This window comes from Pseudomonas sp. NPDC077451 (genome assembly GCF_044543345.1).
In the GTDB taxonomy this organism is placed as follows: Bacteria; Pseudomonadota; Gammaproteobacteria; order Pseudomonadales; family Pseudomonadaceae; genus Stutzerimonas.
In genome coordinates this window covers 1-56,532 of record NZ_JBITVX010000019.1, presented here as the reverse complement: position 1 = coordinate 56,532, position 56,532 = coordinate 1, and the positions used below count along the sequence as shown (strand labels likewise).

The 56,532-nt window shown below is 60.1% G+C and carries 50 protein-coding genes, 3 tRNA genes and 1 pseudogene (1 of these 54 only partly in view); 29 read left to right on the top strand and 25 right to left on the bottom strand.

Translation table 11 applies throughout. The features are described from left to right. The 3 genes in view from ACIGHL_RS20695 to rimI are tightly spaced (each overlapping or abutting the next) and all read left to right on the top strand, a layout consistent with a single transcriptional unit that may run on beyond the window. Positions 1–1,020: the 3' portion of a 2-isopropylmalate synthase gene (locus tag ACIGHL_RS20695; RefSeq protein WP_128121759.1), read on the top strand. Its footprint begins 528 nt before the window's first position; 1,020 of the gene's 1,548 nt are visible here — the last part of the coding sequence; its start codon lies beyond the left edge, outside the window; it ends in the stop codon at positions 1,018–1,020. Next, a complete protein-coding gene (locus ACIGHL_RS20690; RefSeq protein ID WP_128121760.1) occupies positions 1,017–1,871 on the top strand; it encodes an energy transducer TonB in 855 nt (284 codons plus the stop codon). The genes ACIGHL_RS20695 and ACIGHL_RS20690 overlap by 4 nt, the downstream gene beginning before the upstream one ends. Beyond that, positions 1,864–2,316, top strand: a complete 453-nt coding sequence (rimI, locus tag ACIGHL_RS20685; protein ID WP_045424930.1) for a ribosomal protein S18-alanine N-acetyltransferase — start codon at positions 1,864–1,866, stop codon at positions 2,314–2,316. Before ACIGHL_RS20690 ends, rimI begins: the two co-directional genes overlap by 8 nt. 106 nt (positions 2,317–2,422) lie before the next feature. On the opposite strand, the gene ACIGHL_RS20680 is transcribed toward rimI, so the two are convergent. Then, positions 2,423–2,965: a hypothetical protein gene (locus ACIGHL_RS20680; protein WP_128121761.1), complete on the bottom strand. Its 543-nt coding sequence runs from the start codon at positions 2,963–2,965 to the stop codon at positions 2,423–2,425. A gap of 184 nt (positions 2,966–3,149) precedes the next feature. Between ACIGHL_RS20680 and otsB the strand changes: the two genes are divergently transcribed. From otsB to ACIGHL_RS20660, 4 genes are all read left to right on the top strand, one after another. Then, on the top strand, positions 3,150–3,926 hold the full coding sequence (gene otsB, locus ACIGHL_RS20675) for a trehalose-phosphatase (RefSeq protein ID WP_128121762.1): 777 nt from the start codon (positions 3,150–3,152) through the stop codon (positions 3,924–3,926). Between the two features lie 12 nt (positions 3,927–3,938). Further along, a complete protein-coding gene (gene otsA / locus ACIGHL_RS20670) occupies positions 3,939–5,348 on the top strand; it encodes an alpha,alpha-trehalose-phosphate synthase (UDP-forming) (protein WP_046162639.1) in 1,410 nt (469 codons plus the stop codon). 80 nt (positions 5,349–5,428) lie between these two features. Next, positions 5,429–6,076: a carbonate dehydratase gene (gene can / locus ACIGHL_RS20665; RefSeq protein ID WP_046162638.1), complete on the top strand. Its 648-nt coding sequence runs from the start codon at positions 5,429–5,431 to the stop codon at positions 6,074–6,076. Next, positions 6,076–7,011, top strand: a complete 936-nt coding sequence (locus ACIGHL_RS20660) for a DMT family transporter (protein WP_128121763.1) — start codon at positions 6,076–6,078, stop codon at positions 7,009–7,011. The genes can and ACIGHL_RS20660 overlap by 1 nt, the downstream gene beginning before the upstream one ends. A 152-nt stretch (positions 7,012–7,163) precedes the next feature. Here the strand turns inward: ACIGHL_RS20660 and ACIGHL_RS20655 are convergent, their stop codons facing one another. Both ACIGHL_RS20655 and acuI read right to left on the bottom strand, forming a co-directional pair. Beyond that, positions 7,164–7,556, bottom strand: a complete 393-nt coding sequence (locus ACIGHL_RS20655; RefSeq protein WP_128121792.1) for a VOC family protein — start codon at positions 7,554–7,556, stop codon at positions 7,164–7,166. 63 nt (positions 7,557–7,619) lie between these two features. After that, positions 7,620–8,360 (bottom strand): annotated as a pseudogene (gene acuI, locus ACIGHL_RS20650) (acrylyl-CoA reductase (NADPH)); the annotation flags it as partial. A gap of 426 nt (positions 8,361–8,786) precedes the next feature. Here acuI and ACIGHL_RS20645 point away from each other — a divergent pair. Further along, positions 8,787–10,700 carry a sigma-54-dependent Fis family transcriptional regulator gene (locus ACIGHL_RS20645; RefSeq protein ID WP_128121764.1) on the top strand — a complete coding sequence of 638 codons (1,914 nt, stop codon included), beginning with the start codon at positions 8,787–8,789 and terminating at the stop codon, positions 10,698–10,700. 100 nt (positions 10,701–10,800) lie between these two features. Here ACIGHL_RS20645 and aldA read toward each other — a convergent pair whose 3' ends face one another. After that, positions 10,801–12,237, bottom strand: a complete 1,437-nt coding sequence (gene aldA, locus ACIGHL_RS20640; protein ID WP_128121765.1) for an aldehyde dehydrogenase — start codon at positions 12,235–12,237, stop codon at positions 10,801–10,803. A 16-nt stretch (positions 12,238–12,253) separates the two neighbouring features. Next, complete coding sequence (locus ACIGHL_RS20635; protein ID WP_128121766.1) at positions 12,254–14,410, bottom strand: PQQ-dependent dehydrogenase, methanol/ethanol family; 2,157 nt, start codon at positions 14,408–14,410, stop codon at positions 12,254–12,256. A gap of 542 nt (positions 14,411–14,952) precedes the next feature. On the opposite strand from ACIGHL_RS20635, the gene ACIGHL_RS20630 reads away from it, so the two are divergent. Continuing rightward, entirely contained in the window at positions 14,953–16,953 is a 2,001-nt protein-coding gene (locus ACIGHL_RS20630; protein ID WP_446697684.1) for a TonB-dependent receptor family protein, read from the top strand. A gap of 139 nt (positions 16,954–17,092) precedes the next feature. Next, positions 17,093–18,919: a sensor domain-containing diguanylate cyclase gene (locus tag ACIGHL_RS20625; RefSeq protein ID WP_446697685.1), complete on the top strand. Its 1,827-nt coding sequence runs from the start codon at positions 17,093–17,095 to the stop codon at positions 18,917–18,919. A gap of 48 nt (positions 18,920–18,967) precedes the next feature. On the opposite strand, the gene ACIGHL_RS20620 is transcribed toward ACIGHL_RS20625, so the two are convergent. Further along, positions 18,968–19,873, bottom strand: a complete 906-nt coding sequence (locus ACIGHL_RS20620) for a LysR family transcriptional regulator (protein WP_446697686.1) — start codon at positions 19,871–19,873, stop codon at positions 18,968–18,970. Positions 19,874–19,986: 113 nt separating this feature from the next. Here ACIGHL_RS20620 and ACIGHL_RS20615 point away from each other — a divergent pair, with 113 nt between their 5' ends. Together ACIGHL_RS20615 and ACIGHL_RS20610 are read left to right on the top strand one after the other, a co-directional pair. Further along, positions 19,987–20,415, top strand: coding sequence for a VOC family protein (locus ACIGHL_RS20615; protein WP_446697687.1), 429 nt, complete (start codon positions 19,987–19,989; stop codon positions 20,413–20,415). After that, positions 20,412–20,996 carry a glutathione S-transferase family protein gene (locus ACIGHL_RS20610; RefSeq protein WP_446697688.1) on the top strand — a complete coding sequence of 195 codons (585 nt, stop codon included), beginning with the start codon at positions 20,412–20,414 and terminating at the stop codon, positions 20,994–20,996. The genes ACIGHL_RS20615 and ACIGHL_RS20610 overlap by 4 nt, the downstream gene beginning before the upstream one ends. Before the next feature lie 221 nt (positions 20,997–21,217). Here ACIGHL_RS20610 and ACIGHL_RS20605 read toward each other — a convergent pair whose 3' ends face one another. Further along, complete coding sequence (locus ACIGHL_RS20605) at positions 21,218–21,442, bottom strand: hypothetical protein (RefSeq protein WP_446697689.1); 225 nt, start codon at positions 21,440–21,442, stop codon at positions 21,218–21,220. A gap of 76 nt (positions 21,443–21,518) precedes the next feature. Further along, positions 21,519–21,595: transfer RNA gene (locus ACIGHL_RS20600), tRNA-Met, on the bottom strand. Between the two features lie 455 nt (positions 21,596–22,050). Between ACIGHL_RS20600 and ACIGHL_RS20595 the strand changes: the two genes are divergently transcribed. Next, on the top strand, positions 22,051–22,245 hold the full coding sequence (locus tag ACIGHL_RS20595; RefSeq protein ID WP_045424943.1) for a hypothetical protein: 195 nt from the start codon (positions 22,051–22,053) through the stop codon (positions 22,243–22,245). A gap of 508 nt (positions 22,246–22,753) precedes the next feature. Beyond that, positions 22,754–23,869, top strand: coding sequence for a metallophosphoesterase (locus tag ACIGHL_RS20590; RefSeq protein WP_446697690.1), 1,116 nt, complete (start codon positions 22,754–22,756; stop codon positions 23,867–23,869). Positions 23,870–23,877: 8 nt separating this feature from the next. Here the strand turns inward: ACIGHL_RS20590 and ACIGHL_RS20585 are convergent, their stop codons facing one another. The 10 genes from ACIGHL_RS20585 to ACIGHL_RS20540 form a co-directional block, all read right to left on the bottom strand. Next, positions 23,878–24,576, bottom strand: a complete 699-nt coding sequence (locus tag ACIGHL_RS20585; RefSeq protein WP_446697691.1) for a DNA-3-methyladenine glycosylase — start codon at positions 24,574–24,576, stop codon at positions 23,878–23,880. 222 nt (positions 24,577–24,798) lie between these two features. Further along, entirely contained in the window at positions 24,799–25,899 is a 1,101-nt protein-coding gene (ychF, locus tag ACIGHL_RS20580) for a redox-regulated ATPase YchF (protein WP_064480475.1), read from the bottom strand. A 137-nt stretch (positions 25,900–26,036) separates the two neighbouring features. Next, on the bottom strand, positions 26,037–26,621 hold the full coding sequence (gene pth, locus ACIGHL_RS20575) for an aminoacyl-tRNA hydrolase (RefSeq protein WP_045424951.1): 585 nt from the start codon (positions 26,619–26,621) through the stop codon (positions 26,037–26,039). A 34-nt stretch (positions 26,622–26,655) separates the two neighbouring features. Continuing rightward, entirely contained in the window at positions 26,656–27,273 is a 618-nt protein-coding gene (locus ACIGHL_RS20570) for a 50S ribosomal protein L25/general stress protein Ctc (RefSeq protein ID WP_128121775.1), read from the bottom strand. Positions 27,274–27,397: 124 nt separating this feature from the next. Beyond that, positions 27,398–28,339 carry a ribose-phosphate pyrophosphokinase gene (locus ACIGHL_RS20565; RefSeq protein ID WP_019341796.1) on the bottom strand — a complete coding sequence of 314 codons (942 nt, stop codon included), beginning with the start codon at positions 28,337–28,339 and terminating at the stop codon, positions 27,398–27,400. Between the two features lie 83 nt (positions 28,340–28,422). Then, positions 28,423–28,497: transfer RNA gene (locus ACIGHL_RS20560), tRNA-Gln, on the bottom strand. Positions 28,498–28,549: 52 nt separating this feature from the next. Beyond that, a tRNA-Gln gene (locus ACIGHL_RS20555) sits at positions 28,550–28,624 on the bottom strand. A 14-nt stretch (positions 28,625–28,638) separates the two neighbouring features. Further along, a complete protein-coding gene (gene ispE, locus ACIGHL_RS20550; protein ID WP_128121776.1) occupies positions 28,639–29,499 on the bottom strand; it encodes a 4-(cytidine 5'-diphospho)-2-C-methyl-D-erythritol kinase in 861 nt (286 codons plus the stop codon). Further along, on the bottom strand, positions 29,499–30,119 hold the full coding sequence (lolB, locus tag ACIGHL_RS20545; protein ID WP_064480472.1) for a lipoprotein insertase outer membrane protein LolB: 621 nt from the start codon (positions 30,117–30,119) through the stop codon (positions 29,499–29,501). The genes ispE and lolB overlap by 1 nt, the downstream gene beginning before the upstream one ends. A 3-nt stretch (positions 30,120–30,122) precedes the next feature. Next, on the bottom strand, positions 30,123–31,850 hold the full coding sequence (locus ACIGHL_RS20540) for a tetratricopeptide repeat protein (protein ID WP_446697692.1): 1,728 nt from the start codon (positions 31,848–31,850) through the stop codon (positions 30,123–30,125). 183 nt (positions 31,851–32,033) lie between these two features. Here ACIGHL_RS20540 and hemA point away from each other — a divergent pair, with 183 nt between their 5' ends. The 6 genes from hemA (at position 32,034) to ACIGHL_RS20510 (ending at position 37,442) form a co-directional block, all read left to right on the top strand. After that, positions 32,034–33,302, top strand: coding sequence for a glutamyl-tRNA reductase (gene hemA / locus ACIGHL_RS20535; protein ID WP_446697693.1), 1,269 nt, complete (start codon positions 32,034–32,036; stop codon positions 33,300–33,302). Then, positions 33,299–34,381 carry a peptide chain release factor 1 gene (gene prfA / locus ACIGHL_RS20530; RefSeq protein WP_045424959.1) on the top strand — a complete coding sequence of 361 codons (1,083 nt, stop codon included), beginning with the start codon at positions 33,299–33,301 and terminating at the stop codon, positions 34,379–34,381. The genes hemA and prfA overlap by 4 nt, the downstream gene beginning before the upstream one ends. A gap of 69 nt (positions 34,382–34,450) precedes the next feature. After that, entirely contained in the window at positions 34,451–35,278 is an 828-nt protein-coding gene (gene prmC / locus ACIGHL_RS20525) for a peptide chain release factor N(5)-glutamine methyltransferase (protein WP_446697694.1), read from the top strand. A gap of 19 nt (positions 35,279–35,297) precedes the next feature. Continuing rightward, on the top strand, positions 35,298–36,053 hold the full coding sequence (locus tag ACIGHL_RS20520) for a molybdopterin-synthase adenylyltransferase MoeB (protein WP_446697695.1): 756 nt from the start codon (positions 35,298–35,300) through the stop codon (positions 36,051–36,053). Beyond that, entirely contained in the window at positions 36,046–36,837 is a 792-nt protein-coding gene (murI, locus tag ACIGHL_RS20515; RefSeq protein ID WP_446697696.1) for a glutamate racemase, read from the top strand. The genes ACIGHL_RS20520 and murI overlap by 8 nt, the downstream gene beginning before the upstream one ends. A gap of 86 nt (positions 36,838–36,923) precedes the next feature. Then, positions 36,924–37,442, top strand: coding sequence for an acyloxyacyl hydrolase (locus tag ACIGHL_RS20510; protein WP_446697697.1), 519 nt, complete (start codon positions 36,924–36,926; stop codon positions 37,440–37,442). A gap of 40 nt (positions 37,443–37,482) precedes the next feature. Here ACIGHL_RS20510 and ACIGHL_RS20505 read toward each other — a convergent pair whose 3' ends face one another. From ACIGHL_RS20505 to upp, 3 genes are all read right to left on the bottom strand, one after another. Continuing rightward, the gene (locus ACIGHL_RS20505) at positions 37,483–37,800 is read right to left on the bottom strand and encodes a YkgJ family cysteine cluster protein (protein WP_446697698.1); all 318 of its coding nucleotides are present in this window, start codon (positions 37,798–37,800) and stop codon (positions 37,483–37,485) included. A 91-nt stretch (positions 37,801–37,891) separates the two neighbouring features. Continuing rightward, positions 37,892–39,154 carry a uracil-xanthine permease family protein gene (locus tag ACIGHL_RS20500; protein WP_128121782.1) on the bottom strand — a complete coding sequence of 421 codons (1,263 nt, stop codon included), beginning with the start codon at positions 39,152–39,154 and terminating at the stop codon, positions 37,892–37,894. A 1-nt stretch (position 39,155) separates the two neighbouring features. Then, complete coding sequence (gene upp / locus ACIGHL_RS20495) at positions 39,156–39,794, bottom strand: uracil phosphoribosyltransferase (RefSeq protein WP_045424968.1); 639 nt, start codon at positions 39,792–39,794, stop codon at positions 39,156–39,158. A gap of 175 nt (positions 39,795–39,969) precedes the next feature. On the opposite strand from upp, the gene ACIGHL_RS20490 reads away from it, so the two are divergent. From ACIGHL_RS20490 to ACIGHL_RS20475, 4 genes are all read left to right on the top strand, one after another. Further along, the gene (locus ACIGHL_RS20490; RefSeq protein ID WP_101153319.1) at positions 39,970–40,527 is read left to right on the top strand and encodes a hypoxanthine-guanine phosphoribosyltransferase; all 558 of its coding nucleotides are present in this window, start codon (positions 39,970–39,972) and stop codon (positions 40,525–40,527) included. Positions 40,528–41,124: 597 nt separating this feature from the next. Further along, positions 41,125–42,996 (top strand): DUF1302 domain-containing protein, encoded by a 1,872-nt coding sequence (locus tag ACIGHL_RS20485; RefSeq protein WP_128121783.1) that lies wholly within the window; start codon positions 41,125–41,127, stop codon positions 42,994–42,996. 108 nt (positions 42,997–43,104) lie between these two features. Next, positions 43,105–44,466 (top strand): DUF1329 domain-containing protein, encoded by a 1,362-nt coding sequence (locus ACIGHL_RS20480; RefSeq protein ID WP_216707198.1) that lies wholly within the window; start codon positions 43,105–43,107, stop codon positions 44,464–44,466. A gap of 274 nt (positions 44,467–44,740) precedes the next feature. Beyond that, a complete protein-coding gene (locus ACIGHL_RS20475) occupies positions 44,741–47,362 on the top strand; it encodes a LuxR C-terminal-related transcriptional regulator (protein WP_128121784.1) in 2,622 nt (873 codons plus the stop codon). Positions 47,363–47,511: 149 nt separating this feature from the next. On the opposite strand, the gene ACIGHL_RS20470 is transcribed toward ACIGHL_RS20475, so the two are convergent. The 4 genes from ACIGHL_RS20470 to ACIGHL_RS20455 all read right to left on the bottom strand — a co-directional run bounded on the left by ACIGHL_RS20470 (position 47,512) and on the right by ACIGHL_RS20455 (position 49,307). Beyond that, positions 47,512–47,781: a DUF3509 domain-containing protein gene (locus ACIGHL_RS20470; protein ID WP_128121785.1), complete on the bottom strand. Its 270-nt coding sequence runs from the start codon at positions 47,779–47,781 to the stop codon at positions 47,512–47,514. Between the two features lie 106 nt (positions 47,782–47,887). Further along, complete coding sequence (locus ACIGHL_RS20465) at positions 47,888–48,151, bottom strand: YebG family protein (RefSeq protein WP_128121786.1); 264 nt, start codon at positions 48,149–48,151, stop codon at positions 47,888–47,890. Positions 48,152–48,247: 96 nt separating this feature from the next. Beyond that, positions 48,248–48,712, bottom strand: coding sequence for a multidrug transporter (locus tag ACIGHL_RS20460; RefSeq protein ID WP_128121787.1), 465 nt, complete (start codon positions 48,710–48,712; stop codon positions 48,248–48,250). Between the two features lie 133 nt (positions 48,713–48,845). Next, positions 48,846–49,307 carry a DUF721 domain-containing protein gene (locus tag ACIGHL_RS20455; RefSeq protein ID WP_128121788.1) on the bottom strand — a complete coding sequence of 154 codons (462 nt, stop codon included), beginning with the start codon at positions 49,305–49,307 and terminating at the stop codon, positions 48,846–48,848. A 239-nt stretch (positions 49,308–49,546) separates the two neighbouring features. On the opposite strand from ACIGHL_RS20455, the gene secA reads away from it, so the two are divergent. From secA to ACIGHL_RS20430, 5 genes are all read left to right on the top strand, one after another. Next, positions 49,547–52,285, top strand: coding sequence for a preprotein translocase subunit SecA (gene secA, locus ACIGHL_RS20450; RefSeq protein WP_128121789.1), 2,739 nt, complete (start codon positions 49,547–49,549; stop codon positions 52,283–52,285). Positions 52,286–52,397: 112 nt separating this feature from the next. Continuing rightward, a complete protein-coding gene (argJ, locus tag ACIGHL_RS20445) occupies positions 52,398–53,615 on the top strand; it encodes a bifunctional glutamate N-acetyltransferase/amino-acid acetyltransferase ArgJ (protein WP_128121790.1) in 1,218 nt (405 codons plus the stop codon). Positions 53,616–53,693: 78 nt separating this feature from the next. Continuing rightward, the gene (locus ACIGHL_RS20440) at positions 53,694–54,632 is read left to right on the top strand and encodes a Nudix family hydrolase (RefSeq protein ID WP_128121791.1); all 939 of its coding nucleotides are present in this window, start codon (positions 53,694–53,696) and stop codon (positions 54,630–54,632) included. Positions 54,633–54,822: 190 nt separating this feature from the next. Next, entirely contained in the window at positions 54,823–55,386 is a 564-nt protein-coding gene (ahpC, locus tag ACIGHL_RS20435; RefSeq protein ID WP_046162591.1) for an alkyl hydroperoxide reductase subunit C, read from the top strand. A gap of 139 nt (positions 55,387–55,525) precedes the next feature. Then, positions 55,526–56,532: FAD-dependent oxidoreductase (locus tag ACIGHL_RS20430; RefSeq protein ID WP_499176720.1), on the top strand; the 1,007-nt coding region annotated here is incomplete at its 3' end.

The window sequence follows — 56,532 nt, the reverse complement described above, 5'->3', positions numbered from 1 at the left end:
GCCATCCCGCACCAATATGCGGAGACCATCCGCCTGCTGCTCGAGCGCATTCCCAACGCGGACAAAGCCGTCTTCTCCGTTCACTGCCACAACGACCTGGGCCTTGCGGTGGCCAACTCGCTGGCGGCGGTCGTCGCGGGGGCTCGGCAGGTCGAGTGCACCATAAACGGCCTGGGCGAGCGCGCTGGTAACGCCGCGCTGGAAGAGATCGTCATGGCGATCAAGACGCGTCAGGACCTGCTCGACGTGCACACCCGGATCGAGACCGAGCACATCCTCAGCGCCTCGCGCCTGGTGTCCGGCATTACGGGCTTCCCAGTGCAGCCGAACAAGGCCATCGTCGGTGCCAATGCCTTTGCTCACGAATCCGGCATCCATCAGGATGGCGTGCTCAAGCACCGCGAAACCTATGAAATCATGTCCGCGCAGTCGGTCGGCTGGAACGCCAACAAGATGGTCATGGGCAAGCACTCGGGACGCGCCGCCTTTCGCGCGCGGCTTGAGGAGCTGGGTATCGTTTTGCCGGGCGAAGGCGAGCTGAACGCGGCCTTTGCCCGCTTCAAGGAGCTTGCCGACAAGAAGCACGAGATTTTCGACGAGGATTTGCAGGCACTGGTTTCTGACACCCTCGCCGAGGACGTGCAGGAGCATTTCAAGCTGGTGACGCTGGAAGTGGCGAGCAAGACCGGCGAGGTGCCGGACGCCAAGCTCGTGCTGAACGTGGATGGCAACGAGCAGGCTGCGTCAGCGCAGGGTTCTGGGCCGGTCGACGCAACCTTCAAAGCCATTGAGTCGGTGGCCAACTCGGGCGCCACGCTGCAGCTCTACTCGGTCAACGCAATCACCAAGGGCACCGATTCTCAAGGCGAGGTCACGGTGCGGCTGGAGAAGGGCGGACGTATCGTCAACGGCAACGGTGCCGATACCGATATCGTCGTGGCCTCGGCCAAGGCCTACCTCAATGCGCTGAACCTGATGCAGGTTGGCGCCAAGGCTCATCCACAGGTGGCCGGGGTTTGATTACCGAAAGCCGGCGTCGAGCCTTCCTCAACGCCATGCAGATCACCACCTGGCTGCCACGAGCCGAGCTGCCCTTTGCCGCGCCTTCGCGCCCGGAGCTCTTGCAAATCGTCGAGACGGTATCCGCGCCCGCGCCAGTCGTCGAGCTTCGACCAACGCCACAGCCGAGCCGTAGCACAGCGCCCGAGCCGGCAGCGGCGGCGACGGCTGCTTCGGCCAGTCCGGCCGCAGATGCGGTTCGCTCGGTCATGCCACGCATCGCCGTGCCCGAGCCGAAAAAACCTGCGGCGAAGGCCCGCGAAGCGCAGGTGGTTGCCGCCGAGCAGAAAGCCGCCGTACCGCCCCCTCGCTTCGCCTTGCAGCTGCTGCGTGCCGGCAATGTGCTGTTGCTGGTCGAGCTGCCGACGGGTGAGTCTTTCCAGAGCCGCGATCCTGCTTACATCCTGCTCAAGGACTTGTTGCGTGCTGCCAGACTACCGGACAGCCCACAGCAGGTTGGAGACGGTGAGCCGATTCGCTGGCCGCTGCTCCATCGCGGCAGCCTCGATCAGGGCGGCGAAGCTGCACGTGACTACGTGCAGGGCGTGGTCGCTGCCGAGTTGGAACAAATGGGTTGTGCCTGCCTCTGGCTGATCGGCTCGCCTGCGCTGCGGTTTGCTGGCGAAGTCGAGGCGGACGCCTGCTATCGCGAGCTGACAATCGAAGGCTTAGGCGTTGCGTTGACGATGCCGGGGCTCGAGCAGTTGATGGAGCAGCCCGGCAGCAAGGCGCAGCTGTGGCGAGCCATGCGCCGCAGCATGCCGCGCTGGGTGATCGGTTTGAGTGGATCCACGAGTAGTGTTCATGAGTGATGCAGTGAGCTTCCGCCCGATGACCGCGGCGGATATCGAAACCGTTCTGAAAATCGAATACGCCGCTTTCAGCCACCCCTGGACCCGCGGCATCTTCACCGATGCGCTCACCGCCTATGAGTGCTGGGTGATGTTCGAGGGCGAGCAGCAGGTCGGCCACGGCGTGATCAATGTCATCCTCGATGAGGCGCATCTGCTCAACATCACTGTCAAACCACAGAGCCAGGGCCACGGGCTTGGCTTGCGACTGCTGGAACACCTGATGCAACGCGCTCAGGAGCGTGGCGGGCGCGAATGCTTCCTTGAAGTGCGTGCGAGCAACACCTCGGCTTATCGCTTGTATGAGCGTTATGGCTTCAATGAGGTGGGGCGTCGCCGTGGGTACTATCCATCTGCCGAAGGGCGGGAGGATGCGCTGGTAATGGCCTGTACGCTGATCGACTGATCAAGCGAAGGTCTGACGCAAGAAGGCCCGACTCGAAAGAGCCGGGCCTTCTTCTTTATCGTCGCCATACATCCATTGCGTACGGCAGACAGCCGGTTGCGTGAGGCTACTGTCCTGGCGCCTTGTCCCGGCCAGAATCCAGCGGGGCGTCACCGCCTAGTTCGTTGTCATCCATCACATCGTCATTTTCGTGTAGTACAGCGTCACCGCCGCCGAGTCCGGTGTCCGGATCGCCATCTGCCGGGCCGTCCCAGGGTTTACCGTCCAGTGGGTTGGCGCGGCCCTCTTCGGCCTCGTCCAGGTCCACATCGGCACCGATGCGATGCTCCGAAACTTCACTCAGATCCTGGTCGGCCGGCCCGCCATGGCCCGGCTCGTGCGGCGAGCGGGACCCATCGTCGGGAATCAGCGTCTCTGGCGCCATGTCATCCGTGGTGGTCTGCCCGCCAGGTACTTCGCCAGTCGTCATGCCGGCTTCGGCGACTCGCTCCGGCGGGAACTCGTTCTCGCGTTCTTCGGCAGGAACTTCATCCCCGATGCGGCCCTTACGGTCGTCCCGATGCTGGTCGAAATCGAGCTGTTCGATTGAACCCATGCGGTCCTCGGTAGTGTCGATTTCCGTTGGGGTGTAAGGCTTGGAATCGTTCATGACAACCTCCTGCTAGAACTCTGGTCTTGCAGATTGTGACCCGGTGACGATGTGAAGATTCAGGCCGGCCGCTGGCCGGTTCTGCCTTTATGAACCAAGCTGCAGTGGCCGTGCATCTTGAACTACAGGCAGCGGCCGCGATAAAAAACGCGAACCACCACCGTTGATCGGGGGTCCCAGTTACATGAGTAAACAATATGATCAACCCGAGCTAGAGGCTCGGAGCTGCGCTTTTTTCTTCGATGTTGATGGCACGCTCGCTGATATCCAACCGCGTCCTGAACTCGTTTTCATCCCCCCTCGTTCACTGGCGGCGCTGGAACAGCTGAGCGCCAATGGCATTCCTGTTGCGGTCGTGTCTGGCCGGCCGATCAGCCAGCTCGATGCGCTGCTCACGCCTTTGCAACTGCCCGCTGCCGGCGTGCACGGCGCCGAGCGTCGTTCCGCTACCGGCGAGTTGCAAAACCTGACCCTCGATAATGACGTGTTCGAAGCCATCCAGCGCGAGTTGGCGCAAGCATGTGCCGAGCATCCTGGCCTGACGCTGGAGAACAAGGGCGTCGCCTTTGCGCTGCATTTCCGCCTGGCTCCTGAGCTTGAAGAGATCGCGCGCGGCGTGGCCGAAGATTTCGTGGCCCGTTATGGTGAGGTGCTGGCGCTACAGCCGGGCAAGTGTGTGTTCGAACTCAAGCCGCGTGGCGCCAGTAAGGGTGAGGTCATCCGGACTTTCATGCAGGAGGCACCTTTTGCCGGACGGACACCCGTCTTCATTGGCGATGACCTGACCGATGAGGCAGGCTTCACGGTGGTCAACGAACTGGGCGGGGTCTCGATCAAGGTGGGCACAGGTCCGACCGAAGCCATGCAGCGGCTGGCGTCAGTAGAAGCCGTCGCCGTCTGGCTCGACGGATTGCAGAGCACGCTGTCCGAGCCGCAGCAACATCCAATAAAACCAGACTGAAGCGAGAACTACATGAGCCGACTAGTAGTGGTTTCCAACCGTGTAGCGCCGATCAAGGCGGGGAAGGTCGCTGCTGGCGGGCTTGCAGTTGGCGTTCACGACGCATTGCGCCAGGCCGGCGGTATCTGGTTTGGCTGGAATGGCGATGTAAGCAGCACCCCGCAAACCCGAACCGAGACCGTCGGTAATATCACCTACGCCACGATGGGCCTCACCAAGCAGGATTACGACCAGTATTACCGTGGATTTTCCAATGCCACGCTGTGGCCGATCTTTCACTACAGGATCGACCTGGCGCGGTACAACCGGCAGGAGTACGAAGGTTACAGACGGGTCAACGCGATGCTGGCGGAGAAACTGAAACCGCTGCTCGAACCTGACGACATCATTTGGATCCACGACTATCACCTGATTCCCTTCGCCGAAGCTTGCCGCCAGCTCGGCATCCGCAACCGCATCGGTTTCTTCCTTCACATTCCGTTCCCGCCGCCGGAAATCCTGACCGTCATTCCGCCGCACAATGAGTTGCTGAAAACACTTTGCTTTTACGACCTCATCGGCTTCCAGACGGAAACGGATCGGCTCGCCTTCCAGGACTACATGACCCGCGAAGTGCGGGGAATCCTTGAGTCCGATGGGAGCCTGACCGCGTATGGTCAGAATTTCCGCGCCGGGGTGTATCCCATCGGCGTTGTCCCGGATGAGATCCAGACGCTCGCCGAGTCCTACAAAGGCCGAAGCAAGCCCATGCGGCGCACCACGGACGTCGATCGCAAGAAGATCATCAGCGTGGACCGGCTGGATTATTCCAAGGGCCTGGTCGAGCGGTTCAAGGCGTACGAAGCGTTCCTGGACCGATACCCGGAGCATCGTCGCGCTGTCGAGTTCATCCAGATCGCGCCGACGTCGCGTTCGGACGTAAAGACCTATCAACATATTCGTCAGCAGCTGGAAAGTGCCGCGGGTCACATCAATGGCTGGCTGTCGGACCTGGACTGGACGCCCTTGCATTACCTCAACAAAAGCCATGATCGGAAAGCCCTGATGGGGTTGTTCCGCCAGTCCGACATCGGCTTCGTCACCCCGCTTCGCGACGGTATGAACCTGGTCGCCAAGGAATTCGTCGCGTCTCAGGACCCCGAAGATCCTGGCGTGCTGGTGCTATCGCGCTTCGCTGGCGCTGCCCGCGAGCTGACCTCAGCGCTGATCATCAACCCCTACGATTGCATCGGCATGGCCGAGGCGCTGGATCGGGCGATGCGTATGTCGCTCACCGAGCGCAAGGATCGCTACGAGCACATGATGCGGGCAATACGCGCCGCTGACCTGGACGCCTGGCGCGACAATTTCCTGCGCGACCTGCGCGCCTTTTCCTCCCGCCCGAGAGCTGAGGTCCCTTCGAATCCGCTGTTCACGGTCTAATGCTGTGACGCACCGGTCTGCGTGCTTGTCAAAACGCCGACCGGTTCGTAACGTGCGTGTCGGAATGGAAGGGGTAGGCGATGAGCAACGAGCTTCAACAGTTATTCGAGAACAATGCGCGCTGGGCTGAAGCGATCATCGAAGAAGACCCTACTTTTTTCACCAAACTGGCCAAGCAGCAACTGCCGGAGTATCTCTGGATCGGCTGTTCCGACGCCCGCGTGCCTGCCAATGAGATTGTCGGCCTGCTGCCCGGCGATCTCTTCGTTCACCGCAACGTCGCTAACGTCGTGCTGCACACCGACCTCAATTGCCTATCGGTGATTCAGTACGCGGTGGATGTGCTCAAGGTGAAACACATCCTCGTCACCGGTCATTACGGCTGCGGAGGTGTTCGCGCTTCGATGCGTGACGATCAGCTAGGCCTGATCGACGGCTGGCTGCGCACCATCCGCGATCTGTATTACGAACACCGCGAGCACATCGCCAGCTTCCCCACCGAAGAAGCACAGGTGGATCGCCTCTGTGAGCTCAACGTCATCCAGCAGGTGGCCAACGTCAGCCACACCAACATCGTCCAGAATGCCTGGCATCGCGATCAACCGCTGTCCGTTCACGGTTGCATCTACGGCATCAAAGACGGCATCTGGAAGAACCTCAACGTTACGATCAGCGGTCTTGATCAACTGCCGCCGCAGTACCGCCTCCGCACGCGTCGGCCGGTCTGATGGACGGGCGTCAGGGATGGGCTTTCGCCGGCCTGCTGCTCGCTGTGCTCTGCTGGAGTGGCAACGCGCTGGTGGCGCGCGCCTTTCATGATGCAATACCGCCGCTGACCTTGTCGTTCTGGCGCTGGGTGCTGGCGACCTGCCTGTTGCTGCCGTTCGTAGCGCGCTCCATCTGGACACACAGGGCCACGCTACGTGCCGCGGGTTGGCGGCTGCCAGTGATCGCCGCATTGGGCATCAGCAGCTACAACTCATTGCTGTACTCCGCGGCGCAAAGCACCGAGGCCATCAATCTCACCTTGGTCAACACCTGCCTGCCCCTGTTCACCTTCATCGGCGGCGGCCTGCTGTTGGGCGAATGGCCCGCGCGTCGCGCCTGGTTCGGCATGGCCATCGCCGCGTGCGGGCTGGTCTACCTCATCAGCCGCGGCAGCTGGGATGCGTTCACCCATTTGGCCTTCAAGGCCGGCGATCTCATCATGCTCGCAGCGGTTCTGGTATGGGCGCTGTACACCCTGTCATTGAGACGCTGGAGCGGCTTCCTCCAGGTTCCGCCCTTGACACTGCTAGGCGCGCTGATGGCAATCGGTACGCCGTTTATCCTGCCGTTCTACCTGTTCGAGCTCAGTCATGTCGGCGGTTTCGAACCAAGCCCGATCAACCTTTCCGTCATCGCCTATACCGCGGTCTTCGCGTCGCTGGTGGCTTACCTTTCCTGGAATCACGGCGTCAAAACCGTTGGCGCGGCGAAAGCGGCGATGGCGACCTACCTGATGCCGGTATTCACCGCCATTCTCGGCTGGCTGCTATTAGGGGAGGGCTTGCAGCTATTTCATTGGATCGGTGGCGGACTGATTTTTGCCGGTTTGCTGCTGGCGACTCAGGTTAGGGCAGGTAGCCCGCTCTTAAGTCAGGCGAAACAAAGCCCGCGCTAGCGGGTTCGCTTAAGGCCTGCCAGGGAACTTGTGCGTCTGGATGGAGGGCCCCGGAACGCAGCCGTCTTGTTAGCGTTCATGCGCCGCAGCCGGGGTGCAGCGCATAGACGTTCAACGGTGGCGCCGCTCTTGGTTGTGCGGTGCAGTGCAGATTATGGCGCGCGGTAGATGGCGCACAGCTTGTTGCCGTCAGGGTCGCGCACATAGCCCAGGTGCATCGGGCCTAGGCTGCTTTCGCGCAGCCCCGGTGGATCTTCGCAAGTTGTGCCGCCATGGGCCACACCGATGTCGTGGAACGCCTGGACCTGCTCGGCCGAATTGCACTTGAAACCAATCGTGCCGCCATTGGCGACCGTCGCTTCTTCACCGTTGAGGGGCTCGGTAACACCGAAGAGGCTGCCATCGTGTCGGTAGAAGAGGCGGGTGTGCCCAGTAGGCCCGGTGTTACAGATCGGCTCGCCTGCGCCGAGTAGGCCAAGCACGGCATCGTAGAACCGCTTTGACCGTTCAATATCATTCGAACCGACCATTACATGGTTGAGCATGAGGGCCTCGCTAAGTGGGGTTGGTTGTGCGGCTGTGGACGAGCAATGTAGCACCGGCATGAAGCCTTGGGCCAAACCGCACGCAGCGACCACCCCGTCTGCGCGTGTGCCTGCGCATACGTTGGCCAGCGTGTGGCTGCCTACTGAGTCGATCGCCGCAGCCCAACGCTCTTTTGCCAAAGAACGCCCGGGATTGGACAATTCATTGCGATCAATGATGGATGTTGCGCCCAAGCGCTTGAGGTAATCAGCTTCGGCCGGACGCCCCGTAGCTGCAATGACCGAATAACCTTTACGCGATAACAGCGCGATGGCAAAGCTGCCAACTCCGCCATTGGCGCCTGTAACCAGCACTTCACCACGCTCCGGCGTCACACCTTGGCGTTCCAGCGCTAACAGGCAAAGCATTGCTGTGTAGCCTGCGGTTCCGATTGCCATTGCCTGGCGTTCGCTCAATGTCTCGGGCAACGGGATCAGCCATTCCGCTCGTAGCTTGGCCTTCTGAGCCAACCCGCCCTAGTGCCCTTCGCCCACACCCCAGCCGTTAAGCAGGACTCGGTCGCCGATCTTGTAGTGAGGGTTGCTGCTGGCTTCCACGGTTCCGGCCAGATCAATACCGGGCACCATCGGAAACTGACGCACAACTGGACTGCCACCGCTGATGGCTAGCCCATCCTTGTAATTCAGCGTGCTGTAGGCCACCCGAACGGTTACATCACCTTCAGGGAGCTGCGCTTCATCAAGGTCAGTCAAGCGAGCCCGATAAGCTTCTGCATTTTTTTCGATAAGAATTGCCTTGAACATCATCAGCTCCTCATTTAGACCGATCGTCTCAAATGTCAATTGAGAATGTGACGCCAATATTCGTATTTCCTGATTAGGGCTAGTTTCGTTGGTTTTTTTCGACGGGCTGCTTTGGGATATGGCAGCAACTCAGCACTGCTTACTGCCGAGGTCGTTCTGCGTAAGCGCTTCGCGCAACCAAGAGGTGAAAGAGATATTTCTGAGCTGACTGTCCGCTTCTAGGTCGATATCTGCTCCTCCCCAGCGACAACGCGCAAGCCTCTCAGCGCCACGAAGCTCAATCAACGAAACGGCCACCTTGAAGACCGCAACCTGGCAGGCGGCGGCCCGGCCTGAATTGGCCGTGCTAGGCTTGGTTTTGGCTGCTCCACGGCCGATACGAACAATTACGCAAGGCCCGACTCGGCGCCTTGTCTGGAGTCCCACATGAACGCGCGTCCGCCATCAGAGCTTTCAACCGAACTCTCTGCATTTGTTGCCACGCACTTTGCCGACCGAGGATCCAACCCGGATCGGCTGATTGCCGAATCCTGGTACCGCAGTGTTCACGAGCACGGGCTCGACCCGGCTCAACCTGCCGCCCACGTTCAGCTTGAGCATCACGAGATCCGTCTGCATCAGGAAGAGCACCATGACTTTCTGGCCATCGCGAGCCAGGGCATGGAAGGGCTGTCGCGGCGTCTGAATCCTGCCGGGTTCGCGGTGCTGCTCAGTGACCGCCGCGGTATCACGCTCGACGCGCGGCTGCCCGGGCAGTACAGCCCCTATGCGGATTCGGGCCTGTTGGTCGGCAGTTGCTGGGACGAGTCGCTGGTAGGCACCAACGGCATCGGCACGGGGCTGGCAGCGGGCCAGCCGCTGATCATCCACCGGGACGAGCACTTTCTCAGCAGCAACGCCATGTTGAGTTGCTCGGTGGCGCCGCTGTTCGATCCACAGGGTGCGTTGCTGGGCTGTCTCAATGCCTCGTGCCTCAACAGTGGCGGGCCGAAGCAGGCGCAGTACCTGACGCTCCAGTTGGTGGGCCTGTACGCCCGGCTCATCGAAAACGCCAGTTTCCACCAGCGCTATGCCACTTGCGCCATGCTGACTCTGGGCGGCGATGCCGGTGACCTGGGCAATGAGCGCTTGCTGGCGCTCGATGCGGCAGGCCGGATCCTCGGTGCCAATCGCGCCGCCTTCATGGCCGCGGGCCATGGGAACGCGCTGTTGGGGGAGACGGTTCAGGATGTCCTGTCAACGTCACTGGATGAGCTGATCACCCTGACGCACGGTGGCCAGCGCAGCGCATCGTTACGGCTGGAGGGCGGGTCCGCGCTGGAGGTCACGCTACGTATGCCGTCGACCCCCGCGCCGCGCGCCAGAAGCGAGCGCGGCCTGAACGTCATTCCGGTAGAGCCTACGCTTGAAGACTTGGCCGGGGAGGACCCAGGCCTGCAACGCTGCGTCCTAAAGCTGCGGCGCGTGCTCGATCGGGATATTTCATTGCTGCTGACCGGCGAGACCGGCACCGGCAAGGAAGCCTTCGCGCGGGCGATCCATCAGGGCAGCGTGCGCGCCAAGGGGCCCTTCGTGGCGCTCAACTGCGCGGCGATTCCGGAGTCGCTGATCGAGAGCGAGCTGTTCGGCTATCGCGCCGGGACCTTTACCGGCGCCAGCCGACAGGGGATGAAGGGCAAGCTGGAACAGGCGAATGGCGGGACCTTGTTCCTCGACGAAATTGGCGATATGCCGGCCCACCTGCAGACGCGGTTGCTGCGCGTGCTGGCCGAGCGGGAGCTGGTGCCGCTGGGCGCCGCAACGCCGGTGTCGCTGAATGTGCAGTTGGTCTGCGCGACGCACCGTGACCTGCCCACCATGGTGGCCGCAGGCGAGTTTCGTGAGGACCTGTATTACCGACTCAACGGCTTGACGGTCAGGCTGCCCGCTTTGCGCGACCGGGCGGATCGCGCCGGGCTAATCCGTCGCGTTCTAGGACGCGAGGCCGGTGATGAACAGGTCGAGCTGACCGCCGAGGCGATGGAGCGGCTGGCCGATTACCGATGGCCCGGCAACGTGCGGCAGCTGATCAACGTGCTGCGCTGTGCCGTCGCGCTGGCTGACGATGGGGTGATCGGTCTCGATTGCCTGCCGCCAGAGATCATGGCGGTACTGGCAGAGCGGTCATCCGTTGCGCAGTCGCTGGAGACGACCCGCGACGCTGCCGAAGCGGCCCATTTGCAAGCGACACTCGAACAGCACGGCGGCAACGTTACGTCAGCGGCTCGTTCTCTCGGTATCAACCGCGCCACTCTGTATCGCAAGCTCCACCGTCACGGACTCACCGCGCCGCGCAGGTGACGCTGCGCTGGCGACTCGGTAGTTTCGGTGGGCTGGCCGATTGCCTCGGCCGAATAACAAGAACCCCGCCGGGGCGGGGTTCTTGGTCACCTCAGGTCACTCAGCTCTGTATGTACACAGCATGGGTATGCGTGTACTCGTACAGCCCGTGCTTGCCATCGGCGCCGCCGATGCCGGACTTGCGCACTCCGGCGTGGTAGCCCTGCATCGCTTCGAAGTTCTCGCGGTTGATGTAGGTCTCGCCAAAGTCCAGCCCAGCGGCCGCCTTCATTGCGGCGGAGAGATCGCGGGTGTAGATGGATGAGGTGAGGCCGTACTCGCAGTCGTTGGCCAGGGCGATGGCTTCGTCCAGGTCGTCGATGATCTGCACCGGCAGCACCGGGCCGAAGACTTCCTTGCGCATGATCTCCATGTCGTGCGAACAGTTGGCGAGCAGCGTCGGCTGGTAGTGGAAGCCCTTGCCCAGGTCCGCCACGGCACCGCCCGTAATCAGCTGCGCGCCCTGGCTCTGGGCGGTGCGCACCATCTGCTCGACCTTGCGCAACCCGGCCTCGTTGATCAGCGGGCCCATTTCAACGTCCGCCTGGGCGATCGGGTCGCCATAGCGTGTCTCGGCCAGGGCGCTGGCGATACGCTCGATGAACTGCTCGGCCACGCCGCGCTGGACGTAGACGCGCTCGGCGCAGTTGCAGACCTGCCCGGTGTTGATGATGCGCGACGCGCGGATGGCCGAGACGGCGAGGTCCAGGTCCGCGTCGTTCATGACGATAGCCGGGGCCTTGCCGCCCAGCTCCAGGTTGAGCTTGGTGACGTTCTGCGCCGCAGCGGCCATGATCCGCTGACCGGTCCCGACGCTGCCGGTAAAGCTGATCATGTCGATCTTATCGCTGGTGGTCAGCGCGCTGCCGACGCCCGCGCCGCTGCCACAGACCACGTTGAACACGCCGTTGGGCAGGTCGGTCTCGGCCACCAGTTTGGTGAACTCGAAGCAGTTGTTCGGCGTCTCCTCGCTGGGCTTGATGACGATGGTGTTGCCGGTCACCAGTGCCGGGGCCATCTTCCGGGCGATCAGGAAGAAGGGGAAGTTCCACGGCAGGATGCCGGCCACCACGCCCAGCGGCTTGCGGAACAGGAAGATGTTCTCGCCCGGGCGGTCGCTGGTAATGATCTCGCCTTCGATGCGGCGCGCCCACTCGGCCATGTAGTCGAGGTAATCGGCGGTGAAGTTGACTTCCACCAGCGCCAGACTCTGGATCTTGCCGCCTTCCTCGGTGATGACCCGGGCCAGGCGTTCGGCGTTCTGGCGGATCTTGCTGGCGATGGCGCGCAGGTGGCCGGCGCGCTCGATGGCGGGCTTCTGGCTCCAGGCTTTCTGCGCAGCGCGAGCAGCAGCTATGGCGCGTTCGGCCGTGGCGGCGTCGGACTCGGGCACGCGGGAAAGCACCGCGCCGGTGGCCGGATTGCGCACCTCGATGTGGTTGTCGCAGGCGACGAAGGCGCCGTCAATGTAGTTCTGGTAGGTGATTGGATCAGTCATGTCGGTCTCCTGAGGGTCAGTTGCTGGCCGTTTTCTGGGTGGACTGCGGCAGGTCGTTCGGGCCGTGCTCGATCCGGTCGTGGGCACGCTTGATCAGGTACTGGTGGATCTGCTCCATCTGTTCGCGATCGAAAGCCTCGGCAAAGGAGGGCATGCCATCGGGGATGCGCGCGCCATGGAGGATGCCGATGAATTGCTCATGCTTTTCCGGGGTGAGCATGCGCAGGTCCGGCAGCACGCCACCGCTGACGGCGTGGATACCGTGGCACTGCGAGCAGTAGCCGTCATAAAGCTTGGCGCCGGCCTCGACCGTAGCCGCATCGGCCGTCAAAGGCGGTGGCTTGGGCGCATCCTCACGCGGCGCGGGTTCCTGCAGTTCGGCAGTACCGCCGAGCTTGTAGGTCAGCACCTGTGCATAGGGCTGCACACCGGCACGCAGCGACAGGGCACCGGCAAAGGTCGAGAAGGCACCGCCCCAGCCAGCCATGAAGGTCACGTACTGCTCGCCGTCGACGCTGTAGGTAATGGGCGCGGCCATGACACCGCTGGCAGCGGGCTGCTCCCAGAGTTTCTTGCCGGTGTCGGCGGCATAGGCGATGACACGGCCGTCGGCGCTGCCCTCGAACACCAGGTTGCCGGCGGTGCTAAGGGTGCCGCCGTTGAAGATGGTGACATAAGGCACTTCCCAGGCCTGCTCTTGCTTGACCGGGTCCCAGGCAATCAGCTTGCCGGACCAGGTGTCGGCGTACTTGCCGAGGCCCTCCGGGTCCTCCGGCATCATCCCGGTCTTCAGGCCCAGCTGATACATGCTCTTGAACTTGTTGCGCGCCGGCGCATCCGGCACGTGCTCATACCAGGCGGACATGATGTGTGCCGGGATGTAGACGAGGCCTGTGTCAGGGCTGTAGGACATGGGGTGCCAGTCATGTGCACCCCAGAAGCCCGGCTGGACCAGCTTGGCCTTTTTCTCACCTTTCCAATAAGCGGCGGCTTCGTCGTCGACGATCGGGCGTCCGGTCTTCAGATCCACACCCTTGGCCCAGTTGATCGGCACGATGTTCTCGGCCGACAAGAGCTCACCGGTGGCGCGGTCGATGACATAGAAAAAGCCGTTCTTCGGCGCCTGCATCAGCACCTTGCGCTGCTTACCCTTGATCTCGAGATCAGCGAGAATCATGTGCTGGGTGGCGGTGTAGTCCCAGGCATCGCCCGGGGTGGTCTGGTAGTGCCAGACGTATTCGCCAGTGTCGGCGTTGACCGCGACGATGGAGGAGAGGAAGAGGTTGTCGCCCTTGCCCTCGCTGCGCCAGATCGGGTCCCACAGCGAGCCGTTGCCGACGCCGATGTAGAGCAGGTTCAGCTCCGGGTCGTAGGCAAAGGAATCCCAGGCGGTACCGCCGCCGCCTTGTTCGACAAAGGCGCGGCCGTGCCAGGTCTTCTTGGCGATCTCCATGCCCTTGCCTTCGGCGGGCTTGTCGGGGTCACCGGGCACGGTGAAGAAGCGCCAGGCCTGATCACCGGTCTCGGCGTCATAGGCGGTGACGTAGCCGCGCACGCCGAATTCGGCGCCGCCGTTGCCGATTACCACCTTGCCGTTGACCACGCGCGGCGCGCCGGTGATGGAGTAGCTGCGGGCTCTGTCGTAGCGCGTATCGACTGACCAAACGCGCTCGCCGGTCTTGGCGTCGATGGCTTCCAGACGGCCATCGAGCACGCCGACGTAGACTTTGCCTTTCCACACGGCGACGCCGCGGTTGATCGCATCGCAGCAGGCCTCACCCGCGCGGGAACGGTCGGACTTGGGATCGTACTTCCAGATTTCCTTACCGGTACGCGCATCCAGCGCATAGACGATGGAGAACGGGCCGGTGGTGTACATCACGCCGTCGACCACGATGGGCGTGGCTTCGACACCGCGGTCGATGTCCAGCTTGTAGCTCCAGGCCAGCCCGAGATCGTCGACGTTGCCGTCGGTGATCTTCTTCAGCGGGCTAAAGCGCTGCTCGCCGTAGTCGCGGCCGTGGCTCATCCAGTTGCCGGGCTCGGCGTCGGCATTGGCGATGCGTTTGCCGTCGACTTCGGCGGCGTGCAGCGGCAGGGACAGCAGGGCGGCAAGGCTGGCGCCAAGCAGTGTGGTGGGCCGTCGGCCCAGGTAGGGATCTAGGTGCTTCATCGCAGGCTCTCTCTTGTTATTGGTCTGGCCGCCCCGTGGGGCAGGTCTTTCAGGGAGAGCAACCGCTGTGCCAGCCGTTCCGATATGGCTGCAAAGCCAGCTATGACGCTGGCTGGCGCGGGTCGCGGTCGCCGCGCCTTACGCGGCTTGTCGCAACCAAACCGTTGCGGGGCTGCGACAACTGTCGCGCGGCTGCGACAAAGGCGCGCGCCTCCCAGCCTGTTATCCGCAGACTGGATGCAGAGGCTGCGATTGAGAATGGCCTGCCGAGGCAGCAGGACTGGCGGCTGGCAAGCCGTTGCGGAGGCGTAAACGGCAACGGGTAACGTCTTCAGGCTTGCCTGGCATGTGCGTTGCCTTACAGACGCACAGCCTCTGCAGGGTTTTCCGCATCGGGTGGTTTCTGTACTTTGAACGCGCGTTCCGGTGCGCCTGTTCCCGAGGCTGCCCAATCGCGCCCTTTTGGCCATGGCAATTGAGCGGTTTGCCTGGCAACAGCGGTTGGCGACAGCCACGTCACTTCATAACAACAAGGTTCAACCATGTATCGACTCTTACTTGCCGGATCGCTCTTGTTGGCTACCGGACCGTTGCTCGCGCAGACGAGCGAACCGCTCACCCTTGATCCCCTGTTGGTGAGCTCGCCCCGAGCCGAATCCGACTGGTTTACCCTGCCGATGGCGGTATCCGCCGTGTCGGCGCAGGACCATCCGGGCGAGCAGTTGCTCACCCTCGACAGCTTGCTCGGGCCTGTGCCGGGCGCGCTTTCGCAGAGCCGCTACAACCTGTCCCAGGGCATGCGCTTGTCCATTCGCGGCTTCGGTTCCCGTTCCAGTTTTGGCGTTCGTGGCGTGCGGGTGCTGGTCGACGGGGTGCCCCTGACCATGCCTGACGGGCAGACCGAAATGGATGGGCTGGATACTTCGTTGGTGGAGCGCATCGAGGTGATCCGTGGTCCCTCGTCGACCATTTACGGCAATGCTGCCGGTGGCGTCCTGGCGATCCAGACGCGGCAGCCAGGGGATACACCGTTCACGCAGGTCGAGGTGACCGGCGGCGAGCTGGGCTATCGCCGCATGCGCGCGGAAACCAGTGGCAGCGCCGGATCGCTGGGCGCCTTGCTCGCGGTCAACGCCACACAGCTCGACGGCTATCGCACGCACGGTACCGCCGAAACCAACCACCTCACCGGCAAGCTGCGCTGGCAAGGGGAGGGCGGCACGCTCGGCCTCACCCTGCATGCGATCGACAACCGAGCCGAAGATCCCGGTGGTCTGAACCTGGACCAGGTCCGGGCGGACCGTTCCCAGGCGCGGCCGCAGAGCCTTCAGTTCGATGCTGACGAAACTGTCGAGCAGCAGCGCCTCTCGCTGGTCTGGGATGGCCAGGCTGCAGGCGGCGATACCTACCAGTTGCGCAGTTATTACGGCCAGCGCGAGTTCAGCAACCGTCTCCCGTTGCAGAACAACGGCCAGACAGCCTACGACCGCTGGTTTGCCGGAGTGGGTGCCCAACGCACCTTTAACCGGGAACTGGCGGGCCTGCCACATCAGTTGACCGTTGGGATGGACCTGGAAAGCCAGCGGGATGAGCGCTCGCGCAACGACAACCTGCCCGGCGGCATCACCGGCGCCCTGACTCAGCGTCAGCGCGAAACGGCGGACAGCCGGGGTGTGTTTATCGAAGATCAGCTGAGCCTTGGCGACGCCTGGCTGCTCACCGCTGGCGTGCGCTATGACAGCGTGCGGCTCGAGGCCAAGGACCTCTATCTGAACGACGGCGATGCCTCGGGCGAGCGCAACCTGGATGACTGGAACTACAGCTTGGGGCTAAGCCGACAACTGGACGCCCATCATGTGGCGTACGTGCGTTATGCGACATCCTTCGAGACGCCGACCATCAACGAAATGGCCAACCCAACCGGGGGCGGCTTCAACCCATCGCTCGGCGCTGCACAGTCGGTCAACCGCGAAATAGGCTTCAAGGGCGAGCACCCGGGATTGCGCTACGAAGCGGTGCTCTACAGCATGCGTATCGAAGATGAGTTGGTCCCGGAAGTCGACGGACGCACCTTCTACACCAACGCAGGGCGTTCAAGCCGCGACGGCGTCGAGCTCAGCGGGGACTGGTTGCTGGGGCGCTTCTGGCGATTGACCGGTGCCTGGAGCTACCACCGCTACCGTTTCGACCAATTCCAGGGCTACGACGGCAACCGCATCCCGGGGATTCCGAGGCAGAGCCTGTTCGCCGAGGTCAGCTATGACCGTGACGACTGGTATGCACGGGTCAACGTCAATGCCTACGACCATCAGTACGCGGACAACGCCAACCTCGACCGCGTGGCCGGCTACGCAGTAACCAATGCCCGCCTGGGCTGGCGGATGGTGTGGGGCGATCAGCGATGGGAGCCCTACATCGGCATCGACAACCTTTTGGACCGCGACTACTACGACAACCTGCGTATCAACGATAACTTCGGCCGCTACTACGAGCCTGCTCCAGGGCGGACGATCTACGCGGGAGCGAAGCTGACGTTCAACTAATGGCCTGGATTTTGGGGCGATGTGCTGTGGTTGCGTTCGCAGCTATCAAGCTGCGCGGCGATCGGTCGATATCAAACCGAGAGGTCGTCTCGCATGAGCCACCACTCGCATCCTCCCTTTTCCGAGCGCGTCAGCCAACATGCAGCGACTTCTGGTTTGCCTTGTATGCGTGTTTGCCCTGTCAGTCTTGGGGTGGGGTAGCGCCAATTCCTATGCGTTACCCATAACCGACCTTTCAATCGCGCAGTCTTTCGACAACCGGGATATCTACCTCGAGTATCTGATTGCGCCTGATTCCGAGACATTCAGCGCAGTAGCCGGCGCCGCCTATGCGGGTGCATGGCAATCAAACGAAAAACCGACCCTCAACATTGGCTACCAGCCAGCGGGGGCATGGGTGCGTTTTCACCTCGTCAATCCCAGCCCGGACGCGGTGAGGCGCTTGCTCCTGATCGACTGGAGCTTTGAAAGAGTCGAAGCGCGAGTGCTGGACCGGGCCAGTGGTGGCTGGTCGGAGGTAGTGAGCACCGGCAGTACTGTCACCCCGTCAGAACGGGCTCTCAAGAGTCCAGTACTGGTTTTGCCTCTCACGCTGCCGCCCGGTGCAGCAGAGGTTTACTTGCGTTTGCAGGCAACGCAGCCCATGGTTCTTCCCATTCGGCTCATCGACCTAGCCGCGTTCAATCTGGAAGAGCGTAACGAGAACCTGCGTATGGGCGCTTTCTTTGGCGCCATGCTGGTCATGATGCTGTACAACGCCTCGCTTTTTATATTCACCAGAGACCGGTCGTATATCTCCTACTGCTGGTATCTGGCGTCGGCCGCGTTCTATGTCGCAAGCGAGTATGGCTACGGTCCGTACTTCATTTGGTCAGACTGGCAATGGTTCGCCCAACGCTCGAACTTCCTCTCCGTCAGTTTGGCATTCCTCGCAGCGGGTCTTTTCGAGCGGCAGTTTCTGAACCTCAAGGGTGAAGGCGGCTGGGTTCTGCGTCTGAGCAATCTGGTGATTGCTTACTGGAGTGTCGCTGCGCTGGTATCTGTCGTTAACCCCTGGGCCATGGGCTACCTCTATATCGAGCACGGCGGCTTCATTACCTGTGTACTGGCCTTATCAATCGCTTTCCTCGTCTGGTTGCGGGGTAATGCCTCTGCAGGTTTCTTCCTCGTCGCGTGGTCAGGGTTGGTTGCGACCACGCTGTGCCTCACGTTGGCAATGGCAGGCTTGATTCCCATGAGCAGCTACGTGCGTTCCGCTCAACTGATGGGCTTCGTACTGGAATTCCTGCTTCTATCCATTGCGTTGGCCGATCGCATCAACCGGGAAAAAGCCTCCCGTTTGCGCGCCCAGAAAGCGCTGTTGATCGCGCAGGAGCAAGCCAATGCACTGCTCGAAGACCGAGTCGCTTCGAGAACGCACCAGTTGGAGCAAGCTAATCAGGAGCTTCGTCGGTTGAGCAGCACCGATCCGCTCACTGGCGTCAGCAATCGGCGCGGCTTCGAGGAACGGGTGAGCGCCTCGATCGAGCGGGGCCGTGCGGAAGGCCAGTGTCTCGCCTTCCTGATGCTCGACATCGACCACTTCAAGCGTATCAATGACCAGTACGGTCATGGTGTGGGGGACGAATGTCTCGCTGTGCTGGGCGCTACGCTTGCGACGTTCAGCCGACGCGATAACGAGTTTGCGGCTCGTCTTGGCGGAGAGGAGTTTGCGGTAATTTTCTACGGCATGAGTGCACCTAGTGCGGAGGCCATTGCCGAAAAGATTCGGGTCGCTGTGGCTGAGCTGGAGCTTGAACTGCCTGCCAGTTCTATTCGCTTTTCGGTCAGCATCGGCGTCGCTGCCTGGATTCCCACGACGGGCGACAGCCCGCTAACCTACGCCAAAGCTGCCGACGAGGCCTTGTACCGAGCGAAAGCGCAAGGGCGCAATCAGGTTTGTCTGGCGCTTAGTGAGTACGCATGAATAGCAGGGCTAGCTGTGAGAGGAGTCCACTGTAGCTAACGGCTGAACTCACCCTCTCTCATCTGGCCCCGGCATCACGCACTCCAACCGCGGACACGCCCATTCAACGAATGCCCGCACCCTTGGCGACAGCTGCAAGGCATGGGGGTAGACCAGTTGGATCGGCAGGTCCTCGGGCTCGTAATCCCGAAGAAGCCTCACCAGACGACCGTCAGCCAGTTCATCGGCCACCTGATAGTGCATCAGCCGTGTGATGCCCACGCCCTGCATACAAGCCAGACTGGCGGCGCGGATCTGGTTGCAGGTCAGGCGTGGGGTGATTTCTTCGGCCTGTTCCTTCTCGCCGTGGCGGTAGTACCAGTGGCGGCCCTGGGCGGCGAAGGCGATGCAGGCGTGGGCCTTGAGTGCCGCCGGGGTGTCGATGGCGGGGGCGGTGCTGAGGTAGTCCGGGCTGGCACAGGTGACTAGCCGGGTGCTGCCGATTTGCCGGGCGACCATGGCCGAGTCGGGGAGGTGGCCGATGCGCAGGGCGAGGTCGAGGCGTTCGTCGAGCAGCGGGACGATCTGGTCGCTCAGATTCAGCTCGACCCGGATCTCTGCATGTTCCTTGAGAAACTCGTTCACAAGCGGCGCGACGTAACGTTGGCCGAACTCCACCGGCGCGGTGATGCGCAGCAGGCCGCGGACGGTGCCGTCGCTGGCTTCCAGTCGCTGCTCCATGTCGGCGAAGTCCGCCAGCATGCGCCGGCTCCAGGCCAGGTATTCCGTTCCCTCGTCGGTGAGGGCCATGCGCCGGGTGCTGCGGTTCAGCAGGCGCACGCCAAGGTGGCGTTCCAGCGCGGCCAGTGAGCGCACCACCGATGCCACGGATTGACCGGTGGCATCGGCGGCCGAACTCAGACTGCCGTTGTCGACGATGCGAACGAAGTTGGCCATTGCCTTGAGCTTGTCCATTGCCACCCCGGGATTTGTGCGATTGCTGCATAGATGTTGTCAGGCCCGCGGCATAGGTGAAAACCGCGCGGCGGCTGACACTCCAGGGACTGAGATCTTCTGGAGTTTCGCACATGAATCAATCAGCCAGTCCCGCCCGAATCCTCGCTTACGACCATATCGGTATTCGTGTCAGCGACCGGCCGCGCGCGATGGCCTTCTACCAGGCGCTGGGCTTCGTAGAGAGCGCTAGCTTTCCGCTGTTCGAAGCGAACGAAATGCTCAGCCCGGATGGCGTGCGCATCAACCTGATCTTCAACGGTGCGCGCGCTCAGGACTCGCACAACGTGCTGCTGGATGCGCCGGTCAAGCGGCCCGGTATGACTCATCCGGCCTTTATCGTCGATGACCTGGAGGCTCTTCAGGGCTGGCTGGACCAGCAGGGCATCGTCATTACCGAGGGGCCGCATCCAATCGGCCCGCGACGGATCGCGCTGTTCATTCGCGACCCCGACGGCAATGTTCTTGAATTCAATCAGCTCATCAGAGGAGGTGCGCAATGAAACTGTACGACCTGGGTCCGTCCGGCAATTGCTACAAGGTGCGGCTGTTCGCAGCGCTGGCAAACATCGATCTGGAGCTGATAGCCGTCGATTTTCTCAATGGCGAACACAAGAGGCCGCCACTTTCCGAACTGAACCCGCTGAGGCAACTACCCATTCTGGATGACGCCGGGCATGTCGTTCGCGACTCGCAGGCCATTCTGGTTTATCTCGCGGGCGCTTATGGCGGCCTGGCGTGGTGGCCGGACAATCCCCGCGGGCAGGCGGAGATCGTGCAATGGTTGTCTTTCACCGCCAACGAGATCCAGCACAGCCTGAATGCAGCGCGGCTGGTGCAGAAGTTCGGTTATCCACTGGACAAGGCCGCGGCACTGGAAAAGTCACCGGCGGTTCTCAAGCTGCTGGACGATCATCTGCAGCGCTATGACTGGCTGGCGATCGACCGGCCGACCATCGCCGATTGCGCGGTCTACCCCTACGTGGTGCTGGCGCCGGAAGGGGGTGTGGATATCACGCCATACAGCCACGTCGCCCGCTGGATGGCAAGCATCGAGAGCTTGACGGGTTATCTGAAGCCCTGACATACGGGCAGCGTTACCTTCTGCGGCGACCCGGTGAGCGACCGGGTCGCCGTGCTCGCCTTGAGCCTAAGGCTGGTCGCCGATTTCAGTACAGCCAATCCGTGGCTTCGTGGAAGCCGCTGGGCTGTTAGAGACAGTGGATGTTCGGCTTCAGTAAATCGCGGAAGAGGAGGGCCGCGCGTTTATGTTTGGAGATCAAGTGTTCCGGTGTGAGCGGGTTTCTACCCCTGCTTCCCAGCCCACGGCGCAACGATTTGCACATCCCCAACAAGCAGCTGAGCCGCGACCATCCAGACCACCGCACCAATCGACGCCAACGACAGATGCCCAACCACGATGCCGATCGCGATCTGTTTCCAAAGTCCGGCATGCTTGTTAGCGTTAGTGGCAACAGCTAGGTAGGGTGCTTCGCGCTCGGCGCGGATGTTGTCGAAATCGTCTCTCATGGTGCGCTCTCGGTGCGGTTGGCTAAACGGCGGCCCAAAAAAAAGGGTTCAGCTTTCGCTGAACCCTTTTTGAATTTGGTGGCTACGCAGGGACTTGAACCCCGGACCCCAGCATTATGAATGCTATGCTCTAACCAACTGAGCTACGTAGCCAAGTGGCGCGCATTATTCGCGCCGCGCAGTTGTGTGTCAACCCTCCTGGTGCGCTTTTTCTGCCTGCTTTTTCAAATGCTTATGCCGCCGGTCCGACCGTTGCCGGTGCGCTGTCGATCAAGCCCAATTTCGGCGCAACGCGAGACTGGTCAGGTGCTCGTTGCGTACCAGCGTGGCGTCTATGGATCTCCTTAATCAGCCAGCCGCAGCCAGGTTGGCTGCGAGGTGGTCGCGTTTGATGGCCATGCTCAGAGCTCGCTGGGCGAGGCCCGCCGGACTGACCTCAAGTGCTGCAGCCGCTTGGCTGTCTACTTCTGCCTATCACGCTAACCGCGCGCATCGGCTGTTTCCCTTATTACTGAGCGAAGCAGCTTGTGCGCGTCACGGATGACCGGTCCGAACGATGCAGGGTCGGGCCTGCCTAACTTTGCAGGCACCCCTGCGAGGAGATCATCATGCTCAGCACTACCCATCCAAGCGATCCGCCGCTGTATCCCTGGCTGGCGGACGAATCGCCAATGAACGACCTCGACGACGCCGAGAGTGACACCGAGCTGGATGATGGCGGCGTTCTGCCGGACGAAGTACTTGAACAATTGGAAAAAGAGCCGCCACCGCCGGATCCGATGCCTGACCCAGGCGTGATGTAGCGGTTTGGTTGCCCACGGCTGCAGGGCCGGATACGCCGAGCGCTGCCGAACGCCCTCAATCGCGTGGGCCGTTACACGCAGCCGGATGTCCGAGCTTGCACGCATGAATTGTTGATGGGGCGGACGGGGCCGTGCGCTTGGTGCTCCGAGATCAGACCGCGAGCGTTTGGCTGCCGGTGTACGGGATAAATTTGAGCACCCGAACTGCAGGGTTCGTTCCGCTAAAACTCTATGCGCTCGGTCACTTGTCTGCTCGTATCAGCACGGCTGTGCCGTCCCCGAGAGGCGAAGTCCAGATCGGCCTATGTCCGTGGTGATGGTCTTCGATTCCGAGTACGCCTGTTGTGAGGTGAAAGCTGCGAGGTACCCTTCTTGAGGGCAAGTGGCGTGTTCGACTGAGATGGTGCGCTTCTGTGCATGTAAGTCCTCTCAACTACTTGTCCTTACCGATACGCAGCCCGTTCGTTGCAGGCGTAACAATGCCCCCCTTGCTCAAGAGACGTATTGCATGAACAGGCGGTTGTTGGTTGCGGTACTGCTGATTGGCTTGCATGTATTCGTCGGTGTCACGCTGATTTCTGATCTTGCCCTTGGGCTGTTCGGCAGCGTTCTGGCGTGGGGCTATCTCGTGCTTTCGGCTGTACTGATGCGCTACGGCGTGCTGGTGCGAGGGGCGGGCAGTGCGCTGCTGGCGTGGTCCGGATTGCTGGCGATGGGAATCTTTTCCAGCCTGGCGATATTCGCACTGCTGCGAGCCTTTGCATTGGTGTTGGCTTCACTGCTGGGCTGGGAGTCGGCTGCAATTGCGCAGGGCTCGGCGCTGGCGGTCCTAGTCGCGGTTGCAGCCGTTACTCTGTTCGGCGTGCTCAACGCCCGGCGCACGGCTCGGGTAGTCGTGCGCGACATCGGCTTGCGAGATCTTCCGCCGGCACTGGAGGGTTTCAGCATTGTGCAGCTCAGTGACATCCACGTCGGGCCGACAATCAAACAGGGATATATCGATGCGATCGTCAGGCGGGCCAATGGACTTTCTCCCGATCTGATCGTTATCACTGGCGATCTTGTGGACGGCAGCGTTGCCGATCTGGCCGATGACATTGCCCCGTTGGCTCAACTGAGCGCCCGTCATGGCACTTACGTAGTGACCGGCAACCACGAATACTATTCCGGTGCCGACAGCTGGATTGCCGAGTTTGAGCGGCTGGGTATGGCAGTGTTGCTCAATCGTCATGTTCAACTCGAACACGACGGTGCTCGCTTGGTATTGGCTGGCATCGCCGACTATTCAGCTGAGCTGTTCCGGCCCAGCCATCGAAGCGATCCGATCGCTGCGTTTGCAGGCGCGCCCTATGGCGTGCCGCGCTTACTGTTGGCGCACCAGCCGCGGTCGGCTAAGGCGGCAGTTGAGGCTGGCTGCGATCTGCAGTTGTCCGGCCATACGCATGGCGGGCAATTTTGGCCGTGGATGCATTTTGTGCGCTGGCAGCAGCCCTGGGTGGCGGGGCTGCAGCGCGTTGGTGCCATGCAGATCTATATCAGCCGTGGCACGGGTTACTGGGGACCGCCGCTGCGCTTCGGGGCGCCGTCGGAGATCACCCGGGTTCGTCTGGTCAGGGCTGTTTGACTGATGAGCTAGCTCGCTAACAGCTCGCGGCGCAGTAGTACGTAGTCCTGACCCTCCTGTTGCCCACGGCGCATCGGATTGCGCGTGCAGTGTGCGGCAAAGCCGGCATCGACAAATCGGTACGGCAGGTGCTCGTCACGACCGGCGGGAATGCCGAGGCGGGTGGTCTGGATGATATCCGGGCGGGCACCGATGTCATCCAAGCGTAGTTTCGTAGGGTCCATGCGCTGGGCATTCCACTCCGTTACCTTCAGCCCCAGCGCCTTGCATAGCAGCGTCTGGCCAGAGCAGAGGCGGGTCAGGGGACGTGGGCCTCCTGCGGCGGCGGGGCTGTTAGCGCGCATGCGTTCGATAGATTCTTCGCATGACAGCGAATCGACCCAGGGGTATCCGGCCTTGATGCAGACCGCATTGCCGTCCCCCTGAACACTAAAGTTCAGTGAGTCCCCGCCCCGCGAGTAATAGAGATAGAGATGGCCGGCCGGCATGAACATGGCGCGCCGCGAGGGGCTGTGGCCGAGCGACGAGTGACTGGCTTTCTCGTCGATGTAATAGGCCTCGGTCTCGATGATGCGCGCCGACAACCACAACCCGTCGACGCAGTGGCGAATTACGGTACCGAGCAATGCCTGAGCGACAATTTGCGCGTCCCGGTCAAAAAAGGCATCGTCGAGGTGCTGTAGCGGTGGTTCGGTGAGGCTGTTCATCAGGGCTCCGGCTTCGGCAGGTCTGCCTGTTCCGACCGCACAAGCGGGGCGAATATTCCGCGCTTGATCAACAGATTCCGTACCGGTCGTCAGCCGAATGTTTGAAAGCGGGGCTTCCCCGATTTTTCACAGCGACGACTTCTTACCTCGGAACACCAAAAAGCCTCGCGTGAGCGAGGCTTTGAGCGCGGCAATCAATGAATGCCAATGTGGCAATTTCGCTTAAACGTTGAAGCGGAAGTGCATCACATCGCCATCCTTGATGATGTATTCCTTGCCCTCCAGGCGCCATTTACCAGCTTCCTTGGCACCGGCTTCGCCTTTGTACTGGATGAAGTCGTTATAGGCGACCACTTCAGCGCGGATGAAGCCTTTCTCGAAATCGGTGTGGATTACCCCTGCGCCTTGAGGGGCTGTAGCGCCGACTTTCACAGTCCAGGCGCGGACTTCCTTCACGCCAGCCGTGAAGTAGGTTTGCAGGTTGAGCAACTCGTAACCGGCGCGGATCACGCGGTTCAAGCCGGGCTCTTCAAGGCCGAGGGACTCAAGGAACATGTCCTTTTCTTCACCATCGTCGAGCTCGGCGATTTCCGCTTCGATCTTATTGCACACCGGTACCACGAGGGCGCCTTCTTCGGCGGCGATTGCCTTGACCACATCCAGGTGCGGGTTGTTCTCGAAGCCGTCTTCGGCCACGTTGGCGATGTACATGACCGGCTTGCTGGTGAGCAAGTGAAAGCCCTTGGCCAGTTGAACATCATCATCGCCCAGCTTCTTCAAGAGCGTGCGGGCCGGCTTGGCTTCGGTGAAGTGCGGGATCAATTTTTCCAGCAGCGCTTTCTGCGCTACGGCTTCCTTGTCGCCGCCTTTGGCGTTGCGCGTAACGCGCTGCAATTGCTTTTCGCAGCTGTCGAGATCGGCGAAGATCAGTTCGAGTTCGATGATTTCGATGTCGCGCTTGGGGTCGACCGAGTTGGAGACGTGGATGACGTTTTCGTCTTCGAAGCAACGCACCACGTGGGCTATCGCATCAGTCTCGCGGATGTTGGCGAGGAACTTGTTGCCCAAACCTTCACCCTTTGAAGCACCTTCGACGAGGCCGGCGATGTCGACGAATTCCATGGTGGTCGGCAGGATTCGCTCGGGCTTGACGATGTCTGCCAAGGCCTGCAGGCGAGGATCGGGCATCGGCACGATGCCACTGTTCGGCTCGATGGTGCAGAAGGGGAAGTTTTCCGCAGCGATTCCGGACTTGGTCAGCGCGTTGAACAGGGTGGACTTGCCGACGTTGGGCAGGCCGACGATGCCGCAATTGAATCCCATGGTGTCTTGCCTCGGTGTTGGCTGGCAGCTCTGCGCTACCGGCGTTGCCAAACTGCGTTAAACGGCTTCGTGATGCGCTGTGCTGCAAGCCTTCCGCTCAGCCGTTGCCTTGTCTTGCGTTCCTGCGTCGAGTTCGATCAGGCCTTCTGGCTGTGCAGACGCTGCATTGCACGCGTCCAGTCACCGGCGAGAATTTCGGGTAGCACGTCGAAGGTGAAGTCGATGCTGGCGTCCAGCTTTTCGCGCTCGGCCTGGGGCGCTCGGCCCAGTACGTAACCGGTCACCAGGCTGCTATGACCTGGGTGGCCGATGCCCAGACGCAGGCGGTAGAAATTGTTCTGATTACCGAGCTTGGCAATGATGTCGCGAAGCCCGTTATGCCCGCCATGGCCTCCGCCTTGTTTGAGCTTGGCGACGCCGGGGGGCATGTCGAGCTCATCGTGGGCAACCAGGATGGACTCGGGAGGAATTCGGAAAAATCCGGCCAGTGCCGCCACCGCTTGACCGCTACGGTTCATGAAAGTGGTGGGGATCAACAGGCGGACGTCTTCGTCTTGGTGGCGAAACTTGCCGACCAGGCCGAAATACTTGCGATCGACGCTGAGGTTGACGCCCTTGTGGGCAGCCAGACGCTCAACGAAAAGGGCCCCTGCGTTATGCCGGGTCTGGTCGTATTCAGGGCCTGGGTTACCCAGGCCGACGATCAGTTTAACGGCAGTCACGACAGAGGCCCTTCCTCAGGTGATGGCGAGTGGATTACTCGGCAGCGCCTTCTTCTTTCGGAGTGTCTTCCTTGTTCACGCGAGGTGCGTGAACGTTGGCAACCGGCAGATCGCTGCCGTGGGCCAGGGCGACCAGCTCAACGCCTTTCGGCAGCTTGAGGTCAGTCATGTGCAGTACCTGACCGACTTCAACGTTGGCCATGTCGACCTCGATGAACTCAGGCAGATCCTGCGGCAGGCAGGAGACTTCCACTTCGTTGATGTTGTGCAGGATCTCGCCGCCTTGCTGCTTAACGCCTACCGAAGTTTCCTGGTTCAGGAAGTGCAGCGGTACGGTAGCAGTCAGCTTATGACCTTCGACGACGCGGACGAAGTCAGCGTGCAGAACGAAGCCTTTGGCCGGATGACGCTGCAGCGCCTTGATCAGAACGGATTCGTTCTGGCCGTCGACGTTCAGGGTCAGTACGTGGCTGAAAGAGGCTTCGGTTTCCAGCAGCTTGGTTACGTCTTTCAGCAGCAGGCTGATGGATTGCGGAGCCTTGTCACCACCGTAGATTACGGCTGGAACGAGGTTGGCGTTACGACGCAGGCGGCGGCTCGCACCTTTCCCCAGGTCGGAACGCACTTGGGCATTCAGAGTGAAATCAGTCATTGTGTTTCTCCAGGATAACAACGCACCCGAAACGCTCGCGACCAGCGCTACCGGGCGGTTGGGCAAAAAGCCCCGCACGAGGCGGGGCACATTTTCGTTCTGCGCAAAGGGCTAAGCGTTTGGCTTAGCGGAACATCGCGCTGATCGATTCAGCATTGCTGATGCGGCGAACCGCTTCAGCCACCATTGGCGCGATGTCCAACTGGCGAATACGGGTACAGGCTTGCGCCGCTGCGGACAGCGGGATGGTATTGGTCACGACCAGCTCGTCGAGGACCGAACCTTCGATGTTCTCGATGGCGCGACCGGACAGAATTGGGTGTGTGCAATACGCGAAGACCTTGGACGCGCCATGATCTTTTAGAGCGGTTGCGGCATGGCACAGGGTGCCGGCGGTATCGACCATGTCATCGACGAGGATGCAAGTCCGGCCTTCGATATCACCGATGATGTGCATCACTTCGGACTGGTTGGCCTTCGGACGACGCTTGTCGATGATCGCCAGATCCACACCCAACGATTTGGCGACAGCACGAGCTCGTACCACACCACCGATATCGGGGGAGACGATCATCAGGTTCTCGAAGCGCTGAGCCTGTATATCGTCGACCAGGACCGGCGAACCGTAGATGTTATCTACTGGCATGTCGAAGAAGCCCTGGATCTGGTCAGCGTGCAGGTCGACCGTGAGTACACGGTTGACCCCAACCACATCGAGCATGTCAGCCACGACTTTAGCGCTGATCGGCACGCGTGCGGAGCGCGGACGGCGATCTTGGCGGGCATAACCAAAGTAGGGAATGACGGCTGTGATGCGAGTGGCGGAGGACCGGCGGAAGGCGTCTGCCATCACAACCAGTTCCATCAGATTGTCATTGGTGGGGGCACAGGTCGGCTGAATCAGAAAGACGTCCTTACCACGAACGTTCTCGTTGATCTCGACACTGATTTCGCCATCGGAGAACTTTCCGACGTAGGCGTCACCGAGAGGGATATGCAGCTGACGTACAACACGCCGGGCCAGGTCGGGGTTGGCGTTCCCCGTGAAGACCATCATCTTGGACACGCGCAGTACCTGCCTGAGGGTGGATCCGATGAAACAAAAAGCTGTTCAAAAGGCCAGGCGTTTTGAACAGCTCTCGTGATGTTTGGCAGGGGCGGCTGGATTCGAACCAACGCATGCCAGGATCAAAACCTGGTGCCTTACCGCTTGGCGACGCCCCTATAGATGTAACCCTGAAAGTGCTTGTCCGGCTGTATTAACCCCGAAAGGTTATGGCAGGGGCGGCTGGATTCGAACCAACGCATGCCAGGATCAAAACCTGGTGCCTTACCGCTTGGCGACGCCCCTGTAACCTACAACCTCTAACCACTTGCTTCCTGTGCCAGCTGCGCAAGCTTTCGGTGCAACATCGAAATATTGCGGCCTTGAGCGACGAATGCTGGTAAATCGGCTGGAAGTTGGCGGCAAACTTTATCAGCCTCACCCTTGTTTGGGAAGCTCCCAAACACACAAGCTCCAGTGCCGGTCATTCTTGCTGGAACAAATTTGTTCAACAAGCTCAAAGCGTTACGAACTTCTGGGTAACGCCTCTCGACTACCGGCTGACAGTCGTTATGACCGCCCCCTGCAAGAAGGCTGCGAACTGTAATGGCCGGGGTATTGCGTGTCAACTCTGGGTCGGAAAATATTTCCGCTGTACTAACAGAGACTTGCGGGGCGATTACGAGGTACCAGGGTTCGTTCAATTCGACCGGTTGCAGGCGTTCACCAACCCCTTCGGCAAAGGCTGCGCGGCCTCTAACGAATACCGGAACATCAGCACCCAATGCCAAGCCGATCTCCGCCAGCGTGTCTTCGCCCAGGCGGGTCTGCCAGAGGTAATCGAGGCCAAGCAGGGTGGTGGCCGCATCGGAGCTTCCACCGCCAATACCGCCGCCCATGGGCAAGTGCTTGCTCAATTCGATGTCAGCGCCTTGAGCGCAGCCGCTGCGCGTTTGCAGGAGGCGTGCAGCGCGCACGATCAGGTTGCTGTCATGGTCGACGCCCGGGAGGTCCGTATGTAATCGGACCTGTCCATCGGCTCGAGGTCTGAAAGTCAGCTCGTCGCCGTAGTCGAGAAACTGAAAAAGCGTTTGAAGCTCGTGGTATCCGTCGGCGCGACGGCCGAGGATATGCAGCATGAGATTGAGCTTGGCTGGCGCGGGGAGTGTCAGTGCGAGCATCAGTGTCCGAGCTGGCGCGGTTGCCAGTCCTTGACCACCAATGTGATTTTCAGGTCACGACCTGCCAATTTGATGCGATTTGGCAGCGGATAACCGTCCTCCTCGGTATAGCTCAGGTACTGAACATCCCAACCATCTTGCTTCAGGCTGGCTAGCTGCCCGTTGGCGTTGAGGGCGATGCGGCTGCGGCTGTCCGGAGCCGGTAGGCCGCGTACCCACCAGAGCAGGTTGGAGACGGGTAGCTGCCAGCCCAGCTGGCTTTCAACCAATGCTTCCGGCGAGTCGGCCTCGAAGCGTCCCTGGCCGGCAACTTCCAGCGCCACCGCATCGGGGCGTCCAGTCAGGCGCGTAGCGCCGCGACCTAAGGGGCCGGAGAGACGAATATCGAAATAATCCTGGCGCTGCAGCCAGAACAAGGTGCCGCTGCCGGAATCCTGCGGTGCCTGAATTCCTATCTTGCCGCTGATCTGCCAGCCATCGATCTCGCTGATATGGGCTTTATGGGTCTTCCAGTCTTCGGCATTGCCGGGGCCTTCAACTGACTCCTGCGGACCGAGACCGGCGCAGCCAGCTAGCAGCAAGGCGAGGGTGGGGGCCAGCAGGTTACGCATCAGCTTCATGGGTCAGGGTTTCTCCGAGCCTGTCAGTCGTTTGATGGTGTCACGCAGGACTTGGCTATCGGGCTGCGCCTTCAAGGCTTTCGCCCAGATGGCCCGCGCTTCGCGCAGCTTGCCAGCAGACCACAGTACTTCGCCAAGGTGAGCGGCGACTTCATGGTCGGGAAAGCGCTCAAGCGCCTTGCGCAGTTGGGCTTCTGCTTCCTGCAGATTGCCCAGCCGATAGTTGACCCAGCCAAGCGAGTCGAGAATTGCGGCATCGTCAGGGTTGATCCGATAAGCCTGTTCGATCAGATCAAGTGCTTCCTGATAGCGGTCGGTGCGGTCAGCAAGCGTATAGCCGAGCGCATTGATAGCCATGGCATTGTCTGGCTCGCGCTCGATGATGTAGCGAAGGTCTCGTTCCAGCTGAGCCAAGTCGCCGCGCTTTTCGGCAATCATCGCTCGGGTATAGAGCAGGTTCAGGTCGTCCGGAAACTCAACCAGCGCCTGCTTCGCCAGTTTCCAGGCTGCTTCGATCTGTTGCTGGCCGGAAAGCGCTTCCAATTCGATGAGGTACAGCTGTATGGCGTAATCGGGCTGCTCGTCACGAGCGCTTGCCAGCAGTTGTGACGCTTCCTGGTTGCGGTCGAGGGTGAACAGCAACTCCGCCTGCATCAGTTTCGCCGGCAAATATTCGTTGCCTGGACCGACCTTGGCGAATGCGGCCAGCGCCTGCTCGTGCTTGCCCAGCTCACGGTAGGCTCGGCCCAGATTGAAATGCGCGGCGTCGAGATGGCTCCCGCGCTCGATCAGTTCCTCGAGATAAACAATGGCTTCACGCCAGGCTTGTGCTTCGAGGCATACCAGTGCCATCGAGAAGCGCAAGTCATCATCGCTTGGGTATTGCTGGACCAGCGTGGCGAATTCACCCATGGCTTCGTCGAACCGATCCTGTTCCACCAGCAGGCGTGCGTAGGTCAACCGCAAGCGCTTGTCTTCGGGGTGCTGGCGGAGGCTTTTTTCCAATAGCGGCATGGCTTCGTCGGTGCGCTCCAAAACCTGCAGCAGACGAGCCTGGAGCAGAATCGACGGGATCTGCTGCTCGCTGGCTGGTTGCTCCTCGAGCAGCGCGAGTGCTTCTTCAGGGCGAGCGTCCTGCTGCAGCAACACGGCCTTGCCGAATTTCAGTTGGGGATTGTCGGGATGCTTTGCCAGCAACTGGTCGAAACTCTTGAGCAGGCCAGTGCGCGTGTCCGGATCGGTTTCAGCGGCGGACAGCGCGAGGAAGTCAAAATGCGTGTCGCCCTGACCCCGGAGCACCTTTTCCATGAACGTGAGGGACTCTTCGTAACGCCCCGCGCGCGCCAGCTGAACGGCTGCAGCGCGCTGGGCGTCGAGATTGTCCGGTGCATTGTTCGCCCAGATGATGGCCGTATCCAGCGCCGCTTGGTCCGCGCCGAGGTATTCGGCGATGCGGAAACCGCGCTCCGCGACGCCGGCATCCTGCGTCGCGTTGGCCTGCTGGACATAGGTGCCCAAGGCGATATCGAAGCGATTACGCTGGCCAGCCAGTTCTGCCACTAGTAATGCATACAGGGTATCGCCGCTGAACGAGCCATACTCGTTTGGGCTTTTTGCCACAGCCTCCGCCGTGACCTCCTCGATCGGCGGGCCGCTGTCCGGGGGGCTCTGCATGAAGCTTTGGCAGCCACCGAGAAATAGAGCGGCGCTGAGGGCGAGGAGTTTTTTCATAGGGAACATTAGGCTGGTCTGCGGTCGCGGCATGATGACACAAGCGACCAGGCAAGCACATGGCTCGGCTTTGGCCCAGCATTTTCTGGGCTTGGTCCGTTACAGACAATGTCTGGCAATGGTTGTTCTGAGGCAGGCGAAGTAGGAGAATCGCGCGCTCCGTTTTCGAATCAGCGATCCTGCATGGCTTTCCTCGCGCTTGGCATTAATCACAAGACCGCATCGGTGGACGTGCGAGAGCGTGTGGCGTTCACGCCAGAACAGATGGTCGAGGCGCTGCAGCAGCTGTGTCGAGTCACGCCCACGCGTGAAGCAGCGATTCTATCGACCTGCAATCGCAGCGAGCTTTACCTGGAACAGGAGCAGCTCGAGGCCGAGACGGTGCTGGCTTGGCTGGCCAACTATCATCGGTTGAACCTCGACGATCTCAAGGCGTGTGCCTATGTGCACACTGACGACCAGGCGGTTCGGCACATGATGCGTGTTGCCTCCGGTCTGGATTCGATGGTGTTGGGTGAGCCGCAGATTCTCGGGCAGATGAAGTCCGCCTATGCTGTGGCGCGTGAGGCCGGTAGCGTCGGCCCGCTGTTGGGGCGTTTGTTTCAGGCCACCTTCAGCACCGCTAAAACCGTACGTACCGACACCGCCATCGGGGAAAACCCGGTTTCAGTCGCGTTCGCTGCGGTCAGCCTGGCCAAGCAGATCTTCGCCAACCTTGATCGCAGCCAGGCGTTGCTGATCGGCGCTGGCGAGACCATCACCCTGGTCGCCCGGCACCTGCATGAGCAGGGCGTCAAGCGCATTGTGGTGGCCAACCGTACCCTCGAACGCGCGAGCGCGCTGGCCGAGCAGTTCGGTGCTCATGCCATCTTGCTTGCTGACATTCCGCTGGAGCTCTACAACAGCGATATCGTCATCAGCTCGACCGCCAGCCAGCTGCCGATTCTCGGCAAGGGGGCGGTTGAGCAGGCGCTGAAGAAGCGCAAGCACAAACCGATGTTCATGGTGGACATTGCCGTGCCGCGCGATATAGAGGCGCAGGTTGCCGATCTGGATGATGTCTATCTCTACACCGTTGATGATCTTCATGAAGTGGTGGCAGAGAATCTCAAGAGCCGCCAGGGCGCTGCCCAGGCCGCCGAAGAGCTGGTTGCGGTCGGGACTGAGGATTTCATGGCGCGGCTCCGTGAGCTGGCCGCTGTGGATGTGCTCAAGGCTTATCGGCAGCACGCCGAACGCCTTCGTGATGAGGAGCTGCTGCGTGCCCAGCGGTTGTTGGCCAATGGCGGCACGCCCGAGGATGCACTGGCGCAGCTAGCGCGGGGACTGACCAACAAGCTGCTGCACGCGCCCAGCGTTCAGTTGAAAAAACTTTCTGCCGAAGGGCGTGTGGAGGCACTGAGCATCGTCCAAGACCTCTTCGCCCTGCAAGACAGCACGGACAAACCATGAAAGCCTCGCTGCTCAACAAACTCGATACTCTGCAGGACCGCTTCGAAGAGCTGACAGCGTTATTGGGTGACGCTGAGGTGATCAGCGATCAGACCCGTTTTCGCGCCTATTCGCGCGAGTACGCCGAAGTCGAACCGGTCATCGCCACCTATCGCGAATTCCTCAAGATGCAGTCCGACCTTGAGGGTGCTCAGGCATTGCTCAAAGACAACGATCCGGATGTTCGCGAGATGGCAGAGGAAGAAGTTGCCGAAGCGCGCGGCAAGCTCGAGGCGATCGAGGCTCGGCTGCAGCGCATGCTTCTGCCGAAGGATCCCAAGGATGGGCGTAACGTCTTCCTCGAGATTCGCGCCGGCACCGGTGGCGACGAGGCTGCGATCTTCTCTGGCGATCTGTTTCGTATGTATTCCCGCTACGCCGAGCGGCAAGGCTGGCGCGTCGAGATCTTGTCCGAAAGCCCGGGTGAACACGGCGGCTACAAGGAAGTGATCTCGCGAGTCGAGGGCGATAACGTATTCGCCAAGCTCAAGTTCGAGTCGGGCGCACACCGGGTTCAGCGCGTCCCCGAAACCGAATCCCAGGGGCGTATCCATACCTCGGCCTGCACCGTTGCGGTCCTGCCGGAGCCGGACGAGCAAATCGCCATCGAAATCAATCCGGCTGACCTGCGCGTCGACACCTACCGCGCCTCCGGAGCTGGCGGTCAGCACATCAATAAGACCGATTCGGCGGTGCGTATTACCCACTTGCCCAGCGGCATTGTCGTGGAATGCCAGGAAGAACGCTCGCAGCACAAGAATCGTGCTCGGGCCATGGCCTGGTTGGCCGCCAAGCTGCAAGATGTGCAGGACAGCGCAGCGCACAAGGAAATTTCCGATACGCGCAAGTTGCTGGTGGGCTCGGGTGATCGTTCCGAGCGTATTCGGACTTACAACTTCCCACAGGGGCGCGTTACGGATCACCGTATCAACCTGACGTTGTATTCGCTCAATGAAGTGGTCAGCGGCGCAGTTGAGCAGGTGATCGAACCGCTGCTGCAGGAATATCAAGCCGATCAGCTTGCTGCGCTGGGCGACTGACCGCTCGCTCATCGGCGAATCCTTCCGGTTGTCGATGGCGGCGTACCACTGAGTCCTGGAACCCCGAACATGGCGACAATCGATTACCTGCTGCGTGCCGCCCAGCTGCCCGACTCGCCGAGCGCCAAGCTCGATGCCGAGTGGCTGCTTGCGGCCGCGCTGGGCAAGGGGACAAGCTACCTGCGCACCTGGCCTGATTGCGAGGTGCTACCCGAGGTCGAGGCTCGCTTTGCGGCTTACCTTGAGCGTCGTCGGCTTGGCGAGCCAGTGGCTTACATTCTGGGCCGCCAGGGATTCTGGAGTCTCGATCTCGAAGTGGCGCCACATACCTTGATTCCGCGACCGGACACCGAACTGTTGGTTGAAACGGCGTTGGATATGCTTCCAGCTGGTCCGGCGGATGTGCTCGATCTGGGTACGGGGACCGGTGCGATTGCCCTGGCGCTTGCAACTGAGCGCTCGGCCTGGCGGCTTACCGGCGTCGACCGCATCAGCGAAGCCGTTTCGCTGGCCAACCGTAATGCTCAGCGACTTGGGCTCGGCAATGTGCGGTTTATCGAGAGCCTGTGGTTCTCTTCGCTCGCGGGCCAGCGTTATGGATTGATCGTCTCCAATCCGCCCTACATTCGCGCCAGTGACCCGCATCTGTTGCAGGGTGACGTGCGCTTCGAGCCGAGCAGTGCGCTAGTGGCGGGAGAAGATGGACTGGATGACATCCGGCTGATCATCGAGCAGGCGCCTACTCATCTGCTTTCGTCCGGCTGGTTGATACTGGAGCACGGTTACGATCAGGCTATGGCGGTGCGGACCCTGTTGTTCGATGGCGGCTTCGTCGATGTCGCTAGTCGCAAGGATTTCGGTGGCCACGAGCGTGTCAGCTTCGGGCGGTTGCGATGAACCCAATGAGGAGTAGTGCATGCTGAGCGATGACGAGCTGCTGCGTTACAGCCGCCAGATCTTGCTGAGGCAGGTTGATATCGAAGGCCAGCTCAAGCTTAAGCAGAGCCGTGTGCTGATCGTCGGGCTTGGCGGGCTGGGTTCGCCCGTCGCCTTGTATCTTGCCGCCGCCGGTGTCGGTGAACTTCATCTAGCGGATTTCGATCAGCTCGATTTGACCAATCTGCAACGGCAGATTGCTCACGACACGCCATCGGTGGGGTTGCACAAGGTGGACTCGGCAATGGCTCGGCTATTTGCGCTCAACCCTTTGGTCAAGCTGGTGCCGCACCGCGCCGCGATGGATGCCGATACGCTTGGTGCCGCTGTGGCAGGAGTCGACCTGGTGCTGGATTGCACGGACAACTTTGCGGTTCGTGAGGCTGTTAACGCAGCGTGTGTAGCGGCCGTGAAACCGCTGGTGAGCGGCGCGGCCATACGGCTCGAGGGGCAGCTATCGGTGTTTGACCCTCGGGTCGAGTCCAGCCCCTGCTATCACTGCCTCTACGGCCATGGCACTGAGGCTGAGCTGACTTGCAGTGAAGCAGGCGTGCTCGGGCCTGTCGTCGGCTTGGTGGGTAGCCTGCAGGCGCTTGAGGCAATCAAGCTGCTTGTCGGTTTCGGTGAGCCTTTGATTGGCCGCCTGTTGTTGGTGGATGCGCTGTCCAGTCGTTTCCGCGAGCTGAAGGTCAAGCGCGATCCGGCCTGCGCAGTCTGCGGAAGCGGCCGTGTCTGACAATGGCCCGATTGGGGTTTTTGATTCTGGTGTGGGCGGGCTGTCGGTGCTCCGGGAGATTCGTGCCCGCCTGCCTCATGAGTCGTTGCTGTATGTAGCGGACAGCGGTCACGTCCCCTACGGCGAAAAAAGCCCGGAGTTCATCCGCGAGCGCTGCCGGGCTATCGCTGGGTTTTTGCTTGAGCAAGGCGCCAAAGCGCTCGTGCTGGCCTGCAATACCGCAACGGCCGCAGGGGTGGCGGACTTGCGAGAGCAGTATCCACAGCTGCCGTTGATTGGGATGGAGCCTGCGGTTAAACCAGCCGCCCGGGCAACCCGCAGCGGGGTGGTGGGCGTGCTGGCCACGACGGGCACCTTGAAGAGCGCTAAATTTGCGGCGCTGCTGGACCGTTTCGCCAGCGACGTGCGTGTCATCACGCAGCCATGCCCGGGCCTCGTCGAGCGTATCGAAGCGGGCGAGCTCGCTACGGCAGGTACCCGCGCGCTGCTTGAGAGCCTGGTTCAGCCATTGATCGCGCAGGGCTGCGATACGCTGATTCTCGGCTGTACCCATTATCCTTTCGTAAAGCCGCTGCTGCGCGAGATGCTTCCGCCGGAGGTGGCTTTGGTCGATACCGGTGCTGCGGTCGCGCGGCATGTCGAGACCTTGCTAGCAGCCAGCGGCCAGCTAAGCGACGGTAAAGTCACGGTGCGCTTCTGGAGCAGTGGCGATCCCCGCCGATTGGCCTGCGTTCTACCGGTACTTTGGGGCGAAAACGGTACAGTTTCATACTGTTCTGTTTAGGAACTCCCCACGCAGGCAGGCCTCTGTATTGGGGTGATACTTAGCAAAAGACAAGCGATGCCAACGTTCCAATAAGGACATTCCGTATGAAAAAACTGATTTCCCTCGCTGCAGTTGCGGCTATCTCGATGGGGCAGGTGGCTGCCGTACATGCACTCGACCTGACTGCTGCCGTTGGCCGCACAGGCGAGTCGACGACGACCTATCGGCTGGGCGCGCAATTCGACTTCAACCGTAGTTGGTTCCAGACCAGCATAGGTCGGCTAACTGGGTACTGGGATGCAGGCTATACCTACTGGGAAGGCGACGAGACCTCAAGCAACCACAGCATTTCGCTCGCACCGGTCTTCGTCTATGAATTCAACGGCGGGTCAGTGACGCCTTATCTCGAAGCGGGCATCGGCATCGCAGCGTTCGAGAATACCGAAGTGGAAAACAACGACCTGGGCTCGTCTTTTCAGTTCGAGGACCGCTTTGGTGCTGGCCTGCGCTTCGCAGGCGGACATGAGGTTGGCGTGCGAGCCATCCATTATTCCAACGCAGGCATCAAGAATCCCAACGACGGTATCGAAAGCTACGCAGTGCATTATCGAGCCTCGTTCTGATAGCTAAACGTGGAGGCTGTGGAGGCTGATGGCGCTGTCGTCAGCCTTCCAGATAAGCGTTTGCTGAGCCCTTGCGCTCGTCCAGGCAGTTATCCGAGCCCAGCTCGAACTCCCGGCAGATAAGCGGCCGCTGAGCGTAGATGGTGCAGCGCATGCTGTCCCGGTCGAGTGCTACGCACCACCCATCGTCGAGGCGGCGCATCACTTGGCCGCCCCAGTCGTCTTCATCGATGAAGCGCTCCGGGACGCCAGTGTCGGTCAGCAGCAGTACTTCGAGGCGACAACAGCACGCGGCGCAGCTGCTGCAGCTGACTGTTTCGTCGGGCAGCTGGCGGTGGGGAATGGCAGATTGAGTCATCGCGGCAGTTTACGCGTCTTGCATCGGGATAGCTGCATGCCGCTAATGCCGCTGAGAAGGTAAACCAGCACGTTCGTGCTGGCGCAATAGGCTAGCTGTTTTCTTCGATTTGCTTGTTTTTCCAGCCTTCACCGCCGGGCAGCACCAAGTTGAGTAACAGCGCGATGATGGCGCATAACGAGATACCGGACAGGCTGAATTCCCCGTAGCCGAACGTCATCCCGCCGATGCCGAACACCAGCGTCACGGACACGATGATGAGGTTGCGCGCTTCGGCCAGGTCCACCTGATGGCGAATCAGAGTGCTCAGGCCAACCACCGCGATCGAGCCGAACAGCAGGCAGAGGATGCCGCCCATGACTGGCACTGGAATGCTCAGCAGCCCAGCTCCAAACTTCCCGATGAAAGCCAGGACTATGGCGAAGGCCGCCGCCCAGGTCATGATTTTCGGGTTGTAGTTCTTGGTGAGCATCACCGCGCCGGTCACTTCCGCATACGTAGTGTTAGGCGGGCCGCCGAACAGTCCCGCTGCTGAAGTCGCCAGGCCGTCACCCAGGAGCGTGCGGTGCAGACCCGGTTTCTTGATGAAGTTGTTGCCCGTCACGCCACCAATCGCCACCACGCCACCGATGTGCTCGATAGCGGGTGCTAGCGCGACCGGGACCATGAACAGAATTGCCCCCCAGTGGAATTCCGGTGTGACGAAGTTCGGCACTGCCAGCCATGGTGCTGCCGCGATCCCGGTCGTATCCACGACACCAAACGCGAACGACAGACCATAGCCCACAGCGACGCCAGCCAGGATCGGTACCAACCGGAATAGACCTTTGCCAAGTACAGCCACTAGCAGGGTGGTCAGCAGGGCGGGCATTGAGATCATCATGGCCGTGGTGTAGGGCACCAGCTGAGCGCTGCCGTCACCGGCTTTGCCCATGGCCATATTGACTGCGACGGGCGATAGGGCGAGACCGATGGAGATGATTACCGGTGCGATCACTACGGGAGGTAGTAGCCGGTCTATGAACCCAGGGCCTTTAATGCGCACCGCAAAGCCGAGAAACATGTAAACGATGCCGGCCGCGACCACGCCACCAAGCACCGCTGGCAGGCCAAAGTCACCCTTGGCGGCGATGATCGGCGCGATGAAAGCGAAACTCGACGCCAGGAATACGGGTACCTGGCGTTTGGTGACCAGTTGAAACAACAGGGTACCAATACCGGCGGTGAACAGCGCGACGTTGGGGTCCATCCCGGTAATCAGTGGCATCAGCACCAGCGCGCCGAACGCCACGAACAGCATCTGCGCACCGGCCAGCACTTGGCGCCCGAGCGGTTCTTCCATGGGTTGCGGCATCTCAGATGTCCTTCTGCTTGGTGCCGAAGATCTTGTCTCCGGCATCGCCCAGGCCGGGCATGATGTAGCCGTTCTCGTCCAGGCGGTCATCAATGGAGGCGGTATAGATGGTGACGTCCGGGTGTGCCTTTTCCACGGCCTCAATGCCTTCCGGTGCAGCCACCAGAACCAGGGCGCGGATTTCCTTGCACCCGGCCTTTTTCAGCATGTCGATTGCTGCAACCATCGATCCGCCGGTTGCCAGCATCGGATCGATGATCATCGCCAGGCGTTGATCGAGATCATCGACGAGGCGCTCTAGGTAAGTGTGCGCCTGCAGAGTTTCCTCATTACGTGCAATGCCGACCGCGCTGACCTTGGCGCCTGGTATCAGGCTGAGTACGCCGTCGAGCATGCCGATTCCCGCACGGAGAATCGGCACAACGGTAATCTTCTTGCCAGAAATCTTTTCAACCTGGACCGGGCCACACCAGCCGTCGATGCTGTAGTTTTCCAACGGCAAGTCGCGAGTCGCTTCGTACGTCAGGATCGAGCCAACCTCCTGCGCCAGTTCGCGGAAATTCTTGGTACTGATATCGGCACGGCGCATCAACCCAAGTTTGTGGCGAATAAGCGGGTGGCGGATCTCTCGAGTGGTCATGGTTGGCTCCGGCGGTCGAATAAACCGGCGTAGATTAATGCATCAGGGTGTTAGCGGCTATTCATGTATCCGAGAGGGCTTGCCCTGCGCATGGATGCATCGGTATCGTCGCGCCCCTTAATTTGAGGGTGGCTGATCGAGCTGCTTCAACTTTCAACTGTCTTGGAGCATCGCCATGTCCGTCGATCTTGCACACGTCCGCCAGATCATGGCTGAAGCCGACTGCCTTTATTCCGACGCGGAGGTCGAAGCGGCAATCGACGCGGTGGCCGCGAAAATCAACGCTGAACTGGCCGACCGAAACCCTGTGGTGTTCTGCGTGATGAACGGTGGGCTGATTTTCTCTGGCAAGCTGGTTACCAAGCTGAATTTCCCGCTGGAACTCTCCTACCTGCATGCGACGCGTTATCGCAACGAAACCAGCGGAGGCGAGCTGTTCTGGAAAGCCAAGCCAGAAATCTCGTTCATGGATCGTGATGTGCTGATTATCGACGACATCCTCGACGAAGGGCACACGCTCGGCGCGATCATTGATTTCTGCCGGCATGCCGGCGCTGCCGCTGTGCACACTGCGGTGCTGGTCGATAAGGATCATCAGCGCAAGGCGCGCCCAGATCTTAAGGCTGATTATGTTGGGCTCAGCTGCGTCGATCGCTACGTGTTCGGCTATGGCATGGACTACAAGGGATACTGGCGGAACGCGCCTGGCATTTTTGCTGTTAAAGGCATGTGACGAGTTACCCGCTGGCACTAAAAGTCGCGTTTCTGTAGACGTTCGGATCGCGGCTTCGGACCTAAGCGATAAAAAACGCGCGGTGGTCTTTCTCGCATCGGCCTAAAGGCTTCCTGCCGACAGGCTGTCTCGCTCTGTCTTTGCGCCTCGGCAGCGGTTCTGGTGTCCGTGAGCGTTGGCGTTCCATTCCCTTCCGGTTGTTTCGTTTCGCCCCACGCGTTGCGCTTTGGTAACGCTCTTGCGCATCGCTGCGTGTCTGGCTGCGTGTCTGTTCGTCGCGGCGGATGGTTCCTGTGCCCGCGTGGAGCTCGGCTGTTCGAGTGAACGCTGACCAGTTGCGCTCAGCTCCGCCTAAATCCTCGCGAACAGCATCGCAACTGCTCTATTTAGAGGGTTGCGTCTCTTTGACTGGCGGCTAAGCTCTCGGGTAGCTTCGTCGAAGGTCATCCGCTGCGCTGGCAGCTATCCGGTTGCAGGCCAGTACTGGGAAGGCCATTCATACTTAAGAATGACAAAGCAAATCAAACCTTAGTGCGCTTAACCCTCTGCCTTCGTGTGGTTAGGGTGAACGTACTTCGAACCAACCAGGAGCGCCTCATGACAAAAACAACAAGGCAAGGAATCTTCCAGCCCAAGACCCTGGCCCTCGCGGTCGCGTTGGGCATTGCATCACCCGCTTACGCTGTCACGTTCAATATTGGGGAAGTGGAGGGGCAGTTGGACTCGGCGATGTCGATCGGCGCCAGCTGGTCAACGACGGACCGGGATATGGATCTGGTGGGGCTTGCAAATGGCGGCACCGGCTACACCCAGACCGGTGACGACGGCCGTTTAAATTTCAAAAAAGGCGAAACCTTTTCGAAAATCTTTAAGGGCATCCACGATCTTGAGCTGCGCTATGGCGATAGCGGTGCCTTTATTCGTGGCAAATATTGGTACGACTTTGAATTGAAGGATGAAAACCGGCTGTTCAAGGACATCAGCGACAACAATCGTAAGGAAGCTGCCCAATCATCAGGCGCTCAAATTCTCGATGCGTTTCTCTATCACAACTATTACCTAGGCGACCTGCCAGGCACTGTTCGCCTTGGTAAGCAAGTGGTCAGCTGGGGTGAAAGCACCTTTATTGGTAACTCGATCAACTCGATCAACCCGCTCGATGCTGCGGCGTTCCGTCGACCAGGCGCCGAGATAAAGGAAGGCCTGATCCCTGTCAATATGCTCTACGTTTCCCAGAGCCTGAGTGATCGGCTCAGTATGGAGGCGTTTTACCAGCTGGAGTGGGACCAGACGATTATTGATAACTGTGGGACGTTCTTCGCGAGTAACGACGTAGCCGCGGATGGTTGCGATGACAACTACACAGTCCTTTCAGCCGAACAACGGGATGGAATTATTGGAGCGGGCGCGACCATTGAGCAACTGAATGCGCTTATTGGGGCTGATTACTACGCTGGCCTTGACGAATTGGGCATTACGGTCGGCCCTGAAGGCGTAACTGTTCCTCGCGGTGGTGACCGGGATGCACGCGATTCCGGCCAGTACGGTCTTGCATTCCGCTGGCTAGCGGATACAGCCGAATACGGCGTCTACTTCATGAACTATCACAGTCGCACGCCGACCGTGGGATACAAAAACGCATCGGCAGCAGAAATTGGTGCGCTGTTAGGTTTGCTAGGAACTCCTTCTCCCGGCGGTCCATTACCATCAGGCGCGGCCTTTAGCGCCTTGGCTTCTCCCGCTCTTTTGAGCAACGGTGAATATTTTCTAGAGTACCCCGAAGACATTCGGCTGTACGGGGCGAGCTTCGCAACTACTCTGCCTACTGGTACCGCATGGTCGGGTGAGATGAGCTATCGCCCCAATCTCCCGGTGTCACTCAACTCGACCTATACCACAGGCCTGCTTGCGACGGGCATCGGCGGTGCCATCGCGGTGGGTAATGTAGCTGGAGCGCTCGGACAGGCTGGCGTGGAGCATAAAGGCTACAACCGCAAGGAAGTAACCCAGATCCAAACAACTTTTACGCACTTTTTTGATCAGGTACTTGGCGCGGGACGTGTCACTGTCGTCGGAGAGATTGGCTACGCGCACGTCGGCGGTCTCGAAAGTAAAAGCGAACTTCGCTACGGTCGCGACTCGATTTATGGGCTGGATACCGCTGAATACGGCAATGACGGCTTCGTAACCGCCAATTCCTGGGGCTACCGCCTGCGCGCACTTGCGGATTACAGCAACGTATTCGCTGGGGTGAACCTCACGCCAAACGTGTCCTTCTCTCACGATGTCGACGGTTACGGACCGAACGGTCTATTCAACGAAGGCTCGAAAGCTGTGAGCGTTGGCGTCGACGCTGTCTATCAGAACCGCTATACGGCCAGCCTGTCCTATACCGACTTTTTCGGTGGCGACTACAACACGCTGGTTGACCGCGACTTTCTTGCCCTGAGCATGGGCGTGAACTTCTAAGGAGGCTATTTCAGTATCGCCGTACGGAGCTCTTCTGAGAGCTCCGCTACGCGCCAGTCTACATACAAGGCCTCCGGCCAAAACAAGATCAAGAGGAACTGGAAGCGTATGAAAACAACAAAAAAATTATTCAGTGTCTTGGCCTTCTCGCTGCTGGCAAGCAGTGTGATGGCTGCAGTCTCTCCAGAGGAAGCCGCAAAGCTCGGCAATACTTTGACTCCACTCGGTGCCGAGAAGGCGGGTAACGCAGAAGGAACGATTCCCGCCTGGACAGGCGGTTTGTCCACCGATGCCGCACCGCTGGATGACGGGCATCTGACCAATCCCTTCAAAAGCGAACAGCCTGAATTCGTTATCACCGCGCAGAATGTTGATCACTATAAGGACAAGCTGACTGCGGGCCAGCAGGCGATGTTCAAGCGTTATCCAGAAACGTACAAGATGCGGGTCTTTCCAACTCACCGCACTGCGGCAGTGCCAGACCGCATCTACGAAGCAGCCAAAAAAAGCGCTTTAAATACCGAGTTGGTTGACGGCGGTAACGGTATCGCCAATTTTTCCGACAGCCGCTACTACGCGTTTCCTATCCCAAAGAACGGCCTGGAGGTCGTCTGGAACCATATCACGCGGTACCGCGGCGGCAACGTGCGCCGTAATATTGTCCAAGCAACCCCGCAAACCAATGGTAGTTACACCTTGGTGCACTTCGAAGACGAAGTGGCTTTCCCTAGCGACATGACGGATCTGGATGCAGAGCGCGCGAAGAACGCGTTGCTTTTCTTTAAGCAGCGGGTAACAGCACCGTCGCGTCTCGCTGGTAACGTTCTGCTCGTACACGATTCACTGGATCAGGTGAAAGAGCCGCGGCAGGCCTGGATTTATAACGCCGGCCAGCGCCGCGTGCGTCGCGCCCCGCAGGTTGCCTATGACGGTCCAGGTACCGCAGCAGACGGCATGCGGACCACTGACAACTTCGATATGTTTAGCGGTGCGCCTGATCGCTACGATTGGAAGCTGGTCGGTAAGAAGGAGTTGTATATCCCTTACAACAGCTACGAGATCAATTCTAGCGACGTGCAGTACAGCGACATTCTGAAAGCCGGTCACGTCAATCAGGATCTCGCGCGTTACGAGTTGCATCGTGTCTGGGAGATCGAAGCCAACCTCAAGGAGGGTGAGCGCAACATCTACGCCAAGCGTCGTTTCTTCGTAGATGAAGATACCTGGACTATTGTGCAATCCGAGTTGTACGACGGCCGCGGCCAATTGTGGCGCGTCGGTGAGGCGCACATGTTGCAGTACTATCAGCACAAAGTGCCCGCCTATGCCTTCGAGGCGCTTTACGACATTATCTCGGGGCGCTATATCGCTATCGGCTTGAGTAACGAAGAACCGGCGCACGAATTCGGCTACAAAGCCTCGGCTCGCGACTTTACGCCTGCTGCACTGCGTAATGCCGGGGTGCGCTGATCAAGTAGTATCTGTACGGTGAATAAGGCGGCCAGTTGGCCGCCTTTTTTATTGTCGGCACGGCAGGAGTGATATTTTTCAGCCATTAGAGATCGGTATCCAGCCAGTGTGGGCGGTTTTGCTTGCAAGGCGAGTCGACAAAGGTGCAACAATCGTGCAGGTTATTACCGCGCAAGCGCATCGATACGACCATGTCGACTGGCCCTGGAATAGGTGCTGACGCAGCGCTCAATGCGCTTCTCAATGGACTGATACGAATAAGAGAAACCTCGCTATGTCCGTACGCTTCAACCCTGGTGCCCTCAGCACAGAAGCCGCCGCGCAGGTTCAAGTTGCGACTATTCCACGTCTTCCACCGCTGCATATACCAAGGCCACGACTCGTCGATGCACTGCTCGAGGCCCGTTGTCGACTGCGTTTGATCTGCGCACCCGCCGGGTTTGGCAAGAGCGTACTCATAAATGAGTGCGCGCGGATGGTGCCTGCCGATACACATCTCGTATGGCTTGATCTCGGCGGCAGGGCTTTCTCTGCTGAAGCTCTGTGTTCACAGTTGCGCCGGGCTTTAAGCGGTACAACTTCAGAGAGCGGGGACGTTCAGCAAGATCTCATCAACCTGCTGAATGACTTTCCGCGGCCGCTTTGGATCATGTTGGATGATTATCCGAGAGAGGTAACCGCGCCGTTTGACGCCTGCCTCGACTTGCTTATCGAAAGGGGGCCCGAATCCGTCAGCTGGTGGGTTAGCAGCCGTCGGCAACCCGCTTGGAAGCTACCCAGGCTATTGCTGCAAGGTGACTTGTTCGAGCTGGAAGCCGAGGCGCTGGCGCTGACGGCTGGCGAGCTGCGGTTGTTGCTCAAAGCACACCGTCTGGAGCTCGCCGATGACACGTTCAAGCAACTATTGGCGGGCAGCGAAGGGTGGTTGGCCGGTGTCAGTCTGCTGTTATTAAATGCTGATGAGCAGGCGGTTCGTGAGCGGTTGACCGCTGGTACGTCATTGTTGCGGGATTATGTGCAGCGCGAGGTGCTCGAGGGGCAGAGTGAGGATATCTGCCGCGCGCTGTTCGCGTTGGCACGTATGCCGCGCTTTTCATCGCAGCTGTGTGAGCATGTCCTCGACGGCATAGGAAATGATCTTCTTGATGTGCTCAAGACATCCCAGCTGTTCATTCGCCAAACCGACAACTGTGGTGAATGGTATCGCCTGTGGCGGCCGCTAGCGTTGATGTTGCAACGCATGCCAGGTGTTGCATCACCCACCCAGACGCACCTGCGTGCCTGTCAGTGGTTTGCCAATCGCGGTGAAATGCGTGAGGCCGTGGAGCACGCATTGTGGGCAGGACAGCCAGAAGTCGCAGCCAACTTCTTACAGCGCTACGGGCAGGAGCAGCTGCTCATCGGCGACAACGTTTCGCATTTCATGAAGTGGCGCAGTGAACTTCCACAAGATTTGTTCAACAGCACGACCCGGCTGATCGTGCTGCATGGCTGGGCTTTGATCATTTCTGCTCGGTTAGACGAAGTGGATGACTGCCTCGCCGATCTGGCCAAGTTCTTTCCTCAACCCGATGCTCGACGTCAGGCGCAGCTGCTTGCCCAGTGGCAAGCGTTGCGCGGCTTTCTAGCGCGTTTGCGTGGCGAGCCTGAGGCCAGGGACTATTGCCTTCAGGCTCTGGAGGTTCTGTCTGACCACGCTTGGGCGCAACGGGTGCTTTGTTATCAGGCGTTGTCCCAGCAGGCGATAGCCGAAAGCCAGCTCGAGTTGGCCCAGCATTACAATAGCGAAGGCATGAAGCTTGCGCGGCTTAAGGGCAGCGTGCTGTATGAAGCGATGCTTAGCATTGATCGAATCCAACTGCTGGAAATTACTGGCGAGTTCGAGCGAGCCGTTGGAGTGCTGGAAGAGTCGCTGATGGTGCTACGCGACGGTGTCGGCCATAGCCCGATCATCGGCCGACTGAAGCTGCTACGGGGCCATCTGCTGGCCTATCAGGGGCTCGACGAGCCGGCCCGCGAGGCGTATCAGCAGGGTCGAGTCGAGACGGAAACCTGTGGTGATTCATATGTCTTCTTTGGCTATGCCGGGCTGGCGGAGCTGGCAGCTCGCAATCAGGAATTCCCTACGGCCTACCATTGGCTGCGAGAGGCCGAGCGGTTGGCACAGTGGCGACACGTGCCGGAGGCCCGTTTCCGCGGCATTCTGCCGTTGATAACTGGACTGACGTGGTTGCATCAGGGGCAATTGAAGAAGGCTAGGGCCGTGTTTATACAGGTGCTCGAACTTTACGAGGGCCACGCGTATATCGCACCTTCTGGGTTCTACGAGTTGCTGCCGCGGGTTCAGCGTTACCTTGCGGTAATCGATCTACTGTCCGACCGGGGTGCGTTGGCCATCGACACGCTGCGTGAACTTATCGAGCAAAACCTCCGTTCGCAGCGGTTGGGGCTGGCCTGTGAGTGTCGCTTCACGCTCGCCGAAGCGCTTCAGATGGAAGGCCAGCATGACGAAGCGGAGCTGGAGCTTCGCAAGGCGCTCGGCGAGGCCGCAAAGCAGCATCTGGTCAAGCCGTTGTACGAGTTGCAGCATCGCCAGCCACAATGGCTTGCCAAGATGTTGCCTGCAGGGAAGGGAGAAAGCCTGCGTGATCGGTTGCTGCAATTTGAGCGAGAGCCTGAAGAGAGCGCTGCCCCGGGTGATGAGGCCATCCTGAGCAACCGCGAGCTCACGGTTCTGCGTCTCATCGCGCAGGGTTGTTCGAACCAGGAGATTGCCGAGCAACTGTTTATTTCTCTGCATACAGTCAAGACTCATGCCCGGCGAATCAATACCAAACTCGGGGTGGCCAGACGTACGCAGGCGGTGGCACGAGCCAAGGCTTTGGCCTGGCTGTGACCCTCGTCAGGGGAAGTAGGGCTAGATGCGTGCCGCGAATCATGACAGGCGCCGGCTGCACTGCTCCGGCGGAGGGAGGCTAACTATTGTTCTTGTTTAGTCAGGGTGATCGTCGGAGTTGCAGAGCCTCCTGGCAATCAGGTCGACGGTTACTGAACGGCTGAGTGCGAATGCTTGGTCAGGCGATAAGAGCTGGTCTGTCCGCCTCGTTCGATGGCGAGGCTGAACTGCAGGCTGGTGATCAAGCGTTCGAGCTGCTGCTGGTCCCGCCATTGGCTGGAGCTGATGAAACGCTTCACCGCCACACCTGCCGTGTCGGTCAGGGTTAGCAGAATACTTCCGTCGGGTTTCTGGATGCTGAAATTGACGTTGTAGTCTGGCTGAAACACATCGCTGATTTTCTGGAAAGGACTGTTCATGCCGGTACCTAATTGGATGACTGCACCCAATGGACCTAGTACCGATTGACTAGTTTCGCCCGCTGGACGTGTTCCTTGCGACGGATCACCGCAGGGCCATAATGTCTCAGGATGGCGCGGCGGAAGCTGGCAGCTCCTCCAATGCCTCCGGATTGTTTTTAAATGCCTTCGCAAACAGGTCACGGTGTCTGGCCATAAAGATGCCGATGTCGTCGGCCTGCTGTTCGCTCAGTGAAGGCGTAGCCTTCTGCAGTGCCGCAGCCAGGGCTTCGGCCAGCTCGAGCATTTTGTCGTGACGATCGGCTTCGGCTTTATCCATGAACAAGCGCTCCAGGTCCCGGCTGCTGCGGTACACAACTTCGACGGCCATCTGCCACCTCGGCTCAAGTGAATGGGATACTGTTTATCCATACAGCATAAGCTGCCTGGCGAAGATTGAAAAGCGTCGAGGTATCAAACTGTCAGCTCAATTGGCGAAGTGGCCTCGAAGCCGCTCGGCGCGAAAGTCTAGGTTGCTGCTCCGGTAGCCTGAGCGCAGCGGTGGTAGCGGGGCGCAGGATTGCCAGCGTTGGCCGGGTTGCAGGTCCCCTGGGCCACGGTATTGCGGCGCGTCATAGTTGGAGGTCACCAGATTAAGGCTGGAACCGGGGGAGTAGGCGGCTACCTCCCAGCTCAGTTTGCGCATTGGCTTGGGGCTATGGTTGTCCAGAATGATGAGCAACGGCTGTCCGGCCGGGCAGCTAGTCGGTGCATACGACATCCGCAGCTGGAGTTGAGCAAGCAGCTGCTCTTCCCTTTGTTCTTGCCAGATCACCCAGGCCGCAACGATACCAAGGCCAAGCAGCGCTCCCAGCGAAATCGGTACCGCTCGAAGGGGGTACCGAACCAATAGGATCAGCCAGGTTGCGACTAGAAGCGCGCCGATCAGCATGGCGAGTGGGCGCGCGAATAGTTAACCATTGAAACCTCTTTTCACTGTGATCCGGCAGACATCCTAACGCTGGCTCGCACGGGGTGCGACTTTCAATTGCCAGGCATGTGGCCGTGGTGCCTGCGGATGCTGTTCAAGCATCTCTGTCGGGGCGGGCGTGGCTGGCGAGCCGCTCAAGCGCGGCCCTGAGCTTGGGGTCCTTAATGCCACGAGCGGTTTCCTGGATATTGTCTGCTGCACGCGCCGACAGTGCTGGCGGCGGCCCGGGTTTGTGCCGCGGCGTTTCGGGGGGCTGTACCTTGAACTGGATACGGCTCAGGCCGCTGAATTCTTCCAGACACAGCAGTTGCCGTTGTAAGCGTCGTTGTTGGTAGCGCAGTCGCGTTGCCCAGTGGCTGTCGGTAACGATCAGCAGCAGTGTTCCCTCGCGCCATGAGGCCACACGACAAAACTCTCGTGCTGCGGGTTGCAATTGGCCGTCGACCAGTTGCTGTAGTCGATCCAGTCGCCTCGCTTCGCCAAACAGCGCTTTTAGCGGTTTGGCCTCGCGCAGCAGCGACGCAGAGGCTCGGGCCGGCAAGGGGCGAAACGACATGGTTGACGCTCGTGAGTGAAGAACCGACATATTAGCAGAACCCTGCAATAGCCTTCTTATCACGCTGTCACCCGTCAAACCTGCCACCGGATCGCCTGGTTCCAGGCGCCATTGGCTGGCGCAGCTGCGCAGCAGGCACCTTTCCTCTCGGGCGTTTCCGAGTAGAATGCCCCCTTTGCACGAAGCCGTGGTGGCCCTGCGGCCGTGCCTCCATCCCCAGCATGGAAGTTTTTGTCGATATGTTTGCGCCTTTAATGAAGAAGCTCTTTGGTAGCAAAAATGAGCGTGAGGTCAAGCGCATGCTCAAGGCGGTTCAATCCGTCAATGCGCTCGAAGAGCAGATGCTGTCTCTCTCCGACGAGCAGTTGCGGAGCAAGACCGAAGAGTTCAAGGCCCGCCTCGGCCAAGGCGAGACCCTCGACCAAATTCTTCCCGAAGCGTTTGCCGTTTGCCGCGAAGCAGGCAAGCGTGTGATGGGCATGCGTCACTTCGATGTACAGCTGATCGGCGGCATGACGCTCCATGAAGGCAAAATTGCTGAGATGCGTACCGGTGAAGGCAAGACGCTGGTAGCGACCTTGGCCGTATACCTCAATGCACTGGCGGGCAAAGGCGTACATGTCGTTACGGTGAACGATTACCTGGCGCGTCGCGATGCCAACTGGATGCGTCCGCTGTATGAGTTCCTGGGCTTGACGGTTGGTATCGTCACACCTTTCCAGCCGCCGCAAGAGAAGCGAGCGGCGTACGCGGCCGATATTACCTACGGTACGAACAACGAGTTCGGCTTCGACTATCTGCGCGACAACATGGCGTTCAGCCTCGAAGAAAAGAACCAGCGCGAACTCAATTTTGCAGTCATCGACGAAGTCGACTCGATCCTTATCGATGAAGCCCGCACGCCACTGATTATCTCCGGCCAGGCCGAAGACAGTTCCAAGCTCTATCAGCAAATCAACCAGCTGATCCCTCTGCTCAAGCAGCACATTGAAGAGGAAGAGGGAGTCGTTACCCAGGAAGGTCACTTTTCGATCGACGAGAAGACACGTCAGGTCGAATTGAACGAGTCGGGTCACCAATTCGTCGAGGAAATGCTGACCAAAGCAGAGCTGCTCGCCGAAGGCGAGAGTCTGTATTCCGCCCACAACCTCGGCTTGTTGACCCACGTGTATTCCAGCCTGCGTGCGCACAAGCTGTTTCATCGCAACGTCGAGTACATCGTCCAGAATAACCAGGTGCTGTTGATTGACGAGCACACCGGTCGGACCATGCCAGGTCGTCGCCTTTCCGAGGGCCTGCATCAGGCCATCGAAGCCAAGGAAGGGCTGCCGATCCAGCCGGAAAGCCAGACGCTTGCGTCGACCACCTTCCAGAACTACTTCCGTCTGTATAAAAAGCTATCGGGCATGACCGGTACTGCAGACACAGAAGCGTTCGAATTCATGCAGATCTACAACCTGCCGGTAATGGTGATTCCGACCAACAAGCCGCTGGCACGTAAGGACTACAACGACCTGGTCTATCTGACCCAGGAAGAGAAGTTTGCTGCCATCATCGCGGACATCAAGGATTGCCAGAACAACGGTCGTCCCGTTCTGGTGGGCACTGCAACCATCGAAACATCTGAATATGTCTCGCGTCTGCTGGTCAGCGAAGGCATCGAACACAAGGTGCTAAACGCCAAGCACCACGACAAAGAAGCGGAAATCATCGCGCAGGCGGGACGCCCGGGTGCGGTGACCATCGCTACCAACATGGCAGGCCGAGGCACCGACATCCTGCTCGGCGGCAACTGGGAAGTTGAAGTGGCGGCGCTCGAGAATCCAACGGATGATCAGGTCGCGCAAATCAAATCCGACTGGCAGAAGCGTCATCAGGCCGTACTCGAGGCGGGTGGCCTGCATGTGATCGCATCCGAGCGTCACGAGTCGCGCCGTATCGACAACCAGCTGCGTGGGCGCGCCGGGCGCCAGGGCGACGCCGGTTCGAGTCGCTTCTACCTCTCGCTGGAAGACAGTTTGATGCGCATCTTCGCCTCGGATCGGGTGAAGAATTTCATGAAGGCACTGGGCATGGAGTCCGGTGAGGCGATTGAGCACCGCATGGTGACCAACGCCATCGAGAAGGCCCAGCGCAAAGTCGAAGGCCGCAACTTCGACATGCGTAAGCAATTGCTCGAATATGACGACGTCGCCAACGAGCAGCGCAAGGTGATCTATCACATGCGCAACAGTCTGCTGGCCGCCGAGGAAATCGGAGAGACCATCAGCGAGTTCCGCCGCGAGGCGCTCGATTACGCTATCAATCAGCACATTCCGCCGCAGTCGCTGCCCGAACAATGGGATATCAGTGGGCTCGAAGCGGTGCTCTACAGTGATTTCGGAGTGCGGCTACCGGTCCAGCAATGGCTCGACGAAGACGAGAAGCTGTACGAGGAGACGCTGCGCGAGCGCATCCTCGAGGCGCTGATAGCGGCCTACAACGAGAAAGAAGAAATGGCTGGCGCCGAGGCGCTGCGCACTTTCGAGAAGCAGATTGTCCTGCGCGTACTCGACGATCTGTGGAAGGATCACCTGTCGACGATGGATCATCTGCGTCATGGTATCCACCTGCGCGGCTACGCTCAGAAAAACCCGAAACAGGAATACAAGCGCGAGTCCTTTACGCTGTTTCAGGAACTGCTCGAGTCCATCAAGCGCGACAGCATTCGGGTTCTGTCCCATGTGCAGGTTCGTCGCGAAGACCCAGCCGAGGAGGAGCAGCGGTTGCGCCGCGACGCTGAAGAGCTGGCGCAGCGTATGCAATTTCAGCATGCCGAGGTTTCGGCGCTGGAAGCAGACCAGGAAGACCCAGAGGCTGAGGGCGATGTAGCGGCAGCTGCAGCTCCCACCCGTACCGAGCAAAAGATCGGGCGCAACGAACCTTGCCCTTGCGGGTCCGGAAAGAAGTACAAGCATTGCCACGGACAGGTTCAGTAAGCTGACCCTTCTGTGTTGACCCGCGCCGCGACCGGCTCTAGCCGCTCGCGGCGTTTTTCTCCCTGATTTTCGGTGGCTGAAGGCCATCCATCCTTTCTGAAGGAGCGCATCAATGGCTGTCGGTCTTGGTCCCCTACCTACACTGCACCCGGTTCCCGGTTTCGAGCTCGGCATCGCTTCGGCGGGTATCAAGCGACCTGGCCGCAAGGACGTCGTAGTGATGCGTTGCGCTGAAGGCTCAACGGTTGCGGGTGTATTCACCCTCAACGCCTTTTGCGCAGCGCCCGTCATTCTTGCGAAGCAGCGGACTCAGGGAACGGTACGTTACCTACTGACCAATACAGGAAACGCTAACGCTGGAACTGGTGAGCCTGGAATGCAGGCAGCCATCCGCAGCTGTGCCAGCCTGGCCACCTTGGCTGGCGTTAACGCCGATGCAATCCTGCCGTTTTCAACCGGCGTCATCGGTGAGTTGCTGCCAGTTGAGAAGATCGAGGCGGCGCTTCCCGCAGCGCTGGCCGACCTCGCTGAAAATCACTGGGCCGAAGCCGCCACCGGCATCATGACTACAGACACGCTGCCCAAGGGCGCGAGCCGTCAATTCGAGCACGCTGGCGTGACGGTTACCGTGACCGGTATTTCCAAAGGTGCCGGCATGATCCGTCCCAATATGGCGACCATGCTTGGCTATATCGCAACCGATGCGAAGGTCGCTCAACCCGTATTGCAGGATCTACTGCGGGATGCGGCCAACAAGTCGTTCAACCGTATCACCATCGACGGCGACACCTCGACCAACGACTGCTGCATGCTGATCGCTACTGGCAAGGCTGACGTCGCTGAAATCACTGAAGCCTCTGGTGAGCTGTTCACCAAGCTCAAGCAGGCGGTCTTCGATGTCAGCATGGAAGTGGCTCAGTCCATCGTTCGTGACGGCGAAGGTGCCACAAAGTTCGTCACCGTCCAGGTCAACGGTGGCCGCAATCATCAGGAGTGCCTCGACGTTGGTTATGCCGTCGCGCACTCGCCGCTGATCAAAACAGCACTGTTCGCCTCCGACCCGAACTGGGGACGCATTCTGGCGGCGGTCGGTCGTGCAGGCGTTCCCGAGCTGGATGTGAGCAAGATCGATGTCTATCTGGGAGCCATATGTATCGCCAGCCAGGGTGGACGTTCGCCGAGCTATACGGAAGAGCAGGGCGCCGCGGTCATGGCTGAGGAAGAAATCGAGATTCGTATCGAACTCGGTCGCGGTGATTGCAGCGAGACGATCTGGACCACGGACCTCTCTCACGGATACGTGCGGATCAATGCCGAATACCGCACCTGATCCCTTGGCAGTCGGCATGCTGAATGAGCTGCTGCGGCAGCTCCCTGCGACGGGCGGACCTCCGTTTGGTGTCGGAACATGAAAAGGCTCCACGTCGCCGCTGGCGTGATCCGTGGCGCCAACGGTCATGTGCTGATTGCCAAGCGCCCCCTAGACAAGCACCAAGGTGGGTTATGGGAGTTCCCCGGCGGCAAGGTCGAGGAAGGCGAGACTGCAGAGGCTGCGCTTGCGCGGGAACTGGCAGAAGAATTGGACATTGCGGTAATTGCTGCGAGGCCCCTGATCCAAGTGCGCCATGACTATCCGGACAAGCAAGTGCTCCTCGATGTCTGGGAAGTGCTTGAGTTTGACGGCGAGCCGCACGGGGCCGAGGGGCAGCCGTTGGCTTGGGTGTCTGCGGAGGATCTGGCGCGTTATGACTTTCCGGCGGCAAACCGGCCGATAATCGCTGCGGCTCGCCTACCGAAGTCGTACCTGATCACACCGGATAACCTGGCACCACAGGAACTGCTTTGCGGTGTGGCTTGCGCACTGGATGCAGGGGTTCGGCTGCTGCAGCTACGCTGCCCCTCGCTGCCGGACGCTCGGTACCGGGCGCTGGCAGCTCAAGTGCTGGAGATGTGTGCGGGGCGTGCGCAGGTAATGCTAAAAGGGCCATTGGAGTGGGCCCATGATTTTCCGGACGCCGGTTGGCATCTAACGGCCTCGCAGCTGCGTAGGTACGCCGACGCGGGCAGGCCTATAGAACCGGAGCGATGGCTCGCCGCGTCATGCCACGATTTGGCCGAGTTAGATCTGGCGAAGCAGATGGGGGTTGATTTCATTGTGCTGTCGCCGATACTTGCTACCGCCTCGCACCCCGAAGCGAGACCTTTGGGGTGGCAATGCGCTGCCCAACTGCTGCTAGGCTTCGCTCAGCCTGCATATCTACTGGGCGGCCTTGGTCCGAGTGATGTGGCGAGGGCTGCTCAGGTTGGTGCGCAGGGCGTCGCAGGAATTCGGGCATTCTGGCCATGAGCCGTAGCGGCTCGCGTACGACCCTCGCCTGAATTGTCGGGCAATGATGGTGTCTTACGGGCCGTCGTAGATTGATAGCGGTTAGATAGAAAGACTCTATCGAGCCTATTTTCTCAATCAATTAACCATATCTCGCTGCCTGCGCTATCTTAGGCGGCGTTAAGTTCTGAATCCCAAAAGGAGTTAGTAGATGTCTCTGATCAATACCCAAGTCCAGCCGTTCAAAGTTAACGCTTTCCACAATGGCAAGTTCATCGAAGTCACCGAAGAGTCCCTCAAGGGCAAATGGTCGGTGCTGATCTTCATGCCGGCAGCCTTTACCTTCAACTGCCCGACCGAGATCGAAGACGCTGCCAACAGCTACGCCGAGTTCCAGAAGGCCGGTACCGAGGTGTACATCGTTACCACCGATACCCACTTCTCTCACAAGGTCTGGCACGAGACTTCCCCAGCTGTCGGTAAAGCTCAGTTCCCGCTGATCGGCGACCCGACCCACCAGCTGACTCGCGCTTTCGGCGTGCACATCGAAGAAGAAGGTCTGGCCCTGCGCGGCACCTTCCTGATCAACCCGGAAGGCGTGATCAAGACCGTTGAGATCCACTCCAACGAGATCGCTCGCGACGTCTCCGAGACCCTGCGCAAGCTGAAAGCTGCTCAGTACACCGCTGCGCATCCAGGCGAAGTTTGCCCAGCCAAGTGGAAAGAAGGCGAAGCCACTCTGGCCCCGTCGCTGGATCTGGTCGGCAAGATCTAAACAGCCGAGAGGCGCTGCGCCCACCGCAGCGTCCAACTCGCTGTTTTTCGGACGATTCATAGGTCCGAGTTCCAACGCCTGGGCGTGAACCGCCCGGGCGTTTTATTACCCGAATTCCGCAACAAGGGGAACGCTGCTCATGTTGGACTCCAATCTCAAAGCGCAACTGAAAACCTATCTGGAAAAGGTCACCCAGCCGTTCGAGATCGTTGCATCCCTCGATGACGGCGCCAAATCCCAGGAAATGCTCGCCATGCTGGAAGACATTACCAGCCTGAGCGACAAGATCACCCTGCGCACCGACGGCAATGACGTCCGCAAACCTTCGTTTGCGCTCAACCGTATCGGTGGCAACATCAGTCTGCGTTTCGCCGGCATTCCGATGGGCCACGAGTTCACCTCGCTGGTGCTGGCCCTGCTGCAGGTCGGTGGTCATCCGTCCAAGACCGCACCGGACATCATCGAGCAGATCAAGAATCTCGACGGCGAATACAACTTCGAAACCTATTTTTCGCTGTCCTGCCAGAACTGCCCGGACGTGGTCCAGGCGCTTAACCTGATGGCTGTGCTCAACCCGAACATCCGCCACGTCGCCATCGACGGTGCGCTGTTTCAGGAAGAAGTCACCATTCGCCAGGTCATGTCCGTTCCGAGCATCTACCTCAACGGCGAGCTGTTCGGTCAGGGCCGCATGGGTGAAGAGGAGATTCTGGCCAAGCTCGACACCGGCGCGTCAGCGCGCGATGCCGAGAAGCTCAGCGCCAGGGATGCTTACGACGTGCTCGTTGTCGGTGGTGGACCAGCCGGCGCTGCAGCGGCCATCTATGCGGCGCGCAAGGGCATCCGTACTGGTGTCGCAGCCGAGCGTTTCGGTGGTCAGGTGCTCGACACCATGGCCATCGAGAACTTCATCTCGGTCAACGAGACCGAAGGCCCAAAACTAGCCCGTGCGCTGGAAAACCATGTGCGCGAATACGACGTCGACATCATGAACCTGCAGCGCGCGGCTCAGTTGATCCCGGCCTCGAGCGAAGGCGGCCTGCACGAGATTAAGCTGGAGAACGGTGGCTCGCTGAAAGCCAAAACGCTGATCCTGGCGACCGGCGCACGCTGGCGCGAAATGAACGTGCCCGGTGAGCAGGAATA

Excerpts from the sequence above, each read along its gene's own strand:
- ACIGHL_RS20630 (WP_446697684.1), top strand. The coding sequence starts at position 14,953 with ATGTATCGACTCTTACTTGCCGGATCGCTCTTGTTGGCTACCGGACCG.
- ispE (WP_128121776.1), bottom strand. The coding sequence starts at position 29,499 with ATGCTCGCACTGACACTCCCCGCGCCAGCCAAGCTCAATCTCATGCTG.
- ACIGHL_RS20645 (WP_128121764.1), top strand. The coding sequence starts at position 8,787 with ATGAACGCGCGTCCGCCATCAGAGCTTTCAACCGAACTCTCTGCATTT.
- ACIGHL_RS20660 (WP_128121763.1), top strand. The coding sequence starts at position 6,076 with ATGGACGGGCGTCAGGGATGGGCTTTCGCCGGCCTGCTGCTCGCTGTG.
- ACIGHL_RS20635 (WP_128121766.1), bottom strand. The coding sequence starts at position 14,410 with ATGAAGCACCTAGATCCCTACCTGGGCCGACGGCCCACCACACTGCTT.
- rimI (WP_045424930.1), top strand. The coding sequence starts at position 1,864 with ATGAGTGATGCAGTGAGCTTCCGCCCGATGACCGCGGCGGATATCGAA.
- hemA (WP_446697693.1), top strand. The coding sequence starts at position 32,034 with ATGGCTTTCCTCGCGCTTGGCATTAATCACAAGACCGCATCGGTGGAC.
- ACIGHL_RS20510 (WP_446697697.1), top strand. The coding sequence starts at position 36,924 with ATGAAAAAACTGATTTCCCTCGCTGCAGTTGCGGCTATCTCGATGGGG.
- ACIGHL_RS20480 (WP_216707198.1), top strand. The coding sequence starts at position 43,105 with ATGAAAACAACAAAAAAATTATTCAGTGTCTTGGCCTTCTCGCTGCTG.
- ACIGHL_RS20440 (WP_128121791.1), top strand. The coding sequence starts at position 53,694 with ATGAAAAGGCTCCACGTCGCCGCTGGCGTGATCCGTGGCGCCAACGGT.
- ACIGHL_RS20625 (WP_446697685.1), top strand. The coding sequence starts at position 17,093 with ATGCAGCGACTTCTGGTTTGCCTTGTATGCGTGTTTGCCCTGTCAGTC.
- ACIGHL_RS20475 (WP_128121784.1), top strand. The coding sequence starts at position 44,741 with ATGTCCGTACGCTTCAACCCTGGTGCCCTCAGCACAGAAGCCGCCGCG.
- can (WP_046162638.1), top strand. The coding sequence starts at position 5,429 with ATGAGCAACGAGCTTCAACAGTTATTCGAGAACAATGCGCGCTGGGCT.
- ACIGHL_RS20465 (WP_128121786.1), bottom strand. The coding sequence starts at position 48,151 with ATGGCCGTCGAAGTTGTGTACCGCAGCAGCCGGGACCTGGAGCGCTTG.
- ACIGHL_RS20460 (WP_128121787.1), bottom strand. The coding sequence starts at position 48,712 with ATGCTGATCGGCGCGCTTCTAGTCGCAACCTGGCTGATCCTATTGGTT.
- ACIGHL_RS20610 (WP_446697688.1), top strand. The coding sequence starts at position 20,412 with ATGAAACTGTACGACCTGGGTCCGTCCGGCAATTGCTACAAGGTGCGG.
- ACIGHL_RS20595 (WP_045424943.1), top strand. The coding sequence starts at position 22,051 with ATGCTCAGCACTACCCATCCAAGCGATCCGCCGCTGTATCCCTGGCTG.
- ACIGHL_RS20655 (WP_128121792.1), bottom strand. The coding sequence starts at position 7,556 with ATGCTCAACCATGTAATGGTCGGTTCGAATGATATTGAACGGTCAAAG.
- ACIGHL_RS20570 (WP_128121775.1), bottom strand. The coding sequence starts at position 27,273 with ATGACTGATTTCACTCTGAATGCCCAAGTGCGTTCCGACCTGGGGAAA.
- ACIGHL_RS20605 (WP_446697689.1), bottom strand. The coding sequence starts at position 21,442 with ATGAGAGACGATTTCGACAACATCCGCGCCGAGCGCGAAGCACCCTAC.
- upp (WP_045424968.1), bottom strand. The coding sequence starts at position 39,794 with ATGACCACTCGAGAGATCCGCCACCCGCTTATTCGCCACAAACTTGGG.
- ACIGHL_RS20615 (WP_446697687.1), top strand. The coding sequence starts at position 19,987 with ATGAATCAATCAGCCAGTCCCGCCCGAATCCTCGCTTACGACCATATC.
- ACIGHL_RS20490 (WP_101153319.1), top strand. The coding sequence starts at position 39,970 with ATGTCCGTCGATCTTGCACACGTCCGCCAGATCATGGCTGAAGCCGAC.
- ACIGHL_RS20505 (WP_446697698.1), bottom strand. The coding sequence starts at position 37,800 with ATGACTCAATCTGCCATTCCCCACCGCCAGCTGCCCGACGAAACAGTC.
- ACIGHL_RS20470 (WP_128121785.1), bottom strand. The coding sequence starts at position 47,781 with ATGAACAGTCCTTTCCAGAAAATCAGCGATGTGTTTCAGCCAGACTAC.
- secA (WP_128121789.1), top strand. The coding sequence starts at position 49,547 with ATGTTTGCGCCTTTAATGAAGAAGCTCTTTGGTAGCAAAAATGAGCGT.
- ACIGHL_RS20455 (WP_128121788.1), bottom strand. The coding sequence starts at position 49,307 with ATGTCGTTTCGCCCCTTGCCGGCCCGAGCCTCTGCGTCGCTGCTGCGC.
- aldA (WP_128121765.1), bottom strand. The coding sequence starts at position 12,237 with ATGACTGATCCAATCACCTACCAGAACTACATTGACGGCGCCTTCGTC.
- ACIGHL_RS20620 (WP_446697686.1), bottom strand. The coding sequence starts at position 19,873 with ATGGACAAGCTCAAGGCAATGGCCAACTTCGTTCGCATCGTCGACAAC.
- ychF (WP_064480475.1), bottom strand. The coding sequence starts at position 25,899 with ATGGGATTCAATTGCGGCATCGTCGGCCTGCCCAACGTCGGCAAGTCC.
- ACIGHL_RS20520 (WP_446697695.1), top strand. The coding sequence starts at position 35,298 with ATGCTGAGCGATGACGAGCTGCTGCGTTACAGCCGCCAGATCTTGCTG.
- ahpC (WP_046162591.1), top strand. The coding sequence starts at position 54,823 with ATGTCTCTGATCAATACCCAAGTCCAGCCGTTCAAAGTTAACGCTTTC.
- prfA (WP_045424959.1), top strand. The coding sequence starts at position 33,299 with ATGAAAGCCTCGCTGCTCAACAAACTCGATACTCTGCAGGACCGCTTC.
- ACIGHL_RS20590 (WP_446697690.1), top strand. The coding sequence starts at position 22,754 with ATGAACAGGCGGTTGTTGGTTGCGGTACTGCTGATTGGCTTGCATGTA.
- ACIGHL_RS20680 (WP_128121761.1), bottom strand. The coding sequence starts at position 2,965 with ATGAACGATTCCAAGCCTTACACCCCAACGGAAATCGACACTACCGAG.
- ACIGHL_RS20485 (WP_128121783.1), top strand. The coding sequence starts at position 41,125 with ATGACAAAAACAACAAGGCAAGGAATCTTCCAGCCCAAGACCCTGGCC.
- ACIGHL_RS20500 (WP_128121782.1), bottom strand. The coding sequence starts at position 39,154 with ATGCCGCAACCCATGGAAGAACCGCTCGGGCGCCAAGTGCTGGCCGGT.
- otsA (WP_046162639.1), top strand. The coding sequence starts at position 3,939 with ATGAGCCGACTAGTAGTGGTTTCCAACCGTGTAGCGCCGATCAAGGCG.
- lolB (WP_064480472.1), bottom strand. The coding sequence starts at position 30,119 with ATGAAGCTGATGCGTAACCTGCTGGCCCCCACCCTCGCCTTGCTGCTA.
- otsB (WP_128121762.1), top strand. The coding sequence starts at position 3,150 with ATGAGTAAACAATATGATCAACCCGAGCTAGAGGCTCGGAGCTGCGCT.
- prmC (WP_446697694.1), top strand. The coding sequence starts at position 34,451 with ATGGCGACAATCGATTACCTGCTGCGTGCCGCCCAGCTGCCCGACTCG.
- ACIGHL_RS20585 (WP_446697691.1), bottom strand. The coding sequence starts at position 24,576 with ATGAACAGCCTCACCGAACCACCGCTACAGCACCTCGACGATGCCTTT.
- argJ (WP_128121790.1), top strand. The coding sequence starts at position 52,398 with ATGGCTGTCGGTCTTGGTCCCCTACCTACACTGCACCCGGTTCCCGGT.
- ACIGHL_RS20540 (WP_446697692.1), bottom strand. The coding sequence starts at position 31,850 with ATGAAAAAACTCCTCGCCCTCAGCGCCGCTCTATTTCTCGGTGGCTGC.